Genomic DNA, 42,528 nt, shown 5'->3' on the forward strand with positions numbered 1-42,528 from the left:
CTCGCCTGGGACGCCGGGCAGACCATCGTGGCCGTCCAGCAGATCGCGCACGGTGAAGAAGTTGCCGAGCGATTTGGACATCTTCTTGCCCTCGACCTGCAGCATTTCATTGTGCAGCCAGACCTGGGCGAAGCCGCCGCCGGGGTGCGCGCAGCAGCTTTGTGCGATTTCGTTCTCGTGGTGCGGGAAAAGCAGGTCATTGCCGCCGCCATGAATGTCGAAACTCTCGCCGAGCAAATCATAGGCCATGGCGGAGCATTCTATGTGCCAGCCGGGGCGGCCGCGTCCCCACGGGCTGTCCCAGCCGGGCAGATCACCCGGGGAGGGCTTCCACAGGACAAAATCCATCGGGTCGCGTTTGTAGGGCGCCACGTCCACGCGCGCTCCGGCGATCATGTCATCGACAGAGCGGCCCGAGAGCGCGCCATAGCCATCGTAGCTGCTGACGGAGAACAGAACGTGGCCTTCGGCGGCATATGCGTGGCCGCGCGCGATCAGGTCTTCGGTCATCGCCACCATCTGCGGAATGTACTGCGTGGCGCGCGGCATGTCGGAGGGTTCCATCACCCCGACCGCGCCCATGTCGTCGAGATACCACTGCGTCGTTTCCGCCGTGATCTCGCCGATGGAGCGGCCGGAGGCCTCGGCCCGCGCGTTGATCTTGTCATCGACGTCGGTGAAATTACGCACGTATCGGACATGTTCGGGGCCGTAGACCTCGCGCAGCAGGCGAAAGAGCACGTCAAAGACAATGGCGGGCCGCGCGTTGCCGAGATGGGCGCGGTCGTAGACCGTTGGCCCGCAGACGTACATCCGCACATTGGACGCATCGAGGGGCGCGAACGTCTCCTTGCGGCGTGTCATCGAATTGGTGAGACGGATCTCCATATCTCGCTCCTCGGATAGGGTCGCGGCGGGCTTAGCAACTTACCATGGAGATTGGAATAGAAGAGAGACCCGCCGACAGATGTCAGTGAGTAATGCAGCAAAGGATGATTGCGGTGCTCTTCATGCCATGCGGCGTAGCATGAAAAACGCGCCTCGGGAAGAGGCGCGTTTGGGTGGCAGGCTCTAGCGATGGTGCGTCCGGAGCGGGCGCGGGCGGCAGGCAAGTCCGGGCCGGGTCCGGACCACATGGCAGTGCATCCGGTCCGGCGCGCCGAGGACCACGAAGAGGTCAGTCATACTGCACCAGTTCGTATTCCACACCGTCGGGGCCGTCGAAGTAGAACCGGCGCCCGGGTTCATAGTCCGCGTGGCTGTGGGTTTCGAACCCCGCCGCTTTCACCCGCGCTTCGGCGGCGTCGAGATCGCTGACCGTGAGGCCGACGTGGTTCAGCCCGCCGACAGGGCTGTAGCGCTCTGCCGCTTGCGTGGCTCCGGGGCCGGGACGGTAGAGGGCGAGGTAGCTGCCGGTGCTGCCGACGTGCACGCTGTAGCCGCCGTGAATGGCCGCGCCCTCCCAACGGATCTTCCATTCAAAAAGATCGCAGAGCAACGCGGCGGTGGCCTTGGGGTCTGCAGTGGTGATGTTGGCGTGTTCGATCGTGGCGGTCATGGCGTGTCTCCTTATGCTTGACTTCACGGAGGGTACGGCTTCAAGTTTGCTTGAAGGCAAGATATAAGTAATGTTTAAATTCAAGGGGTAGCAGGGTGCATGGCTGACAGAATGCGAAAGCAGGGCGCGGCGTTGAGTATCGGTGAGGTCGCGGCGCGCACCGGGCTCTCGGGCTCGGCGATTCGGCATTATGAGAGCGAGGGGCTGGTGTTTCCGGACCGAACGGCCACGGGGCAGCGCCGGTTCGCCCGCGCCGATATCCGACGGCTGTCCTTTGTGTTGATCGCCCAGCAACTGGGATTTTCGCTCGCCGAGATCAAGGCGCAACTGGCCGCTCTGCCGCAGGATCGCGCCCCGACGAAACGGGACTGGGAGCGGATTTCGAAACGGTTCGGGCGGGTTCTGGATGCACGGATTGCCACCATGCAAAGGCTGCGTGACCGCCTGGACGGCTGCATCGGGTGTGGCTGCCTGAGCTTGCAGAGTTGTCATTTGTACAACCCCGAGGACCGGATCGGGCGAAAGGGGCCGGGGCCCGGGTTGGTGACCGTTTCCGGGCGGCGGGGCGGCTGATGGCGGGCGGATTTTGAGTACTTGGGAAGAGAAGAAGAGGGGCGCCTGCGCTGGTCGGTGGCGGCGACAGGCTCAAAGCGTTGTGGGTCGAGACGGACATGCCAGGCGTGGTGGCATCGCGTCGTTCTTCCAATCTCCGCGTGCGCAGGGTCTGTCGTCTTGCCTGCCGGAGGCGTGTGCATCCGGTCATGGCGTTGCCGGGGCAATCGCCAAAAGAAAAGCCGCCCCCGGGGAGGGACGGCTTGCATGGTTTTTCCTGTAGCGCTGTGGCGCGCCGGTTCAGCCCTGCTGCGGGGTCTGAGGCGTTTGTTGCGGTGCGGCGGGTTTCTTGCCGCCGGAGAGCGGATCGTCCTGACGCTGCACGGAGCCTTCGAAGTGGGCGCCGGATTCGATCGCGATGGTCTTGTGGATGATGTCGCCTTCGACGCGCGCGGTGGCAGTCAGGCGGACCTTCAGGCCACGGACGCGGCCGACGATACGGCCATTGACCACCACGTCATCGGCGATCACCTCGCCCTTGATCGTCGCGGTCTCGCCGATGGTCAAAAGGTGGGCGCGGATGTCGCCCTCAACAGTACCTTCGACCTGAATGTCGCCGGTTGTGCGGATGTTGCCGGTGATGTGCAGATCGTTCGACAGCACCGAGGCGGGCGGCTTGGCCTTGGGCGTGACCGGCTTGGTGAAATCGCCTGCCGGAGCGCGGGGCGCATCGGACGGGGCTGCGGGCTTTGCCGCGCCGGTGTCGTCGGCTTTGTTGCCGGGTTCGTTGATTTTGCTTTTAGAAAACATCGTTCGCAGCCTTGATGTAGATCATCGGATTAACGGGTTTGCCGCCGACGCGGACCTCATAGTGAAGATGGGTCCCGGTCGACCGTCCAGTGTTCCCCATATCACCGATCCTTTGCCCGCGCGAGACTCTTTGCCCAACTTTCACGCGAATTTTCGATTGATGGGCATAGCGGGTCTCGATGCCGAACTCATGCTGGATCTTGACGAGGCGGCCATAGCCGGAGGACCAGCCCGCGTGGGTGACGACGCCATCGGCGGTGGCATAGATCGGTGTGCCGTGCGGCGCGGCGAAGTCGGTGCCCGCGTGCAGGCGGCCCCAGCGGTAGCCGAATCCCGAGGTGAAGCGGAAGGGATCCTTGAGCGGCGTGGCAAAGGGGGCCTTTTGCGCGGCGATACGGTAGAGGTTCAACCGGTCCATTTCGCCAAGGATGCGATTGGCGCGCTTGGTGTCTTCCGAGGGTTCCTCGCCGCGGGTGGAGAAGGACAGGGGGGTCAGCGGACCGCCCTGGCCGGAGTAGCCCTCGCGGACCTGGCTCAGGATGCTGTCCGGGTCCATGCCGGCCTTCTCGAACATCTTGTCGAGCGGCTTGACGGAAACGGTCATCGCCTCTTCGAGCTGGCGGAAGATGCGGTCGTTCTTGTCTTCCATCTGTTCGATCTCGGCCTGCATCTCTGCGGCGCGGATCAGGGCGGCCTGTGCATCGGCCACGACCTTGTCGCGCTCGGCGGCGGTCTGGGCGAGGGCCTCCGCGAGGAAGTCCATGGTGCTGTCGCCCTGCGCCCCGTCGGCGGCGGTCTGGGTGTTGCCGGACTGGAGCTGATCTTCGAGGGTGGCGAGGCGACGGGAGACGCTTTCGCGCTCTTTCATGGTGTCGCGCAGGGTGGCCTGGATCACGTCGATCCCGGTGGAGAGCTCGCGACCGCGCGTTTCGCTGTCCAGCAGCTCGCTTTGCATGACGGAAATCTGGCGCAGCGCGGCGTTGAAGCGGTCCTGCGCGGCCAGCGCCTCGGCGGCGCGCTTGTCGCGTTCGGCGCTGAGGGCATTGAGGCGCTGCTGATAGGTGATCTGTTCGCGGCGGGCCTGCTCGCGGAAGTTGCCGGAGCCGATGGAGTCCATCAGCAGGATGGCGGTCGCGACAATCGTCCAGGACACCACGACGGCCGATCCGGCAAAGGCCACGGCCTGAGTTTCGGGCCTGAGGCGAATGAAGCGGGTATCCGTGTCGGACCGAAGAAAGAGCCGACGCTCCGGGAAGAAACGCTCAAGCAGAGCGTGTGTCTTGATGGCCAGACGTGTTCTCACCTGAGCGTCCTTCTGTATCCTGTCCCCATTGCAGGCGGCGGGCTCCCCAGCCCGCGTTCCCACCGCATCGGGCTTACCCAGCCGATCCTGTATCCGCAAGACTTTTGCCCGGATTGATTCGGTTCTGGCAGCGGTCTGTTGCCCAAATGGCAAAAATCCGCCGATATCCAACAGCTTCGGACCTGTTCTTTAGGTCAGGTCTTCTCCGTCAGGGGCCAGTAGAAGTCCGGTGGAAGCCCAGCCTCGGCGCGCTTCTCTTCGTTGAACGGCGGTTTCAAGGGGCCGTGGAAATATTTCCGCACCAGTGCATGAAAGACAACAACCGGGTCCAGGTCGTGGCGCCCGCACAGGAAGTGGAACCACTTTGAGCCATAGGCCACATGGCTGACTTCCTCGGCATAGATGGTTTCGAGCGCGGCGACGGCACTCTTGGCCCCGGCCTTGCGGAAGATCTCGATCATGCCGGGGGTCACGTCGAGGCCGCGGGCCTCCAGCACCATGGGCACCACGGCGAGGCGGCCATGCAGATCGTCCACCGTATCTTCGGCGGCGCGCCACATGCCCGCGTGGGCCGGCAATGCGCCGTAAGAACTGCCCAGCTCTTCGAGGCAGTCGCACATCAGGTTGAAGTGCTTGCTCTCTTCGTCCGCGGCCTTGACCCAATCGTCGTAGTAACCTTGCGGCATCGGGATATGGGCAAAGCGCGGAATGATGTCCCAATGCAGGTCCACGGCATTGAGTTCGATATGCGCCACCGCGTGCAGGAGCGCGATGCGCCCCTGCGGGCTGCCGGGCTTGCGCTTGGGCACATCGCGTGGGTCGAGCAGCTCGGGCTTGGCCGGGCGCGCCGGGCGCAGCGGCGGCGTGGCCCGCCCGACGGCGATGTCCTCACCAGCCTTGCGCGCGGCAAACCAGCGCGCGGCGTAATCGCGGGACTTCGCTGTCTTCTCGCGGCCATCGGCGGTGGTCAGGACGTCCACCGCCATCTCGCAAAGTGTCATCGCCATGGCGCAGCCCTTCTGTTTCTTTGGTCCTTCAATACCTCGGGGGAGCGCCGGAGGCGCGTGGGGGCAGAGCCCCCATGCGCGAGCGAAGCGAGCGCCCGTCGACGCGCCGGGGGCGTTTGTGAAACAAACGTGCCGGGTGCGGCGAAATCCCTCACAGTCCTTTCGCGGCGTCCAGAACCTCTTCGGCGTGGCCAGGCACCTTCACCTTGTGCCAGGCTTTCACCACCGCGCCGCTGCCGTCGATCAGGAAGGTGGAGCGTTCGATGCCCATGAACGTCTTGCCGTACATCGACTTTTCCTTCCAGACACCGAAATCCTCGCAGAGCGTGCCATGTTCATCCGAGATCAGCGGTACGGTCAGGCCCTTTTTCTTCATGAATTTCTCGTGGCTGGCGATGCTGTCCTTGGACACGCCGAAGAGTTTCACGCCAAGTGCGTCGAAGTCGCCTTGCAGAGCGGTGAAGGCCTCGTTCTCCTTGGTGCAGCCGGAGGTGTCGTCGCGCGGGTAAAAGAACAGCACGAAGGGTGTGCCGCTCAGGGCGCTGAGCGAAACCTCGCCATTGGTGGCGGGAAGGGTGAAGTCTGGAGCTGTTTCGGTCATCTCGGGGTGTCTCCTTGCGGCGCTTGCGCTAATGTTGAGGGTAAGAGCAGAGTAGCGCACAAGAATAAACCCCCGAGGCCGCGGTTCCAGTGAAAGACCCCGATCCAGTTCAGAAAAAGAGCCGTGGCCGCCGCCGCAGGCGTGCGCTGGTCTGGGGGGTGCCCGCCCTGTTGCTGGTGATCTTGGCGGTGGCGGCGCTTGCGATGCTCGATCGTCCGGTTGCGGCGCCGGACTGGCTGCGGACGCGGATCGAGGCGCGCATCGACCAGAGCCTGCCCGGCGCGCGGATCGGCTTTGGTCAGATGAGCGTGGCGGTCAGCCGAGCGGGGCAGCCGCGTGTCATCCTTTGGGACGTGGACTTGCGCAACCTGCGCGGCGAGCAGATCGCGGAGCTGTCGGATATCGAGGCCGGTCTGTCGCCGCTGGCCTTGTTGCGCGGAGAGTTGCGGCTGCAGAGCGCGCGGGTCTCCGGCGCTTTTCTGACAATGCAGCGTGACGCGCAGGGCAAATTCGGTCTCGCGCTCGGGGATGTCTTTGCCGCCGGGACCAGGGCGCCGGACATTCCGCAGATCCTGACGCAGATCGACGCTGCCATGGCCGATCCGCGTCTGGCCGGGCTCGATAGCTTCGAGGCCGATGCGCTGACGGTGCGGTATGAGGACATACGCGCGCGGCGCGGCTGGACCGCCGACGGCGGTCGGCTGAGGCTGGTGCGGGAGGCGGGCAAGCTGCAGATTTCCGGCGACGTGGCGGTGCTTGGCGGCGGCAATCGCGTCTCGACCATCGAGGTCAGCGCCGAGAGTCCGATCGGCGCGCCGACGCTGGAGTTCGGATTGCGGCTTCGTGATCTGTGGTCGCGCGACATTGCCACGCAATCCCCGGCGATGGCCTGGATGGATCTTCTTGATGCGCCGATTTCCGGCGCTGTGCGCTCGGGGCTGAATGCCGAGGGCAAGCTGGCGCCGCTCAACGCGACGCTGCAAATTGGTGCGGGGGCCTTGCAGCCGAACCGGGACGTAAAGCCGATCCCCTTTGGCGGCGCCCGCACCTATTTTACCTATGATCCGGACAGCGCGCAGCTGACCTTTGACGAGATTTCCGTGCAATCGGAGCTGTTGGAGGTTGTGGCGGACGGCAAGGCGGTTCTGGAAAACGGGGAAAGCGGCTGGCCGGAGGGGCTGACCGCGCAGGTGTCGGTGCCGCGCGTGTCGGTCGCGGACACGCCGTTGCTGGGCCGGGCGCTGGAGCTTGGCGGCGCGCGGGTCAGTTTCAAACTGGATTTCAACCCGTTCGAGCTGACCCTTGGCAGCCTGCGGCTGACCGATCCATCTCTGCCGCTGCGCGCTTCGGGGCGGCTGAACGCGCTGTCCGAGGGGTGGGACGTGGCCCTGGATGCGCAGTTGGCACAGACCGACAAGGCGCAGATCCTCAGTTTCTGGCCCGAAGAGGTGATCCCGAAAACGCGCAGCTGGGTGTCGGACAACATCCTTGGCGGTCAGGTTCATGATGCCAGCTTTGCGCTGCGCATGGAGCCGGGGCAAAAGCCGGTGCCCTATCTCGATGTGCAATTCGTGGACGGGCGGGTGCGGTACAATCCGTTCCTGCCGGAAATCACCGGCGGCGTCGGGCGGATGACGATCAACGGCAAGCGGCTGGCGCTGCATCTGGAGGCGGGCGAGAGCGATCCGGGGCAAGGCGGGGCGATTGATCTGGCGGGCTCGGAGTTCGTCATTCCCGACATCAATCAGCGCCCCGCTACCGGGGTTGTCACGCTCGCCGCGCAAGGCAGTGTGACGGCTGGACTGGCCTTCATCGACAATGACAGATGGCGGGTCCTGCAAAAGGCGGGGCGCGATCCCGGCATTGCCACGGGACAGGCCACGCTCCGTGGGCAGATTTCGCTGCCGTTGCGCAAGGGCGTGACGCTGCCGGATGTGCAGCTTGGGCTGAGCGGGGTGCTTCGCGATGTCAGAAGCGACAGCCTTGTGCCCCGGCGCAGCCTCAGCGCGGCGCGGCTGGAGATGACGCTGGACCGGGAGGCGGTGACGCTGCGCGGGCCGGTCATGCTCTCCGGGGTGCCGGCCACCGGCGTCTGGCGTCAGCCTCTGGACGGCGGCACGGGCCGGGTGACGGCGGATGTGACGGTGACGGATGACAGCCTGCGCGCGGCGGGCGTCGCGCTGCCTGCGGGCATGGTTTCAGGGAGCGGCCTGGGCAAGCTTGACCTGACGTTGCAAAAGGGCAGCGCGCCGGGCTTCACGGTGACCAGCGATCTGGCGGGACTAGGACTGAGTATTCCGCAGCTTGGCTGGGGCCTTGGGCGCGGGCAGACCGGGCAGTTCCAGATCGCCGGGAGCCTTGGCGTCCCGGTGAGAATCGACGGGATGTCGCTGCGCGGCGGCGGGCTTGAGGCCAATGGCACGCTGGAGCTGTCGGAGGGCGGGGCGTTTCAGGCGCTGCGGCTGTCGCGGCTGCAGGTGGCGGACTGGCTTGACGTGGCGGCGGTGCTGCGCGGACGCGGCCCGGGCCGGGCACCGGCCATCGAGGTCAGCGGCGGGCGCGCGGACATGCGCTCCGCGCCGTTCGGGACATCGGGCGACGCCGGGGGCGGCGGCGCGGCGGGCGGGCCGCTGGCGCTGTCGTTGGACCGGCTGCAGGTCACGGACAGCATCTGGCTCGACGAATTTCGCGGGAATTTCGACACGGCGGGCGGGTTACAAGGCCGGTTTGACGGCCAGCTCGGCGGCAAGGCTCCGGTTCAGGGACAGGTGAGCCCGCAGGGCGGGCGCAGCGCCTTTCGGATCACCGGCGAGGACGCGGGCGACATCCTGAAAGCGGCGGGCATTCTGAAGACGGTGCAGAACGGGACTTTCGCGCTCGATCTGACACCCGTGGCCGGGCAGGTCGGGGCCTATGATGGCCGGATGGTGAGCAAGGGGCCGCGCCTGCGCAACGCCCCGGCGATCGGCGCGCTGCTGGATGCGATTTCCATTGTCGGGCTGCTGGATCAGGCGAACGGACCGGGGATTTTCTTTTCCGAGGTGGATGCGCGCTTCCGGCTGACGCCGTCGACCGTGATCCTGACGGAATCGAGCGCGGTGGGGCCGTCGATGGGGATCTCGATGGACGGGTATTACGATCTGGGCAGCGGGACCATGGACATGCAGGGGGTGTTGTCGCCGATTTACATCCTCAACGGTATCGGACGGCTGATCTCGCGCAAGGGGGAGGGGCTGATCGGGTTCAACTTCAACCTGCGCGGCCCGGTGAGCGGCCCTCGGGTCAGCGTCAATCCGCTGTCGGTGTTCACGCCGGGAATGTTCCGGGACATTTTCCGCCGCCCGCCGCCGCAGGTGGCGCAGTAAGCCAAGCTGCGCTAGAGGGACGCAACACAAGCGATGCCCGAGGTTTCCATGCAACTCTCCGATTTCGATTTCGACCTGCCCGACGCGTTGATCGCCACGCGCCCGGCCAAGCCGCGCTCCTCGGCGCGGCTTCTGGTGGCGACGCCGGAGGCGATTACCGATGCGCATGTGTATGATCTTGTGGACTGGCTGCGGCCCGGCGATCTGCTGGTGCTGAACGACACGCGGGTGATCCCGGCGCGGCTTTCGGGGTGGCGGCGGCGCGCGGGCGCGGCGGGCGCGACCGAGGCGAAGATCGAGGTGACGTTGCTGGAGCCGCGCGCCGATGGCTGCTGGAGCGCGCTGGTCAAACCGCTCAAGAAGGTGAAGGACGGCGAGACAATCGTCTTTTCCGAGGCGATGAGTGCCGTGATAGAAGGGCGCGCCGACGGGCAGGGGCATCTGCGGTTCAACCTGACCGGCGAGGATTTCGATGCGGCGCTGAACGCGGCGGGCGCAATGCCCCTGCCGCCATACATCGCCGCCAAACGCCCCGCCGACGCGCAGGACCGCGAGGATTATCAGACCGTTTGGGCCGAGAAGACCGGCGCGGTGGCGGCGCCGACGGCCTCGCTGCATTTCGATGCGCCGCTGCTGGAGGCGTTGCGCGAAAAGGGCGTGCGCTTTGCCCATGTGACGCTGCATGTGGGGGCGGGGACTTTCCTGCCGGTGAAGGTCGAAGACGTGACCCGGCACAAGATGCACGGCGAATGGGGCGAGGTCTCGGAAGAGGCGGCAGAGGCGATTGCCGAGGTCAAGGCCAGCGGCGGTCGGGTGATACCGGTGGGCACCACGGCGTTGCGGCTGATCGAGACGGCGGCGCGGAGCGGCACGATCCGGCCTTATCGCGATGTGACGGACATCTTTATATACCCCGGTTTCGAATTTCACGTGGCCGATGCGCTGATGACCAATTTCCATCTGCCGAAAAGCACGTTGATGATGCTGGTTTCGGCACTGATGGGACAGGCGCGCATTCGCGAGATCTATGACCACGCGGTGCGGGAACAGTACCGGTTCTTCTCCTACGGGGACGCCTCGCTGTTGCTGCCCAGGGAGTAGCGGTCCGCGCGCGCGGGTGGCTTTTTTGACCCAACAGGGGCGGAAGTCGCAGAGAACCCGGAAAATCACGAAAAATTATCGGTTTTCGGGTAGGTCCGGACCGAAGCATTTGTTAGGCGTCGGTCCGAGAGGCTGCGACTGATCCATGAGCGACACCACTTGGGTCAAAACGGTCGTCCTTGGCAAAGGTCATCAAGACCGGCCGCGATAGGCCGGACACGCGAAGCGAAAGAGACGACCATGATCGACGTTATGAAACACTCCTGGGCGCTACTCCTTGGCATGTTGCTGCTTATGGTGGGCAACGGGCTGCAGGGCTCGCTGCTTGGTGTGCGCGGGGCCGAGGCCGGCTTCAGCGCGGGCACCATGTCCGTGGTCATGTCCGCCTATTTCGCCGGCTTCCTTGTCGCATCGCGCGTCGTGCCGGGAATGATCCGCCGGGTCGGGCACGTCCGGGTCTTTGCCGCGCTGGGCTCCTTCATCTCGGCGGCGCTGATCCTGTTTCCGGCGTTGCAGGACCCGTTTGCCTGGACGGCGGGGCGCGTGGTGCTGGGCTTTTGCTTCTGCGGCGTTTACGTGACGGCGGAAAGCTGGCTCAACAATGCCACGACGAACGAGACCCGCGGGCAGACGCTGTCGGCCTACATGATCGTTCAAATGATCGGAATTATTGTCTCTCAGGCGCTGCTGATCATTCCGGATGTCAGCGGTTTCCTGCTTTTCGTGATCCCTTCTGTTTTGGTTTCTATCTCCTTCGCGCCGATTTTGCTGTCGATCTCGCCGACCCCGGCCTTCGATTCAACCAAGCCGATGACGCTCAAAGAGCTCTATGATGTCTCGCCGCTCGGCATGGTGGGCATGTTCCTGATGGGCGGCGTCTTTGCCGCGCAGTTCGGTATGGCGGCGGTCTATGGCACCCAGGCAGGGCTGACCCTCGGGCAGATATCCATTTTCGTCGCATCTTTTTATGTCGGCGCGCTGGTGATGCAGTACCCGCTTGGCTGGCTGTCGGACCGGATGGATCGACGCAAGCTGATCATGCTGGTCGCGGCCGTGGGCGGCACGGCGGCGGTGGCGGCGATCCTGTCGGGCGGTTTCTTCTGGGCGGTCGTGGGCGCGGCTCTGGTAATTGGCGGATGCGCCAACCCTTTGTATTCGTTGCTGATTGCCTACACGACGGACTTTCTTGAGCCCGACGACATGGCCAGCGCCTCTGCGGGGCTTTTGTTCATCAACGGGGTTGGCGCGATCGCCGGTCCGTTGATCATCGGTTACGCGATGGAGATGGTCGGGCCGGCCGGTTTCTTCATGCTGATCGCGGTGCTTCTGGGTCTGGTGACGCTGTATGCGCTGTACCGGATGACGCGGCGGGCTTCTGTGCCTGTGGACGAAACCGGCACCTATGCCCCGCTCAGCCCAAGCGCGACGCCGGTCTTCATGGAGGCTGCGCAGGAGTATGCCATCGACGCCGCCGAGGAGGCAGAGGCAGAGGACGCGGAGGCGGAACGGGTCGCAAACGGGTAAGCGGGACCAAGGCAAGGTTTTTCCCACTTTCCTTTCGTGTCACCTGTGACAAAAATCGTGATTGTTCCTGCGTCAAAGGGGACGTTAACAATTTTGCAACTGGTGTGCGCGCGATTTTGGAGGAGTACCGATGGCAACGCCCGAAAAGATTCTGGCATTCTGGCTCGACGAGGTCGGTCCGGATGGCTGGTACAAGCAGGAGGAGGCGTTGGACCAAGACATTCGCGACCGCTTTCTGGACGCCTGGCAAAGCGCGATGAATGGGCGCTTTGGGCTGTGGCTGACCTACCCGAGCGGCACGCTGGCCTATATCGTGTTGCTCGATCAATTTTCCCGCAACATGTTCCGCGAGGATGCCAAGGCATTCAGCGCGGATGCGGTTTCGCTGGCCGCAGCCAAACAGGCGATCCATCGCGGTTGGGATATGAAGATCGACGAACCGGCGCGGCAGTTCTTCTACCTGCCGTTGATGCACTCGGAGAACCTGTGTGATCAGGACCGTTGTGTGCGTCTGATGAAGGAGCGGCTGCCGAACGGGCCGGACAATCTGCTGCACGCGCGGGTCCACCGTGAGGTGATCCGCCGATTTGGCCGGTTCCCTTACCGCAATGCAGCGCTTGGCCGGACCAATACCGCCGCCGAGCAGGCGTTTCTGGACGGCGGCGGCTATGGCGAGATCCTGCGCGAGATGCAGGCGGTCGCCGCCTGAAAGCCGTTGCCTTGACGATGTGATGAGACGCCCCGGTTTTCGCCGGGGCGTTTGTCGTTCGTGCTGCGTTGCCCCGCCGCGGGCCATGCGCTAGCCTCTGCCGACGACAGCAGGCGGGGAGGGCCGGATGAGCGCATCGAGCTTTGACATGATCGTGATCGGGGCAGGGCCTGGGGGCTATGTGGCGGCGATCCGTGGCGCGCAACTGGGGCTTCGGGTCTGCGTGATAGAGCGCGAGCACCTCGGCGGTATCTGCCTGAATTGGGGCTGTATTCCGACCAAGGCGCTGCTGCGCTCGTCAGAGATCTTTCACTACATGAAGCGCGCCGGGGAATACGGTCTGAGCGCGGAGGGCATCGGGTTCGATCTTGACGCGGTGGTGAAGCGCTCTCGCGGTGTGGCAAAGCAGTTGAACTCCGGCGTTGGCCATTTGCTGAAGAAGAACAAGGTCACGGTGGTGATGGGCGCGGCGCGCCTGACCGCGCCGGGGCGTGTGACGGTCAGCACGGACAAGGGCGAGCAGGCGCTCGACGCCCCGGCGATCGTGCTGGCCACGGGCGCGCGGGCGCGCACGCTTCCGGGGCTGGAGGCGGATGGCGATCTGGTCTGGACCTACAAGCATGCGTTGCAACCGCCGCGCATGCCCAAACGGCTCCTGGTGATCGGTTCGGGCGCCATCGGCATCGAGTTCGCCAGCTTTTACGGCACGCTCGGGGCAGAAGTCACGGTGGTCGAGGTGATGGATCGCATCCTGCCGGTGGAGGATGCGGAGATCAGCGCCTTTGCGAAAAAGCAGTTTGAGAAGCAGGGCATGGACATCCGCGAGGGCTGCTCCGTGACACAGCTTGATCGCGGCAAGGGGCAGGTTGTGGCGCATCTTGAAAAAGATGGGAAAACCTCAAAAGAGATCTTTGATACTGTGATTTCCGCCGTGGGAATTGTCGGAAATGTGGAAGACCTTGGGCTTGAAGATCTGGGCGTTCGGATCGAGCGGACACATGTTGTGACGGACCCCATGTGCCGGACGGGCGTGGACGGGCTTTACGCCATTGGCGATGTGGCAGGGGCGCCCTGGCTTGCGCATAAGGCCAGCCATGAGGGCGTCATGGTCGCAGAGATGATTGCCGGAAGACATCCACACGCGGTTGACCCCAAGAGCATCGCGGGCTGCACCTATTGTCACCCACAGGTTGCAAGCGTGGGTCTGACGGAGGCGCAGGCCAAGGCCGAAGGCTATGACATAAAGGTCGGGCGGTTCCCCTTTATGGGCAATGGCAAGGCGATTGCGCTCGGCGAGCCGGAGGGGTTGATCAAGACGATATTCGATGCCGAGACCGGCGCGCTTCTGGGGGCGCATATGGTGGGCGCGGAGGTGACGGAATTGATCCAGGGTTACGTGGTCGGACGGCAGCTTGAGACCACGGAAGAAGACTTGATGAACACAGTCTTTCCGCATCCGACACTGTCGGAGATGATGCACGAAAGCGTGCTGGACGCCTTTGACCGGGCGATCCACTTCTGACTGGCCGGGGGAGACGAGGCCGCCGAAGAGGTGGCGGCCTCATTTACAGTCAGCTGGTCTTTTTGCGGCGGCGCAGACCAACCGCGCCGAGGCCAGCGAGAAGCAAAAGGCCCGACGCTGGGAGCGGAACCGCCGAGATGGGGGCGCCGCTGACGGAATAGGCGAAGTTCTCCACGCCGACATCCCAGGCATCATCGCCCCATTGGAAGATCAGCCCGCCAACCGCAGAGAAGCCCGGCGCGAAAGACAAGTGGGCGCCGGTGTTTGGGGCGACGCCAGAGCCGTTGCCGATGACGTTCCAGCCCAGATCGTACACAGTCCAGGATGCGGATTCATCAGCGCTCCAGCCGCCCATGTCAAAGCTGTCGAGCGTGACGGTTTCGGAGGCTGTCTGCGCTTCGATGCGGATCTCGCCGCGCGCGCCGTTGTTGGACGCCCATGCCGCGCCATCGAGATCGCCGTAGCCGGTGCCCCAATACTGCAAGGTGCCGGACGTTGCCACGTTGCCAATGCCGGACAGACCTCGATAGGACAGGTCAGCCCAGCCGTTGTCGCCATAGCTATCAGCGATTACCCCTGAGCCAGTGAAGTCGAGGACGAAGGACGCGGCACTTGCGGTGATCGTCGATGCAAGCAGGATTGGAGTCGCGAAAGAGAGAATTTTGTACATCGTGCATACCTCAAATTAAAAAATTATCTCGGAATGCCCGGTATTATGCCACGACTCTTCGGGAAATCCAAATACACATCGACGCCGCGCATTGCGGGCGGCGGTATGGGGTGGCGGCGGCTTACAAGAGCTTTTTGAAGAAGGCTGCGGCACGTGGGCTCAACCAGGACCAAAGCCTGGGCGCGCCCCGCTCGATCTTTGCTCCGACGCGGGCCTCGAATGTGTCGAAACTGACTTTGTAGTCGACCCATGAGCCACCACCATTGGCGAGGTTCAGGTTCGGCGGCACGAAACGGTCGAGCGATTTGGCAAAGCGGGCTTCGGCGGTTTCGTTGGCTTCGAATTCGTCCCAAAGCGCGCGGAACGCGGCGGCCTGATCCCCGGGCAGCATTCCGAAAAGTCGGGTGGCGGCGGCCTGTTCCTGGGCTTCGATAGCGGCGGCATCGTGATCGCCGAACACCGGCGCGTCGCCCGCGTCGATCTCCACGAGGTCGTGCAGCAGGAGCATGGCGACGACCTTGCCCGTGTCGATGTCTTTCGGAGCGTGTTCCGCGAGGGTGAGGGCGAAGAGCGCGGCGTGCCAGCTGTGTTCCGCTGAGTTTTCTTGCCGAGAGCCATCGGCGAGCCTTGTGGCGCGCACAACGGACTTGAGCCGGTCGGCCTCCATGAGGAAGGCCATTTGAGCGGTGAGGCGGTCTTGGGCAGCATCGGTCATGGACGTGGTGTGACCGATGGCGTTGCAAAGGGCAAGATACCAGAGTGACCCTGGCAGTCCGTCCAAAGGTCCGTTTGCGGGGCTTGCCGGTCAGAGGTGTTCGTTGTCCGAGCCGGGCGCTAGCGCCTCTGGCAGTGCCTCGCCCTTTTTCTTGGCCTCAAGCGCGGCCCGGACGTGCTCTGTCAGGAAGGTTCGTCCGCGCCGCTCCGCTAGCCGGATGCGGATGGAGGTGAGGTAGGCCTCTTCCGCAGATTGCGAAGAGGCCCCGAGCACCTTGGCCACCTGTTCATACAGGCGGTCGTCGTCGAGGGCGTCCATGGCCTTGATCGTGTCGGCGGCCAGTTTGTCGGCGAGGTCTTCGAGAACGCCCATGGTGTTTGCTCAGCGGGTGGTTTCGGTCAGGCGACGTTTGACGTAGCCGGTGACATTGCCGATCATCGTATCCATGTGCGGCTCTTCGAAGAAGTGGCCGGACCCATCGATCTCATCGTGGGTGATGGTGATGCCCTTTTGCTCGTGCAGCTTGTTCACCAATGCGCGAGTGTCGGCGGGCGGTGCCACCTTGTCCGCGGTGCCGTTGATGATCAACCCCGAGGAGGGGCAGGGCGCGAGGAAGGAGAAGTCGTACATGTTCGCCGGGGGCGACACGGAAACAAAGCCGGTGATCTCCGGCCGCCGCATCAGCAGTTGCATGCCGATCCACGCCCCGAAGGAGAAGCCAGCGACCCAGCAATGCTTGGAGTTCTGGTTCATCGACTGCAGGTAATCGAGCGCCGAGGCGGCATCGCTGAGCTCGCCCACGCCCTGATCGTATTCGCCCTGCGACCGTCCCACGCCACGGAAATTGAAGCGCAGCACCGTGAAGCCCATTTTGTAAAAGGCGTAGTGCAGGTTGTAGACGACCTTGTTGTTCATCGTCCCGCCGAACTGCGGATGCGGGTGCAGAACGATGGCGATCGGCGCGTCACGGTCTTTTTGGGGGTGGTAGCGGCCTTCGAGGCGGCCTTCGGGTCCGGGAAAGATGACCTCGGGCATAGGGCGGGTTTTCCTTTTTCGACACAGCTGAATTGTTGACTAATTCGCTATGCCATCTTAGAAGCGTTCTAAATATATGCCCGTGTTTACTGCGATGGTAAACGCCGGGTGTGGATCGGGCTGGACTGCAGATAGGCAATTGCCGCGCCGAGGTCAATTGGAATGGCCCGGGAGCCGGTGTCATGGAGGATGAAAGCCGTGAAACTGAGTACAAAAGGCCGCTATGCCATGGTTGCCTTGACCGATATTGCGCTGCAGCCCAGCGGGACGCTTGTCACGCTGGGGGATATTTCGCGGCGGCAAGACATCTCCCTGCCCTATCTTGAACAGCTGTTTGTCAAGCTGCGTCGCGCGGGATTGGTGGAATCGGTGCGCGGGCCGGGTGGCGGATACCGGCTTGCCAAGCCTTTGGACGGGATCCGGGTGGTTGATGTGCTGGCTGCTGTGGATGAGACGGTGGATGCGATGCAGAAGGGCGCGGGGGCCTCTGGCGCGGCGTCCGGCTCCAAGGCGCAGTCGCTTTCGAACCGGCTGTGGCAGAGCCTCTCGGCGCAGGTGTATGTTTATCTGCACCAGACGCGCTTGTCGGATGTGGTGGAGAACACGCTTGCGCCATGTCCTGCGGTGCCCTCGATCTTCGCGGTTGTCGATGATGACAAGTGAAACAGCGTGTAGGGCGGGGCTGTGCCCCGCACGCCCTTTGCGAATATTTGCCAACAAGACGCAGGGGGCACAGTGAGCCGGGTCTATCTTGACTGGAACGCCACGACGCCTTTACGGCCCGAGGCTCGCGAGGCGATGATTGCCGCGATGGATGTCGTCGGGAACCCGTCCTCCGTGCATGCCGAGGGGCGCGCGGCCAAGGCGCTCGTCGAGAAGGCGCGCGGGCAGGTGGCGTCGGCCTTTGGCGCGGATGGTGCCGATGTGGTCTTTGTCTCCAGTGCAACGGAGGCGGCGGCACTGGCCTGTGCCGGGCGCGGACTTGTCGGGGCAGATATCGAACATGACGCCGTGGCCGCCTGGATCGAGGCGACTTTGCCCGTCGATGGCAACGGCGCCGTCAGCGTGGCCGACCCGGCGCGCACGGTGCTACAGGCGGCCAATTCCGAGACCGGAGTGATTCAGGCACTTCCCGAGGGGCTGGCAGTGGTGGATGCCACGCAGGCCTTCGGCAAGCTGCCCTTTGCTTTCAACTGGACGGGGTGCACCATGGCGATGATTTCGGCGCATAAGCTCGGCGGTCCGAAAGGGGTTGGCGCGCTCGTGATGAAGCGCGGCACGGATGTCGCGGCGCGGATCAGGGGCGGCGGGCAGGAGATGGGCCGCCGCAGCGGCACCGAGAATGTGATCGGCATCGCCGGGTTTGGCGCGGCTGCGGAGGCAGCGGCACGGGATCTGGCGGACGGGATCTGGGAGCCAGTGGCGGAATTTAGAAATATTCTAGAAAAGGCTCTTGAGGCTGCGGCGAAAGAGACTATTTTTGTCGGGAAATATGCGGGGCGACTCCCCGGCACGTCGTGTTTCGCTTTGCCCGGCTGGAAGGGCGAGACGCAGGTGATGCAGATGGACCTGGCCGGCTTTGCCATAAGCGCGGGCAGCGCCTGTTCGTCGGGCAAAGTCCGGGCAAGCCGGGTTCTGCGTGCGATGGGATATGACGACGATGTGGCGTCCAGCGCCATTCGGGTGAGCCTTGGGCCATCCACCACGAAAGAACAGGTCCTGCGTTTTGCAGATGCTTGGGCCGCAAAGTACCAAAGGCACCGTGCGCGGAGCGCCTGACCGAGAGGAAACGCGAATGACAGCTATGGATGATGTGACCGTCAAGGACGGTGTCGATCAGGAAACCGTGGACGCGGTGAAGTCCGTCGGCACCTACAAGCACGGCTGGAATACCGAGATCGAAATGGAATACGCCCCCAAGGGGCTGTCCGAGGATATCGTCAGGCTGATTTCCGGCAAGAACGAAGAGCCGGAGTGGATGACCGAATGGCGTCTGGCGGCCTTTGCGCGCTGGAAGCAGATGAAAGAGCCCGACTGGGCGATGGTCGAGTATCCGGAAATCGATTTCCAGGAACAGTATTACTACGCGCGTCCCGCGTCGATGACGGAAAAGCCGAAGTCGCTTGACGACGTTGATCCCAAGCTTCTGGAAACCTATCAGAAACTGGGCATTCCGCTGAAGGAGCAGATGGTCCTTGCCGGGGTCGAGGGCGCCGATGGCGCGCCCGCCGAGGCCAAGGAAGGCGAGCGCCGGGTCGCGGTGGATGCGGTCTTTGACAGCGTGTCCGTGGGCACGACCTTCCAGAAAGAACTGAAAGAGGCGGGGGTGATCTTCTGCTCGATCTCCGAGGCGATCCGCGAGCATCCCGAGCTGGTGAAGAAGTATCTCGGCTCCGTGGTTCCGGTGTCGGACAACTTCTATGCGACGCTGAACAGCGCGGTCTTCTCCGACGGCTCGTTTGTCTACGTCCCGCCGGGCGTGCGCTGCCCGATGGAGCTGTCGACCTATTTCCGCATCAACGCCGAGAACACCGGCCAGTTCGAGCGGACGCTGATCATCGCGGACAAGGGCTCTTACGTCTCCTATCTCGAAGGGTGTACCGCGCCGCAGCGCGATACCGCGCAGCTTCACGCGGCCGTGGTGGAGATCATCATCGAGGAAGATGCCGAGGTGAAATACTCGACCGTTCAGAACTGGTATCCCGGTGATGAGAACGGCAAGGGCGGCATCTACAACTTTGTCACCAAGCGTGCCGATTGCCGGGGCGACCGGGCCAAGGTGATGTGGACGCAGGTGGAGACCGGCTCTGCGGTGACGTGGAAATATCCGAGCTGCATCCTGCGCGGGGAGGAAAGCCAGGGCGAGTTCTATTCGATCGCGATTGCCAACAACCATCAGCAGGCCGACACCGGCACCAAGATGGTTCACCTTGGCAAGAACACCAAGTCGCGCATCGTCTCCAAGGGGATCAGCGCGGGCGTGGCGCAGAACACCTATCGCGGCCTTGTGTCGATGCACCCGAAGGCGAAGAATTCGCGCAACTATACGCAGTGCGACTCGCTTCTGATCGGCGACAAGTGCGGGGCGCATACGGTTCCGTATATCGAGGTGAAGAATAATTCATCGCGGGTGGAGCACGAGGCGACGACGTCCAAGGTGGACGACGATCAGCTGTTCTACTGCCGCCAGCGTGGCATGGACGAGGAAGAGGCCGTGGCGTTGGTCGTCAACGGGTTCTGCCGCGACGTGCTGCAGGCGCTGCCGATGGAATTCGCCATGGAGGCGCAGCAGCTTGTTGCGATTTCTCTCGAAGGGTCCGTGGGCTGATACCGAGCCGGGGTGCGGGGCATAGCCCCGCCCTACGCAAGCGGATCGCCACCTGACAATGGAGCGCGCAGTGTTCGTCGAAGCCATCAATCAAACCGTTGGTGTCGGGGCCGGGGTTTTCCTTGGCACGCTGATCGGCTTTGGCCTGCGCGCGCGGTCGGGCAAGAGCCAGGGCCTCATCCAGGGGTCGGTGTGGAAGACCGCCGTTCTCGCGGGAATGCTCGCGTGGCTTCTGGCCGCTGTTCTGAAGATGGTGCTTTGAGATGGTGCGGGCGATCGTGCTGACCTCTTTGCTGATGGACCTGTCCCGCGCCTTGTTCTCGGCGCTGCCCCGGGGGCTGAGCCGCGTGTCCGGTGTCTTTGGCGGTCGCAGCAGCCACGCTGCCCGGCCCGTGACGACGCGGGGGCTGTGATGGAGCAGGTTCACGCGCAGATCGACGGCCACGCCGTCATCTTTCACCTCAATGCCGAGGGCTGCCCCATTCAGGGACGGCACCGGGTGGGCAAGTTCTATGAACGGGCCGATCTCGACCGGGTGGCCGGGGCGATGGGGCAGGGCGCGCATGTGATCGACGTGGGCGCCAACGTGGGCAATCACGCGCTCTATTTCGCAACGCTCATGGGCGCGGCCAAGGTGATCTGCATCGAGCCGAACCCGAAGGCGATCGAAGCCTTGCGCGCGAATGTGACGGGCAACGGGCTTGGCGATGTGATCGACCTTTCGGCGCTTGGCGTTGGTCTCTCGGATCGGGCCGAGGGCGGATATGCGGTGCACGAACGCGGACGCAACCTTGGGGCGGCGCAGCTGCGCAAGGGCGGCGCGATCGACGTGCATCGGGGTGATGATCTGTTCGCGTCCGAGCGCGTCGATTTGATCAAGATCGACGTGGAAGGTATGGAAATGCTTGTACTATCCGGGTTCAGAAAGACCATCGCCGCGCAGCGTCCGGCGCTGTTCATCGAGGTCGATACGGCCAACGGGGACGCCTTCCATGCGTGGTGCGCCGCGCAGAATTACGCCGTGACATTTGAATCGCGGCACCAGAAAGCCAATGTCAATTACTTCGCACTATCGAAGGGAGCCGAGGCATGATCCTGACCACCACGCATTCCGTCGAAGGTTACAAGATCACCGATTACAAAGGCATCGTTGTGGGCGAGGCGATCATGGGCGCGAACGTCGTGCGCGATTTCTTTGCCGGGATCACCGATATCGTCGGCGGGCGGTCTGGCGCGTATGAATCGAAGCTGCAGGATGCGCGCGACACGGCCATGCACGAACTTGAACGTCGGGCGGCGCAGCTCGGCGCGACGGCGGTCGTCGGCATCGACCTCGATTATGAAGTCGTTGGCGACAGCATGTTGATGGTCAGCGCGTCAGGCACTGCGGTGGTGCTCGGGTGACGGTGCAGGCCATCATACCGCGCCCCGAGTTGACCATGCCGGAGGCCGAGGCGGCGCTGCTTCGCGCGGCCTATGAGGAGGCTGATGTCATCCTCGAATACGGCTCGGGCGGGTCCACGGTGATGGCGTCCGAAATGGCCGGCAAGACCGTGTTCGCGGTCGAGTCGGACAAAGACTGGGCGCAGATGATGCGCGGTTATCTGGCCAGTACCCCGCCGGTCGCGGGAACAGAGGTCGATGTGATCTGGTCCGACATCGGGGCCACGAAGGAATGGGGCCATCCGGTCGATCACAGCGAATTTCAGCGCTTTCCGCGCTATGCGCTGGAGGTCTGGGGGCTGCCGGAGTTTCGCCAGCCCGATGTCATTCTGGTGGATGGCCGGTTCCGTCAGGCCTGTGCACTCAGTGCGGCTTTCATGGCGCAGAAACCTGTGCGCGTGCTGTTCGACGACTATGTGCAGCGCAAACATTACCACAAGGTCGAGGAGATCCTCGGACCGCCAAATATCACTGGGCGCATGGCCGAATTCCATGTGACCCCGAAACCCATTCCGCCGGAGCGGCTGCTCTGGCTGGTCAATTTCATGCTGCGGCCCTGAGCCGCGCGAAACAGGACGAAAGAGGACACAACGATGCTGGAAATCAAGAACCTTCAGGTGAAACTGGAAGAAGAGGACAAGCAGATCCTCAAAGGTGTGAACCTGACCGTGGAGTCGGGCAAGGTGCATGCGATCATGGGGCCGAACGGGTCGGGCAAATCGACGTTGTCCTACGTGTTGTCCGGCAAGGACGGCTATGAGGTGACCGACGGCTCCGCGACGCTGCTTGGCAAGGATATCCTGGACATGGATCCCGAAGAGCGCGCGGCGGCGGGCCTTTTCCTGGCGTTTCAGTACCCGGTCGAGATCCCCGGTGTCGGCAACATGACCTTCCTGCGCACGGCTGTGAACGCACAGCGCAAGGCGCGCGGCGAGGCGGAAATGTCCTCTGCCGAGTTCCTCAAAGAAATCCGCGCCAAGGCCAAGGACCTGAAGATCGACGCGGAGATGCTCAAGCGTCCGGTCAACGTGGGCTTCTCCGGTGGTGAGAAAAAGCGCAACGAAATCCTGCAGATGGCGATGCTGGAGCCGAAGATGTGCATCCTCGACGAGACCGACTCGGGCCTCGACGTCGACGCGATGAAGCTGGTTGCCGATGGCGTAAACGCGCTGCGCTCGGAAGGGCGTTCGTTCCTTGTCATCACGCACTACCAGCGCCTGCTCGACCACATCAAGCCGGACGTGGTGCACATCATGGCGGGGGGCCGCATCATCAAGACCGGCGGCCCGGAGCTTGCTCTGGAAGTCGAGAATGACGGCTATGCGCACCTTCTGGCAGAGGAGGCGTAAATGGCTGTTGCTCAACCGAAAATCGACGCACTCGACGCGCGGCTTGCGACGCTGAGCCTGCCGGAGGGGGGCTGGTCCGCCCCGGCGCGGCAGGATGCGCTGACGCGGCTGCGGGCCATGGGCCTGCCGGGCCCGCGGGACGAATACTGGAAGTACACCCGCCCCGAAAGCCTGACCGCGCCCGACGCGCCGAAAGCGGCGCTGTTCGATGGCGAAGAAACCCCGATCTTCGGCGAGCGCGACCGGCTCAAGGTTGTCTTTGTCGACGGTGTTTTCGACGCCGAGGAGTCGGATGATCTGAGCCTTGAAGGCGTCAGCATCGACCGTTTGGCCGATGGCATGGACATCCACTGGGCCAAGGACCTTTATGGCGCGCTGGAAACCAATGGCCAGAGCCCGGTGGAGCGGCCGCTGGCGGCGCTGAATACGGCGTTTGCCACCGATGGGCTGTTGATCCATGTCACTGGCAAGGCGGCAAAGCCGATCAACCTGATCTATCGCCACGAGAGCGAGACCTCGGACGCGATGCTGCATCACGTGATCAAGGTGGACGCCGGGGCCGAGGTGACGATCCTCGAAAACGGCCCCGCAGCCGCCCGTTTCAACAAGGTGATGGAAGTCGATATCGCCGACACCGGAACGCTGCACCATGTGCGCACCCAAGGCCGCGATCACGAGCGCCGCGCCGCCACGCATATCTTTGCTCGGCTCGGGGCAGAGAGCGTGTTCAAGAGCTTCACCTTCACCGCCAACGGCATGATGACGCGCAACGAATGCGTGATCGAGTTGACCGGCGATGATGCGGCGGCGCATGTCGCGGGCGCCTGCATGGGCGACGGCGATTTTCACCACGATGACACGGTGTTCGTCACCCATGACGCGGTGAATTGTGAAAGCCGCCAGGTGTTCAAGAAAGTGCTGCGCAACGGCGCGACAGGCGTGTTTCAGGGCAAGATCCTGGTCAAACCGGATGCCCAGAAGACCGACGGGTATCAGATCTCGCAGTCCCTGCTGCTCGATGGGGACAGCCAGTTCCTCGCCAAGCCGGAGCTGGAGATCTATGCCGATGACGTGGCCTGTTCACACGGCAGCACCTCCGGGGCAATCGACGAGGATTCGCTGTTCTACCTGCGTGCGCGCGGTGTGCCGCGAGGCCTTGCCGAGGATCTCATGACAATCGCCTTCATCGCCGAAGCGGTGCAGGAGATCGACGATGAGAGCCTGCAGGAGGAAATCAACGAACGCGTCGCGGCGTGGCTGGAGCGTCGGCGCGGCTGATGCCTGTTACGCAGGATATCGTCGCCACCTATCGCGGGCCTGCCCGTGTGGTGCACAGACTGCTGGAGGCCGGTCCGCGCGAGGACCGGCTGCTGGCGCTGGTCATGGGCACTTGCGTGATCTTCTTCATCGCGCGCTGGCCTGCGCTGGCGCGGCAGGCCCATATCAGCGGTCAGGAATTGAACATGCTGCTGGGGGGCACCTTGCTTGCCACCGTGTTCATCTTTCCGCTGATCGTTTATCTCACCGGCTTCCTTGTCGGGGTGATCGGCAAGCCGCTGGGGTATCGGGGCGGCGGCTATGGCGCGCGGCTGGCGCTGGTCTGGGCGCTGCTGGCCTCTTCGCCACTGGTCCTTCTCAACGGGCTTGTCGCCGGGTTCATTGGCGGCGGACCGGCGCTGACGCTGGTCGGCCTTGTCTGGTTCGCGGTTTTCGCGTGGTTCTGGTGGCGCAGCATGGTTGGAGCGCATCGCTTCGGTGCAGAAGGGCAGATGGCATGACGTTGGACGGTTTGCTCAGGCTTGGGGTGCAGACGCTCAGCGCCCCGCGCGAGGTCGCGCGGCTGTTGCTCAGCCTGCGCCTGCCGAACGAGGCACTGGTGCTGGGCTTTGCCCTGACGGTGGTGGCCAACGCGCTGCTGTTTTCCATCTCACTGCTCATGGCGCCGATGCCGGAGACATTCGAGTTGCTGAGCAATCCGCTGGCGCTCATGGCAATGCGGGCCGTGATGCTGATCACGATGATTGCCGCCCTCACCGGCATTGGCCGGCTCTTTGGCGGACAGGCCAGCATCGCGGATATCGCAGTGCTTATGATCTGGCTTCAGGTGCTCGGGTTGGCGGCGCAAGCGGCCCTGACTCTGCTGGCCCCGCTGGCCGGGAATATCGCGACCTTGCTCGCCTTTGCGGCCTCGGCGATCGGCGCCTATATCGCCACCGCCTTCATCGACGAAGCGCATGAGCTGAACAGTGCCATCAAGGCGGTGCTGGTCCTGATCCTCGGGGTGATCGCGGCGGCGGTCGGCCTTTCCATTCTTCTAAGCCTCCTCGGCTTCTCACCTAACGGGTTAACCGGATATGTATGACGTCAGCGAGATCCGCCGCGATTTCCCAATTCTGAGCCGCGAAGTGAACGGCAAGCCATTGGTTTACCTCGACAATGGCGCATCTGCCCAGAAACCGCAGGTCGTAATCGACGCGGTTACGCGCGGCTATGCCGAGGAATACGCCAACGTGCATCGCGGGCTGCACTTCCTGTCGAACCTTGCGACGGAGCGATATGAAGCGGTGCGGGAAACCATCGCGAGATTCCTTGGCGCGTCCGATCCCGAGGAGATCGTGAACACCACCGGCACGACACAGGGCATCAACCTGGTGTCCTATGGCTGGGCCATGCCGCGCATGGAGCCGGGCGACGAGATCGTCCTGTCGGTCATGGAGCATCACGCCAATATCGTGCCCTGGCATTTCCTGCGCGAGCGGCAGGGCGTGGTGATCAAATGGGTCGACGTTGACGCCACCGGCGCGCTCGACCCGCAGAAGGTGATCGACGCCATTGGACCGAAGACAAAACTGGTCGCGGTGACCCACGTGTCCAACGTGTTGGGCACGGTTGTGGATGTAAAGGCGATCTGCGACAGCGCCCGGGCAAAGGGCGTTCCGGTTCTGGTCGATGGCTCGCAGGCGGCGGTGCACATGCCGGTGAATGTCGAGGAGATCGGCTGCGATTTCTACGCCATCACCGGACACAAGCTCTATGGCCCCTCGGCCTCCGGTGCGATCTGGATTCGCAAGGAACGGATGGCCGAAATGCGTCCCTTCCTCGGTGGCGGTGACATGATCAAGGAAGTCTCCAAGGAGACCGTGTGCTATAACGACCCGCCGATGATGTTCGAGGCGGGAACGCCGGGCATCGTCCAGCAGATCGGCCTTGGTGTGGCTCTGGACTACATGATGGCGCTTGGGATGGACAACATTGCGGCCCATGAGGCGATGCTGCGGGATTATGCGCGCGAGCGGCTCGATGGGCTGAACTGGATGACCGTGCAGGGCACGACAAGGGACAAGGCGGCGATTTTCTCCTTCACCATGAACGGTGCGGCGCATGCGCATGACATCTCGACGATCCTTGACAAGAAGGGTGTTGCGGTGCGGGCCGGTCATCATTGCGCCGGTCCCTTGATGGACCACCTCGGGGTGACGGCGACCTGCCGTGCGTCCTTCGGTCTTTACAACACCCGTGAAGAGGTCGACGTGTTGATCGACGCGCTTGAGCTGGCGCACGACCTGTTCGGCTGAGGCCGGGGGCCCGGGTCAGGCTGCCAGCGCATCCCGCAGGGTACCGGAGGACAGGGGTTTGGCAACAAACCCGTCCATGCCGGCATCTTTGCATTTTTGCACATCATCGGCCAGAACGCTGGCGGTCAGGGCGATGATCCGGACGTGTTTCTGTGGCCCCGGCAGAGCCCGGATCTGCCGCGTCGCTTCGAGGCCATCCATGCGCGGCATGTGCATGTCCATCAGCACGACGTCATAGATGTTGTCCGCCACGCAGTTTAACGCCTCCGAGCCATTGCTGGCGAGATCGACCTCGAACCCGAGCTGCGCCATCATTGATTTGGCGACGAACCGGTTGGTTGCGTTGTCGTCGACGATCAGGGCGCGCGCGCCATTGAATTCCGGGGCTATCGCGCGGTTTGCATCATTTTGCGGTGCGGCTTGGGCGGCGCTTTGTACCGGGCCCCAAAGACAGAAAGAAAACGTGCTGCCCTTGCCCGGTGTACTGTCGATGGTGATCGCGCTGCCATGCGCTTCGATGAGAAAGCGCGAAATGGCAAGGCCAAGCCCGCTGCCGCCGAACTGGCGATTGCGCCCGCCCTCCGCCTGTTCAAAGCGCTCGAAGATGCGGGCCTGATCTTCTTCGGCAATGCCGATGCCGGTATCCTTGACGAAGAAACGCACGCCGTCGCGCGTTTTTTCCTTGATAGGTTCGACACCAAGCGTGACCGCGCCGAAGTTGGTGAACTTGATCGCGTTGCCCGCCAGGTTGATCAGCACCTGCCGCAGGCGGTCTTCATCCGCGCTGATCTGCGCGTGCCAGAGGGACGGGTGAATATCGATGCGCATCTCCAGCCCCTTTTTCTCGGCGGCCGTGAAAAGAATTCGGCGGACCCCGGCGATGAGCCGTTTGATCGACATGGGCGCGCAGTCGAGCTCGAAGCGGCCTTCTTCGATCTTGGCGAGATCGAGGATGTCATCGACGATGGCCAGCAGGGCGCTGCCGGATTCGCGGATAACCTCTGCATGGTGGCGGTGCTCCTCGTCGAGATCGGCATGGCACAGGATGTCAGCGACTGGAATGACCCCGTTCAGCGGGGTACGGATTTCGTGACTCATTCGGGCGAGAAATTGGGATTTCGCCACCAGTGCCGACTCGGCCGCCTCCCGCGCGCTGCTCAGCGCCTCGGTGTTTTGCGCAATGCGGCTGCGCATGGATACGAAACTGTTGATCAGGCGCCCGATTTCGTCGGGAGGGCTTTGCGGGACCGCAGCGGAAAAGTTTCCATGCGCCATCTGATCGGCGGCATCGGCGAGGCTCGTGACGCGGCGGATGATCAAGCGGTCGATGATCAGGACAACGAACCCCATCAGCGCGAGAAAGATGATCGTTTCCGCGCGGCCCTGGCTCTCCGTCTCGGCGCGCAACCGGTCCAGTGACATGCTGATATCCACCACGGCCATGATCCGCCCGGATCCGGAACCATTGAGGGTAAACGCCCGGGTGAGGTTTACGATACCAGGGCCTTCGGCGACGGCGACCTTGCCGAAAGGGAAAATCTTGCGACCGGTCTCGTCGGCCAGAACAACGCTGATCCAGTTCGGGTTGCGGTCCATGATGCTGTCGAGGGTCTCATGGATCGCCGCATACTGGCGGGACAGAAGGAAGGGCATGAGTGCGTCGACAACAACGTCCATCTGGCGCTCGACCTCATCGGTCTGGGCCTCTGTCATGACCGCCGTGATCCGGGGCAGCCAGAAATAGTTGAACGCCAGCGCCCGAGCGAGCGACACGACCAGCACAACGACGACAAGCGTGCGCCGGATTGTCCATATCGATTGCCGCATGCGCCTGTCTCAGCCCCCGGTCTTCGGGAGTGTGACGAGGTAGCCCTCCAGATTGAGGGATCGCAGCGCCTGGTACTGTTCCTGGTTGGCCTTCGCCGCTTTGACGAGTGGAACACGGGCCAGCATCGCCGCGCCTTCTTCGGTCTGGGCCATGCTCACGAAAGCCGCCTGAACAGCCTGTGACACAGGGTCCGGAACCCGGGGATGAACGCTCACCGGATGCGGCGGCAGCCCCCTGGTTTCATATATTACGCGCAGGTTTTGCCGCACGAGCTCGTCGTGCGCAGTCAGCGTCGCCATCACACCGCCGGCAGCGGCAGCATCCCCGAGAAGCACATTGTAGTAGGCTGAACTGTGGGTTGCCACGTAGGATGAATCATAGTGCAGGGAGAAAATCCGGTCCAGATCGGCGCGCATCAGCAGCGCGGCGCCAAGATCATTCGGGGCCGGGAATGCGATCGTCTGTCCTTCCAGGTCGCCAACGGCATGATAGGGCGAGTCCGCCTTGACCACGAGGACGCCGGACATCTGTTGGCCACCATCGTGGATGATCGCACGGGTCCCGTCCGCTTCTCCCGCGACCAATGCGTGATAGGGGTTCATATAGGCAAAGTCGAAATCGCCCCGGGCATAGGCGGTTTCGAACGCCGGGACGTGCGGCGTCCCGACCAGCCTGAACCGATGGCCGGTGCGGTGTTCGAGCTCGCTCAGGATCGGTTGCCAGATCGCGGCGAGGCGCCGTGCCTCGAACTGCGGCTCGACGCCAAATGTATAAACCGGTTCCGCAACCGCGCTTCCGGCCCGAAGACCAAGCGCCAGCGCAACGAGTGCAGCCATTTGAAAAAACCGGCCCATCATGGAAACCACGCCCCAACTTCGTTCTGTTCACGACAGCTGGACTGTACCGACAGATGTTTTAGGGACTCCTAATTTGCCAGATGAAACAACATCCGTCTGATACGTCTTGCAGGGCTGAAAAAGGGACGGTATACGCGGCTCTAGGCACCCGTAGCTCAGCTGGATAGAGCGCTGCCCTCCGAAGGCTGATGTCAAGGGTCCGTTGTGTGAAGATGAGTGAAAATAAACGTTTCAGATCAGTGGTTTGCGGGACTGCCGATCTTTGCTTTAATCCCGCGGAAAATTGAAGTAAGCACTGCGTAAGCAGTTTGCACCCATAGCTCAGCTGGATAGAGTGTCGCCCTCCGAAGGCGAAGGTCGTAGGTTCGAATCCTACTGGGTGCGCCACTTCCCCCCGAAAACCTGCGAATTTCTGGCCATCCACATTGTCGAGGAGCCGTTTGTCTTGTGCCGTTTCCAGAGTCAGAGGCGGGCAGGGAGGGCCGTGACGGGTTGAAGGCTGGAGGAGAGGCCTCTGGCGCCCGTCGCGGAGGTTTCCCAATGAACACCGAAATTATCGATGCCGGGCGTAACACCAGCGGCGGCTACAGGGTGGATGTGTCGCGCGGCACGAACGTGGACCGCGTGTCGTCGGAGTGGTTTTCGCGGCCGGATGACGAGCGGTATCTGTCGCTCGACGATCTCTTTGCCTCGGTCAAAGGCCGGGCGGAGCGGAGCCGGACGCGCACGGTGGAGAGCGCGGCGATCCGGGTCGAGGCGCATCGGGACAACCCGGAAAAGCTGGGTCTCGTCCTGCCAGGTGCGGATGAACCCATCGTGCCGACGCATTGGTCCTTTGGCTAACTCTCGAGCCTCGTCGGCGCGCCCGCGGCCTATCTGCGGCAGCTGCCCGCGCCGCTGGCGGGGATCAACCTGCAGTACGGACTGACCAATCACCGGGCCGAGCAGATCAAGACCATGGAAGTCGCGGATGGTCGCACGGAGCTGCGCGCCGTGACCGGCCCCGACTATGGCCGCATCTACGACCATGAACTTGTCTCCGCCGTACAGCGCATCGCGGGCAACGGCACGGGCGACACACGCTGGAAAGTGCCGGGCGTGCTCGACTGGTCGACGGGCATTTACAACCCGCGCGTGGACGTGACGAAGGAGACGACGACGCTCTACGCCTCCGACCGGGACGTGTTCCTGTTCCTCGTCGACGATCTGAACCCCATCGAGGCGGGGCTGCTGCCAGACGGCTCGCCCGACCTCTATTTCCGGGGATTCTACTGCTGGAATTCCGAGGTGGGCGCCAAGACGCTCGGCATCGCCAGTTTCTACCTGCGCGCGGTCTGCCAGAACCGCAACCTCTGGGGCGTCGAGGACTTCCAGGAGATCACCATCCGGCATTCGAAATACGCCGCCTCGCGATTTGCCCACGAGGCCGCCCCGGCGCTCAGCCGCTTCGCCGAGTCCTCGCCCGCGCCCTTCATCGACGGCATTCGCGCGGCGCGGGAGAAGATCGTCGCGCGGTCAGACGAGGACCGGCAGGACTTCCTGAGGAAGCGCGGGTTCTCGAAGGCGGAGACGGGGCGGATCGTCGAGACGGTGCTGGCCGAGGAAGGCCGTCCGCCCGAGAGCGTCTTCGACTTCGTGCAGGGGATCACCGCCGTGGCTCGGTCGAAGCCCCAGCAGGACGCGCGGTTGGTGATGGAGGGGAAGGCGAAGGCATTGCTGGAAAGAGTATTGTGACTTTGAGCAACGAGGAGCTTTGATGATGTTGCGCGAGCTAGAAATAGCTTGCGCCTATCCAAATGAAAAAGAAACTCGTCGCATGATTGAATCCAATGAGGGCGAGCCTTCGATTTGAGCTCCTCGAGCATGTACACGCTTAAGTTTCTGCAGATGCAGAAGAGGGGAAACTTCCTTAACGAAAGTCATATCAATGTTGAGGAACTCAAGCTCAAAAGCCTTTGATAGTGGCGAAAGGTCTTCTACACGCGTATTTGAGCAGTCAACATGTACGAGCATGCGCATCGCGGACAAGGGTGTCAGCGAGTGAACCCCAGTGTTGTGCAGCCTTAACTCTCTCATGTTTGACGCGTTAGAAAGGGCCGTAAGGTCGGCAATCTTCGTGCTGCTGATGTCAACTTTTTCAAGATCCTGAAGGTTTTGAAGTGAAGCCAAACTATCAACATTCGTAGAGCCCAATGAAAGATCTTTAAGATTTTGCAATCGACAGCAAGGCGTGATGTCTTTCACCTTCGTTCTCGAAATATTCAGCTTGCATAATTTTGGCAAAGCGCCAACACTGGAAATATCCTTAACCGATACGCCCGAAATATCTAAGGTCTCTAGGTTTGTAGCTTTGCCTATCTTGCTCGGAAGGTGCTGCAAAGTGGGCCCGCAAACACGAGCGCTAAGATCAAGATTGGTCAAGCCAAGCCTTATTGCTTGGCGAACTACGTACTCTGCAAAAGTCTGAACATCTTTTGTCTTGTGAGCTTGTTGTTTTCCTAAAGCATCGTAAACTTTGACGGCAGCGATTGATGTCGGGCATTGGGATACTAGATAGCGAAACTGCTTTTCTGTAAATCGAGAATTGCTAACAATTGCATTGCCAAATTTTGCTCCCTTTATGCGCGCTTCGCGAAATTCACTGTCTTGCAGATTTGCCCCTTCGAAATTGTAGCCATCAAGGTCCGAACCGGCAAAGTCTACGCCTGAAAGGTTCGCAAACCGAAAATGCGTCTTCGGATCGAGACCAGAAATACTCACTAGTTCCGAAAAAATGTCCGTTTCGTGAGAAATGACGCGTTTTACGGCATTTCTAATTTCACTTCTGCGTGGCATCATTCTTCAAATCGAATCGAATGTGATGAGAGCTTTATTCTTCCGTCCACCTCGATCTCATCTGATATCATTACTCCAACTAATCTTTCGATGATGCGGGTTTTTGCATTTGAAGCCGCATTTGAATTATTTATATCCAGCGAGCCGTCGAAAAGATGCGCCGAAAGCTCCGCAGTAACTCGCGCGCCGGTTTCAGCAGCAAACTTTGCGAGTGGACCTTCTTTGGTGACGTAGTCCCCTTGCAGCACTTTTGGACTAGAGATCTCCCAAAATGGTTCTTCTAACGTTCCGCCGGTCGAGAGGTGAGCATCTGCGATAGTGTTTCCATTCTCAAGTCGCTCGACCAAGCGCGGCCTGGGATCAACGCCGAGTCTCAACCGAACTCTGACTTTCTTGAACCCGTAGTTAATCTCGTGATCTAAGTATGCTCGTGATAGATGCACCTCCAAAAATGCCAAGACCTCGGCGCCAGCTTCAGGCACTTGGCCAAAGTCCGAAATCGCTACGCTTGCAAAGTCCGGCGCATTGGAAACTGGAGATTGCCCTACAACCCTCAGGCCTCCGGATACTGGAAGTTCTAAGGATCGTCGGACGTGCAACCGAAAATCATTTGCGGTATCAAGTCGACGTGACTGTAGTCGATGAGGCCCATTAATGTGCGGCTGACCACTGCTCCACGTTTCATGATTCAATGATACTCCACTGCCCATCTCAATACTCGACTGCATTTCCTTTGTTATTGAGCTTTTCGAACAAGCGCTATCTAGGGATTTTGGATTAACATCGCATCTTTCAGCAAGTGCCCTTCTCGACGATCGCGATATCAAGCCCTTTTCGTGTAAACACTCTGCCAGGAAATTTATTTTCTCTTGGAGTTGGTATATTGGGAGGCCTCCGGAAGTGTTTGTGCTATTTGTCTTCATTCTTCTACCAAAACCCCAAGATGTCACTTGTGTAGCCTGAGCAAAATGGTTTCTCGACAGGCAATCATCAGGCAATCATCAGGCAGCTATCATGCAAGAAGGATTCGTGCCTTTCACACTCCGGATGATACCCGAAGCCTGTACCTCCAAGGTAGTGCCATCGTACACCATCTTGGAGGAAAAAATGCTCTGGACTGAAGCTGCACTGCTAACCGCTATCGCTGTCATTGCGTGGCTCAAGTACTTTGGGTTCCTTTAGTCACTTGTCGGCCCTGTTGCAGCGCGGTGGCCCGCCTGCCTTTAGAGCAAGAGGGGTGCCGGGTTTTCCGTGACGGGTTTGGAGGTCGGGAGAGAGGCTCCCGGCTGGCCTGTCACGGAGATATCCCGATGACCAAGCAACAGAAAATCACCCTCAGCGCCTCGCGCGACATCCCCTTCAACAAGCTGATGCTCAGCCAGTCGAACGTGCGCCACGTCAAGGCGGGCGTGTCGATCGAGGAGCTGGCCGAGGACATCGCGTGGCGGACGCTGCTCAGCTCCATCACTGTGCGGCCGGTGCTGGACGACAGCGGCGCCGAGACCGGCATGTACACGATCCCCGCCGGCGGGCGGCGGTTCCGGGCGCTGGAGCTGCTCGTCAAGCAAAAGCGCATGAACAAGACCGCGCTTGTCCCCTGCATCGTGCGCACCGAGGGGCTCGCCGAAGAGGACAGCCTGGCCGAGAACGTCCAGCGCGCGCCGCTGCATCCACTCGACCAGTTCCGCGCCTTCCAGGCGATGCGCGAGAAGGGTCGCACCGAGGAGGAGATCGCGGCCGCCTTCTTCGTCTCGGCCAGCGTGGTAAAGCAGCGGCTGAAGCTCGCCACGGTCGCGCCGTCGCTGCTCGACGCCTATGCCGAGGAGGAAATGACGCTCGACCAGCTCATGGCCTTCACTGTCAATCCCGATCATGCACGGCAGGAGCAGGTCTGGGAGGCGAAGCAGCGGCACTATTCGCGGCAGCCCTACGAGATCCGCCGCATGCTGACCGAGGGCGCGGTGCAGGCCTCGGACAAGCGGGCGCAGTTTGTCGGTCTCGACGATTACGTCGAGGCCGGGGGCGAGATCCTGCGCGACCTGTTCCAGCAGGACGATGGCGGCTGGCTGCAGGATGCCGCCCTGCTCGACGTCATGGTGCGCGAGAAACTGGCCGAGGATGCCGAAGTGATCCGGGCCGAGGGCTGGAAATGGGTCGAGGTCGATACCGAATTCCCCTACGGCCACACCTTCGGGATGCGTCGGGTTCATGGCGAGGCGGTGCCGATGAGCGACGAGGAGGCTACCAGCTACCAGTCGCAGAAGGCCGAATACGACGCGCTCGAGGCCGAGCATGCGGAGGCCGACGAGTTGCCGGACGAGGTCGATGCCCGGTTGGGCGAGATCGAGGAGGCGATGGAGGCACTTGAGGCACGTCCGATCCGGTTCGAGGCCGACGACCTCGCGCTGGCCGGGGCCTTCGTCAGCATCGACAGCTCCGGGCGGCTGCGGGTCGAGCGGGGCTATGTGCGGCCCGAGGATGAGCCGGTCGAGAAGGTGAAGGATTTCGGCGAGGTCGCACCGGAAGCAGCGCCGGACGAGGACATTGATAACACGGCCGTGTCTACCACGGACGAGGAGGAAGAGGACGACGGTCTCAAACCGCTCTCCGACCGCCTCGTCATGGAACTGACGGCGCATCGTACGCTGGCGCTGCGCAATGCGCTGGCCCAGGACCCGCAGGCTGCCTTCCTCGCGGCGCTGCACGCGATGGTCCTGCGGCTCTTCTATCGCTACGCCGTCGTCAGCTGCGTCGAGATCGAACCGCGCAACGCCGCGTTCGGATCGCAGGTGCCGGGCCTCGGCGACACGACCTACGCGCAGGCCATCGAGCAGCGCCACGAGACATGGGCACGGAACCTGCCGAAAGCGCCAGAAGACCTCTGGGAGGCGCTGACCGAGTTCGACAGCGGCAGCCGCGAGGCGCTCTTCGCCCATTGTGTGGCGATGAGCGTCAATGCCGTCCATGATCCATACCAGCGCCGACCGCGCGCCATCGCGCATGCGGATGTGCTGGCCGGGACCGTGGGACTCGACATGGTGAAGGCGGGCTGGACGGCCAGGGGCGACAGCTACCTCGGCCGCGTGACAAAGGCGCGCATCCTCGAGGCCGTGCGCGAAGCGAAAGGTGAGGACGCCGCCGACCGGATCGCCGGGCTGAAGAAGGCCGAAATGGTGACGGCCGCCGAGGACCTGCTTGTGGGCACCGGCTGGCTGCCGGACCCGCTGCGCACGCCGCCGCTGCTGGAAGAGGACGCACCGGAGATCGAGTTGGTCGACGAGGCGGACCGCACCGACGATGACGCTTCGGAAGACGATCCCGACAGCAGCGAAGCGCAATCGGCGGAAGACGGCGGCGAACCGGCTATCGGAGATTCCGACCCCTCGAAAGAAGATGATCCCGTCGCCGGTGACGCCTTCGTCCGGACCGCCGCCGAATGACCTTCGAGCAGGTCGGGACCTTCCACCCAGGTTCCTAACACAGGGGCCCGTCAGTCACGGCGGGCCCCTGATTTCGTCCAAGTATGATGGAGGTCGCCATGACAAGATCCGCCGCCGATCTCTCGCGCCAGCTTGCCGAAAATGCCGAGGCGGTGTGCCGGCATTATCTCTCGAACGGGCGGAAGCAGGGCCACTACTGGCTGGTGGGTGATGTTCGGAACACCGCTGGGCGGTCCATGTTCGTTCGACTGTCCGGGCCAGCCACCGGCACCCGTGCTGCCGGAAAATGGACTGATGCGGCCACGTCCGAGCATGGCGACCTGCTCGATGTCATCCGCGAAAGCTGCGGATTGCTCGACTTCAAGGACGTTGCCGACGAAGCCCGCCGTTTCTTGAGCCTGCCCTTACCTGATCCGCCTCGACAGCATTCTCTACATTTACAGCCACCAGCTGCCACAGGATCCCAGGAAGCGGCGCAACGCCTGTTTGCATTGGGCGCGCCGATCCGCGGCACTCTGGTGGAAACCTATCTGCGCGGGCGGGGGATTAGCGGTTTCGACCAGATGCCAAGACTGCGGTTCCATCCCGCCTGCTACTATCGGCCCGAGGGTGGCGGGCCTGTTGCGCGGCTTCCGGCCATGCTCGCTGCCATCACCGATCTCGAGGGCCGCCAGACCGGGACCCATCGCACCTGGCTGCGCCCGGACGGGAGCGCCAAGGCAAACATCGACACACCGCGGCGCGCGATGGGGGCGTTGCTCGGGAACGGGGTGCGGTTCGGTGCGCCCGGTGACGTGCTCATCGCGGGCGAGGGGATCGAAACGGTTCTTTCCGTACGTTCGGCCCTGCCGGAAATGCCCGCCCTTGCGGCGCTCTCGTCGGGCCACCTGGCCGCCATCCGGTTCCCCGCTGGTCTGCGGCGACTGTACGTGTTGCGCGACCTTGATCCCGCAGGCGCGGCGGCAAGGGATCGACTGCAGGCGCGCGCAGCTGCGGTCGGCATCAAAACGCTGACCCTCACGCCACGGCTGGGCGACTTCAACGACGATCTCCGGCGCTATGGTCTGGCAGCCTTGCAAGCGCCGTTGCGGTTGCATCTCCACGCCGAGGACGCCGCGCGGCTCGTGCCGATGTGACAGGGCGGCAATCGGCCTGGCGCTGCACGGCTCACAGCATTGCTGTCGGAGGGGTATCCCGCGCGGGTCCGATCCACGGGAAAGGCCTGCGCGCACGGCCTTCTCAGAGGGCAGGGGGCCCACAAGCGGCACGGCCCGGCAATGGCCGCGCTCCGGCTATTTTCCGCCGCGCCCAATGGGGCGCTTTGCATCGCGAGGCAAAATAGCCGGGCTTGGCCATCAAGGCCCTCGCGACAGGCTCGGGCTGCCCGGCCGTTCCGCCCGTGGGCGCGTTCCTGCCACGAAGGCCGCGTGTGGCGCGCGGCTCCCCCGAGGAAGGAACCCGCAGATGACCCTTGATCCCGAAACCGATGCCCATGAGCCGCAGCACAGCACGTCCTCGACCGCACACGTCCTGACCGAACTCCAGCTCTACGGCTGGCGCCCCTACGAGGATGAACCCGACCCGCGTCCCTTGCCCGAGGGCAGCCAGATCGCCGGTGCCGTCGCCGATATCCTCGACGCCCTTGTCACGACGCTGGGTGATACGCGGCTCGAACCCGATCTCGACGAACTGCTCTGGGGTGCGGTCAACCTCTTCCACCGCGCGCTGGCGCGGACCGAGCGGCAACTCGACGACAACGAACAGGCGCAGCGCCGCCTGCAGCGGGAACAGGACGGCTCCGAGGTCAAATCCCTCGAACTCGAACGCCTCGTGGCCGAGGGGCAGAGCATGGTCGAGCGGCGCACCGCGCTGGAACTCTTCCGCGACCTCGCCGCCGAGGGCTTTGAACATTACCTCGGCAAGCCCTGGCATCCCCGGACCGGATCGCGCGTCAGTCATCGTAACCTGACCGCCGCAATGATCGACAGCCGGGATTTTCTCGCCGCCCGCCGCCGGGCCGAGGCGCAACTGCTTCTGCCAGAAGGCCCCAAGGTGGCCGTGACCGGCGGGGCGGATTTCAACGATCACCGCCTGATCTGGGCGCGCCTCGACCGTGTCCATGCCAAGCACCCGGACATGGTGCTGCTGCACGGCGGCTCACCCAAGGGCGCGGAACTCATCGCCTCCTGCTGGGCCGATCACCGCAAGGTGCCGCAGGTCGCCTTCCGTCCCGACTGGACCAAGCACGGCCGCTCGGCCCCGTTCAAGCGCAACGACGCGATGCTGGATGTGCTGCCGATCGGCGTGCTGGTCTTTCCGGGTACGGGTATCCAGGAGAACCTTGCCGACAAGGCGCGCAAACTGGGTATTCCGGTCCTGAAGCACGAGGGCGGCGTGTGAGCGCCGCATTTTTTTCTGAATCGACTCTTGTCGCTTGGCGTCGGAACACGAGCAGATCCGCAACGTCGAATAACGAACGCTTGACCGAGATCATCGTCTAGTCTTCCGTACAGAGACGAAGGAGGTACTATATCGACTTCCATCACGAAGAAAGCGGCAAAAAGTATGCAGGAAGCGCCACTCGGCTTGGTAGGTGGACGGTAAGTATCCTGCAAATAAATATAGGGTCTTCGATCGAAGATTTGTTAAAACTCGAATAACCTGCTCTGTATGAAGAAAGCGAAACCATGACTGTTCATTTGACCGCGCGAATTGCTTGGCATGACAACGGCTGGGACGGTCGCATTTGTGAACATCCGGAATTGAATAGTTACTGTGTAGGATGCCAGTCCTACCCTGGAGATGTTATTGCCCGCGAGCGGCAGCTTGATCAAGAAATGGCAAATGCCGGAAAGCCGATCTCAGATTTAAAAAGTTCTGAGTTACCGCCCTGCGTCTATAGTGCCAACGCATTCGGGCCGGACACAATACGTGGATATTCGAACCCACCCGAATTCTTTTTCGATGGCGCTAGCCGTGCGGAATGGGACATTCCTCCGGCAACAACTTGTGTATGGCCATACGAGGCTATGTATAGCGAAGATGTCTATGAGAACGGGAAGCTGGACAACAACCGGCGCTCCGAGAACGCCGACGCATTCTTCGCAAGCATCGAAGCTGCGAACAGCTTGATCTTTTACTATGCGAACTATTCCAACCCCTTCAGCGAGGAAGAAAATCCTCGCTATGTGCTGGTCGGAGTGTCGCGGGTCAAGAACGTCTCCGATCGCCTGCTTTACGACGACGTGAGCGATGACATCAGCGAGAGATTTGCAGGAGGGATGATTTGGGGGCGCAACGTGACCTCACTATACCCCGACGAAGGGTTGCGTCTCCCATATCATCTTTATCGAGATGACCCCGAGGCGCTCAATAAATTTGTGGTCTATCCGGACAATCCGCGGACTTGCAAGTATGGCGCTCGACTTCTGACCAACGATGACGCTATTGGACTGCTTGAGCAATTTCTCGGCTCCATCCGAGAGTTGAAGGCTCTCGGCGATGAAAGCGAGAACTGGGACGAGCGGGAGCGCTGGATTCTTGGTTGCATTGCCGAGCTTTGGAACAAGCGCGGTTTGTATCCCGGTCTACTCAACGTCATGCGGTTTCTTGGAGCCGATCAGGCAACCGACCATGCTCGGCGTCTCATGGCAGAAGGTAAGTCAAAAGAAGCGCACAAGCTCTTCTTTGACGCTGTGGATCACAATGTCGAGGTGGCGCCCTATGGCCTCATGGGAAAGCCGCTGTCCAAGCTGGCAAGGCAGTGGTTGCTGAAGCCGGACGATGCTAGGACCCTGCTCAGGGACGTGCTGCCACGGCTCGATCTGACTCTCGATCAGATCGAAAGGATTGTCAGCGAAGACGAACGCTTGCGGGCAGAGCATGGGCTGACGAGCGATTGCAGTGCCCCGGCGGAAAACCCCTACGTTCTCTCGGAGCGATATGTCGGCGATAGCCCCGACGACACCATTCCATGGGGGACGATTGATCGTGGGGTGCTGCCTTCGCCGGAACTTGGAGGCGAGCCTCTTGCAGACATGGAGTATGACGATGCGAGGCGCTTTCGGGCGCTTTGCGTGGAGCAGGTGAAAAGAGAGCCGAACCAGACCTTCAGGGCTGCGGACGGCATCCTTGCAGAAGTGAATGCGCGCCTGCAGAAGCTTCCCGAATGGAAGTCCGCACACTTCACGGCAAGATACTTCGAAGTCGATCGCGCAACGCTTGAAGAAGCGCTGGTGTTGCGTAAGAAAGAAAACAGACTTTGGCTCTATCTGCAGGATGTCTATGACGATGAGAGAGACATTGAAGACGCACTAACAAAGCTGTCCGGGCGCGCTGACGTTCAGTTGCAGCGCCCGTTCTCCGAAAGCGATTGGCAGAATGAGATTCTCGACAAGAAAAGCTCTCTTCTCGCCAAAGCACGGGAGCTATATACACAGGCGGTAACGGCTCAGGCAGAAGCCTGTGAAACAATCTTTCGCCGCCCTCTGGCCGTCGTGACCGGCGCTGCTGGAACAGGAAAGACGACTGTCATTTGCGCGATCATACGGGCAGTCCGTCAGACCGAAGGAGACGGCGCGCCTATTACTGTCATGGCGCCAACTGGCAAAGCCTCGGACCGCGTCCGCGCAAAGCTTCATGAGCGCGGAATTGACCGCGTCGAAACCTCGACCGTCCACTCGTTTCTGGCCAAGGGCGGCTGGCTGAACAACAACCTGACCTTCAGGCGAAGCGGAGGAAAGCGTGATGGCGGCGGCACAATCATTGTGGACGAAGCCTCGATGCTTGACCTTGGGCTTATGGCCAGCTTGGTTCGCGCAATAGATTGGCGACAGGTGCGCCGGTTCATCCTCGTTGGTGACCCCAATCAGCTTCCTCCTATCGGAAGAGGCCGGGTATTCGCAGATACGATTGTCTGGCTCGACCGAAAGGACAACGGAAGTATTGCGCGTCTCGATCAGAATCTTCGGCAAATGGGGAATGCCATTTCGGGGCAAGGCACCGCCATACTCGACCTTGCTGACCTGTTCGTAGGTGCTTCGGCGCGTGAGGATGGAGAAGCAACCTCACCGCGGGCTGAGGCCCTCCTATCCGCCGTTCACAAAGGCGGAAATGTCGATACAGACCTTCGCGTCATCTACTGGGACGACCCTACAACGCTTGCAGACCGACTAATCAAAGAACTCGAAACAGATATGTCTACGCATACCAGCCAGGCATTGAATGAGGACAAGCCCTACGAACTCTGGCGAACCGCATTTGAGTGGATGCCGGAAAAATACCAAGTCCTTACGCCGCACCGCGCAGAGCTTCATGGCGTTGAAGCTCTGAACGAAGCACTGCAGCAGCGGGTAGCAAGGGGGACGATGAATTGGTTTGGCGCTGTGGACGGTATTACGCTTTTTGACAAGGTAATCCAATATCGGAACAGGCCCAAGTCCAACCCGATCTGGGCGTACAACTTCAATACCCGGAAATCAGAACGCTCAGAGATATTCAATGGTGAGATCGGCTTCGTGCAGAAGCATGGGTTTGACGTGAAGAAGAACCGATTTCGAATGAAGCGGTTTCAGGTCAAGTTTGCAAGAAAGGATCACCTTGGATTTGCCTATGGGCGCGATCTCCCAAATGGTGGATCTGAAAGTGTGGAAAGCAACCTTGAGCTTGCCTATGCGATCTCAGTCCACAAAGCGCAAGGGAGCGAATTCCAACATACCTATGTTTTGGCGCCGAAATCGAAAGCACGCTCGCTATCATCTGAATTGATCTACACGGCGCTGACCCGCGCTACTAAACACTGTACCCTTCTCGTACAGGGAGATGTCTCGACTCTGTTATCGGCCAGGCGGCCTGAAAACACTCAGACTGTTTTGATCAACTCCTCGCTCTACGAGGGATACTTCCACGCCGTCCCAGACGAACTCGTCCACCGCAAGGACTGGTATGAGGAAGGAAAAATACATGAAGCGCTAAGTGGGGACATGGTCCGTTCGAAGTCTGAACTGATCATTGCAAACTTGCTTCACGAGCGTGGTGTCGCTTTTGAATATGAAACGCCATTGATCGCGCCCGACGGGACGATGTACCTCCCCGACTTCTCGGTGACTTGGAACGGTGAGAAGTGGTATTGGGAACATTGGGGGATGATGTCATCGGAGAAATACGCAAAGCACCGGGACGAGAAAAAGACTTGGTATGCAAAGCATTTCAATGGAAAGTTTCTTGAGACTTTTGAGGGGCCCACTCTGAGTGCCGACGCAGCTCGGATTATAGATGGCCATTTCTTGTAGGCTTGGGAAACACACAGCCTTGGGGTATAATCTTACGAGCAGAAACGGCGAAGCAGCATAGTCGCAGGCGGTGCGCATATTCGGGCAGCCTGTCGTGATCCTCACAATCACCGACCAATGGAGGCGTCCATGTCGCTTGTTCTTCTTGCCATCTCTCTGTCCATTGCCCTTGGCATACTTGCGCTCCGCTTCGCGGTCTTCGCGCTGCCGGTCATGGCCGGGATCGCTGCGTTCCAGCAGGTTCATGAGATCGGGTCAGGTTTCGGCTTGTCTTTCCTCGCTGCACTCGCGGGGGACGCAGCATCTGTCGCGCTCGTGATCGCCGTTCTCGGCTTCGCCCGGAACCCCTTCCTGCGTCTTGGGGCACTCGGCCTCTTTGCGGTGCCAGCTGCCGTGGCGGGCTATGCGCTCGCTCATGGCGTTGCGAAACATGCGCTCGAGCCGGGTGTGATGCTGACGTTGATCTGCAGCGGCTGCGGCGCGGTCGTCGCGGTTGCGGCGATGGTCAACCTCAATGCGATGGGGCAGGGGCTTCTCGACTCGTGACCTTGTTTGCCGTCGAACCTCGTGGTGTTTTCGCAGGGGCGGTTCTGATCCGTGCTGCGGCGGTCCTTGGGTGCTCGCAGAGCGGGGCCCAGAAACATCCCTCTCTCGTGGCAGGGCCTCTGACCCGTCGAACCCTTGCATCAGGTGATGGTGCGAAAGGTGCCGGATGCGCTTGGGTCTGCCCGCGGTCTCTGGCCTTCGGATACGGCTGGCCTTCGGATACGGGCAGTGGTGGCAGGCATCAGGGTATGCGAGAGGTTCATCGCCTTTGGATGCGCGATCTGGGGCCTGTGGTTGCCCTGAACGAGGATGATGGTCTTGCGCCAGGTCTCCGTTGGTGCTCCCCCGAGAGGACCTGTCCCTCCTCCTGATTGATCCCCTAAGCCCGTCCGTCCGAGGCCGGCAACCCCGCGCGGCGGGACCCGTGTTGGCGTGTGCCACGCCTGCCCGCGCCACGTCCCGCCTTGGGGGGCAAGCGGACGCCGGACGGTAATCTCCCCCTTTTTAACGGGGTGCATCCGTAGAACTTACGCGGCCATTTTCAGTTTCATGGCGGGTGTGATGC

General features: G+C 62.0%; 38 protein-coding genes, 1 tRNA gene and 1 pseudogene (1 of these 40 running past the window's edge). 26 read left to right on the top strand and 14 right to left on the bottom strand.

What is annotated here, in order from left to right:
- Together cysS and ACN2XU_RS08310 are read right to left on the bottom strand one after the other, a co-directional pair.
- Positions 1-888, bottom strand: partial view of a cysteine--tRNA ligase gene (gene cysS / locus ACN2XU_RS08305; RefSeq protein WP_419409954.1) — the 5' portion only. The gene continues 519 nt to the left of window position 1, outside the view; the window shows 888 of its 1,407 coding nt (coding positions 1-888); it begins with the start codon at positions 886-888; its stop codon lies off the left edge, out of view.
- Between the two features lie 289 nt (positions 889-1,177).
- Entirely contained in the window at positions 1,178-1,558 is a 381-nt protein-coding gene (locus ACN2XU_RS08310; protein ID WP_419409955.1) for a VOC family protein, read from the bottom strand.
- Positions 1,559-1,657: 99 nt separating this feature from the next.
- Here ACN2XU_RS08310 and soxR point away from each other — a divergent pair, with 99 nt between their 5' ends.
- Positions 1,658-2,131 carry a redox-sensitive transcriptional activator SoxR gene (gene soxR / locus ACN2XU_RS08315; RefSeq protein WP_419409956.1) on the top strand — a complete coding sequence of 158 codons (474 nt, stop codon included), beginning with the start codon at positions 1,658-1,660 and terminating at the stop codon, positions 2,129-2,131.
- A 279-nt stretch (positions 2,132-2,410) separates the two neighbouring features.
- Here the strand turns inward: soxR and ACN2XU_RS08320 are convergent, their stop codons facing one another.
- The 4 genes from ACN2XU_RS08320 to ACN2XU_RS08335 all read right to left on the bottom strand — a co-directional run bounded on the left by ACN2XU_RS08320 (position 2,411) and on the right by ACN2XU_RS08335 (position 5,831).
- The gene (locus tag ACN2XU_RS08320) at positions 2,411-2,920 is read right to left on the bottom strand and encodes a bactofilin family protein (protein WP_419409957.1); all 510 of its coding nucleotides are present in this window, start codon (positions 2,918-2,920) and stop codon (positions 2,411-2,413) included.
- On the bottom strand, positions 2,910-4,223 hold the full coding sequence (locus tag ACN2XU_RS08325) for a DUF5930 domain-containing protein (RefSeq protein ID WP_419409958.1): 1,314 nt from the start codon (positions 4,221-4,223) through the stop codon (positions 2,910-2,912). Before ACN2XU_RS08325 ends, ACN2XU_RS08320 begins: the two co-directional genes overlap by 11 nt.
- Positions 4,224-4,417: 194 nt before the next feature.
- Positions 4,418-5,224 (bottom strand): ferritin-like domain-containing protein, encoded by an 807-nt coding sequence (locus ACN2XU_RS08330; RefSeq protein WP_419409998.1) that lies wholly within the window; start codon positions 5,222-5,224, stop codon positions 4,418-4,420.
- A gap of 157 nt (positions 5,225-5,381) precedes the next feature.
- Positions 5,382-5,831, bottom strand: a complete 450-nt coding sequence (locus ACN2XU_RS08335) for a peroxiredoxin (protein ID WP_419409959.1) — start codon at positions 5,829-5,831, stop codon at positions 5,382-5,384.
- Between the two features lie 89 nt (positions 5,832-5,920).
- On the opposite strand from ACN2XU_RS08335, the gene ACN2XU_RS08340 reads away from it, so the two are divergent.
- The 5 genes from ACN2XU_RS08340 (at position 5,921) to lpdA (ending at position 14,052) form a co-directional block, all read left to right on the top strand.
- Positions 5,921-9,196 (top strand): YhdP family protein, encoded by a 3,276-nt coding sequence (locus tag ACN2XU_RS08340; protein WP_419409960.1) that lies wholly within the window; start codon positions 5,921-5,923, stop codon positions 9,194-9,196.
- A 48-nt stretch (positions 9,197-9,244) separates the two neighbouring features.
- A complete protein-coding gene (gene queA, locus ACN2XU_RS08345) occupies positions 9,245-10,297 on the top strand; it encodes a tRNA preQ1(34) S-adenosylmethionine ribosyltransferase-isomerase QueA (protein WP_419409961.1) in 1,053 nt (350 codons plus the stop codon).
- 240 nt (positions 10,298-10,537) lie between these two features.
- Entirely contained in the window at positions 10,538-11,821 is a 1,284-nt protein-coding gene (locus ACN2XU_RS08350) for an MFS transporter (RefSeq protein ID WP_419409962.1), read from the top strand.
- A 130-nt stretch (positions 11,822-11,951) separates the two neighbouring features.
- On the top strand, positions 11,952-12,530 hold the full coding sequence (locus tag ACN2XU_RS08355; RefSeq protein WP_419409963.1) for a DUF924 family protein: 579 nt from the start codon (positions 11,952-11,954) through the stop codon (positions 12,528-12,530).
- Between the two features lie 127 nt (positions 12,531-12,657).
- Positions 12,658-14,052 carry a dihydrolipoyl dehydrogenase gene (lpdA, locus tag ACN2XU_RS08360; protein ID WP_419409964.1) on the top strand — a complete coding sequence of 465 codons (1,395 nt, stop codon included), beginning with the start codon at positions 12,658-12,660 and terminating at the stop codon, positions 14,050-14,052.
- Positions 14,053-14,101: 49 nt separating this feature from the next.
- Here lpdA and ACN2XU_RS08365 read toward each other — a convergent pair whose 3' ends face one another.
- The 4 genes from ACN2XU_RS08365 to ACN2XU_RS08380 all read right to left on the bottom strand — a co-directional run bounded on the left by ACN2XU_RS08365 (position 14,102) and on the right by ACN2XU_RS08380 (position 16,472).
- A complete protein-coding gene (locus tag ACN2XU_RS08365; RefSeq protein WP_419409965.1) occupies positions 14,102-14,722 on the bottom strand; it encodes a VPLPA-CTERM sorting domain-containing protein in 621 nt (206 codons plus the stop codon).
- Positions 14,723-14,843: 121 nt separating this feature from the next.
- A complete protein-coding gene (locus ACN2XU_RS08370) occupies positions 14,844-15,437 on the bottom strand; it encodes an HD domain-containing protein (protein WP_419409966.1) in 594 nt (197 codons plus the stop codon).
- A 90-nt stretch (positions 15,438-15,527) separates the two neighbouring features.
- A complete protein-coding gene (locus ACN2XU_RS08375; RefSeq protein WP_419409967.1) occupies positions 15,528-15,809 on the bottom strand; it encodes a hypothetical protein in 282 nt (93 codons plus the stop codon).
- Between the two features lie 9 nt (positions 15,810-15,818).
- On the bottom strand, positions 15,819-16,472 hold the full coding sequence (locus tag ACN2XU_RS08380) for an alpha/beta hydrolase (protein ID WP_419409968.1): 654 nt from the start codon (positions 16,470-16,472) through the stop codon (positions 15,819-15,821).
- 198 nt (positions 16,473-16,670) lie between these two features.
- Here ACN2XU_RS08380 and iscR point away from each other — a divergent pair, with 198 nt between their 5' ends.
- The 13 genes from iscR (at position 16,671) to ACN2XU_RS08445 (ending at position 26,167) form a co-directional block, all read left to right on the top strand.
- The gene (gene iscR / locus ACN2XU_RS08385; protein ID WP_419409969.1) at positions 16,671-17,135 is read left to right on the top strand and encodes a Fe-S cluster assembly transcriptional regulator IscR; all 465 of its coding nucleotides are present in this window, start codon (positions 16,671-16,673) and stop codon (positions 17,133-17,135) included.
- Positions 17,136-17,207: 72 nt separating this feature from the next.
- The gene (locus tag ACN2XU_RS08390) at positions 17,208-18,251 is read left to right on the top strand and encodes a cysteine desulfurase family protein (protein ID WP_419409970.1); all 1,044 of its coding nucleotides are present in this window, start codon (positions 17,208-17,210) and stop codon (positions 18,249-18,251) included.
- Positions 18,252-18,267: 16 nt separating this feature from the next.
- Positions 18,268-19,800, top strand: coding sequence for a Fe-S cluster assembly protein SufB (gene sufB / locus ACN2XU_RS08395; protein WP_419409971.1), 1,533 nt, complete (start codon positions 18,268-18,270; stop codon positions 19,798-19,800).
- A 70-nt stretch (positions 19,801-19,870) separates the two neighbouring features.
- On the top strand, positions 19,871-20,062 hold the full coding sequence (locus ACN2XU_RS08400) for a hypothetical protein (RefSeq protein WP_419409972.1): 192 nt from the start codon (positions 19,871-19,873) through the stop codon (positions 20,060-20,062).
- A gap of 1 nt (position 20,063) precedes the next feature.
- Positions 20,064-20,213 carry a hypothetical protein gene (locus tag ACN2XU_RS08405; protein ID WP_419409973.1) on the top strand — a complete coding sequence of 50 codons (150 nt, stop codon included), beginning with the start codon at positions 20,064-20,066 and terminating at the stop codon, positions 20,211-20,213.
- The gene (locus tag ACN2XU_RS08410; RefSeq protein WP_419409974.1) at positions 20,213-20,893 is read left to right on the top strand and encodes an FkbM family methyltransferase; all 681 of its coding nucleotides are present in this window, start codon (positions 20,213-20,215) and stop codon (positions 20,891-20,893) included. The genes ACN2XU_RS08405 and ACN2XU_RS08410 overlap by 1 nt, the downstream gene beginning before the upstream one ends.
- Positions 20,890-21,204: a heavy metal-binding domain-containing protein gene (locus tag ACN2XU_RS08415; protein WP_419409975.1), complete on the top strand. Its 315-nt coding sequence runs from the start codon at positions 20,890-20,892 to the stop codon at positions 21,202-21,204. The genes ACN2XU_RS08410 and ACN2XU_RS08415 overlap by 4 nt, the downstream gene beginning before the upstream one ends.
- Positions 21,201-21,803, top strand: coding sequence for a hypothetical protein (locus ACN2XU_RS08420; RefSeq protein WP_419409976.1), 603 nt, complete (start codon positions 21,201-21,203; stop codon positions 21,801-21,803). The genes ACN2XU_RS08415 and ACN2XU_RS08420 overlap by 4 nt, the downstream gene beginning before the upstream one ends.
- Before the next feature lie 33 nt (positions 21,804-21,836).
- Positions 21,837-22,592, top strand: coding sequence for a Fe-S cluster assembly ATPase SufC (gene sufC, locus ACN2XU_RS08425; protein ID WP_419409977.1), 756 nt, complete (start codon positions 21,837-21,839; stop codon positions 22,590-22,592).
- A complete protein-coding gene (locus tag ACN2XU_RS08430; protein WP_419409978.1) occupies positions 22,593-23,870 on the top strand; it encodes a SufB/SufD family protein in 1,278 nt (425 codons plus the stop codon).
- Positions 23,870-24,370: a YIP1 family protein gene (locus tag ACN2XU_RS08435; RefSeq protein WP_419409979.1), complete on the top strand. Its 501-nt coding sequence runs from the start codon at positions 23,870-23,872 to the stop codon at positions 24,368-24,370. Before ACN2XU_RS08430 ends, ACN2XU_RS08435 begins: the two co-directional genes overlap by 1 nt.
- A complete protein-coding gene (locus tag ACN2XU_RS08440; protein ID WP_419409980.1) occupies positions 24,367-24,954 on the top strand; it encodes a YIP1 family protein in 588 nt (195 codons plus the stop codon). The genes ACN2XU_RS08435 and ACN2XU_RS08440 overlap by 4 nt, the downstream gene beginning before the upstream one ends.
- Entirely contained in the window at positions 24,947-26,167 is a 1,221-nt protein-coding gene (locus ACN2XU_RS08445; RefSeq protein WP_419409981.1) for a cysteine desulfurase, read from the top strand. The genes ACN2XU_RS08440 and ACN2XU_RS08445 overlap by 8 nt, the downstream gene beginning before the upstream one ends.
- Positions 26,168-26,182: 15 nt before the next feature.
- Here ACN2XU_RS08445 and ACN2XU_RS08450 read toward each other — a convergent pair whose 3' ends face one another.
- Positions 26,183-27,994: an ATP-binding protein gene (locus ACN2XU_RS08450; protein ID WP_419409982.1), complete on the bottom strand. Its 1,812-nt coding sequence runs from the start codon at positions 27,992-27,994 to the stop codon at positions 26,183-26,185.
- 9 nt (positions 27,995-28,003) lie between these two features.
- Complete coding sequence (locus ACN2XU_RS08455) at positions 28,004-28,831, bottom strand: phosphate/phosphite/phosphonate ABC transporter substrate-binding protein (RefSeq protein ID WP_419409983.1); 828 nt, start codon at positions 28,829-28,831, stop codon at positions 28,004-28,006.
- Positions 28,832-29,162: 331 nt separating this feature from the next.
- Between ACN2XU_RS08455 and ACN2XU_RS08460 the strand changes: the two genes are divergently transcribed.
- Together ACN2XU_RS08460 and ACN2XU_RS08465 are read left to right on the top strand one after the other, a co-directional pair.
- Positions 29,163-29,239: transfer RNA gene (locus ACN2XU_RS08460), tRNA-Arg, on the top strand.
- Positions 29,240-29,392: 153 nt separating this feature from the next.
- Positions 29,393-30,586 (top strand): annotated as a pseudogene (locus ACN2XU_RS08465) (DUF932 domain-containing protein).
- Positions 30,587-30,640: 54 nt separating this feature from the next.
- Here ACN2XU_RS08465 and ACN2XU_RS08470 read toward each other — a convergent pair.
- Together ACN2XU_RS08470 and ACN2XU_RS08475 are read right to left on the bottom strand one after the other, a co-directional pair.
- Positions 30,641-31,687: a pentapeptide repeat-containing protein gene (locus ACN2XU_RS08470; protein WP_419409984.1), complete on the bottom strand. Its 1,047-nt coding sequence runs from the start codon at positions 31,685-31,687 to the stop codon at positions 30,641-30,643.
- Positions 31,687-32,169 carry a hypothetical protein gene (locus ACN2XU_RS08475; protein WP_419409985.1) on the bottom strand — a complete coding sequence of 161 codons (483 nt, stop codon included), beginning with the start codon at positions 32,167-32,169 and terminating at the stop codon, positions 31,687-31,689. The genes ACN2XU_RS08470 and ACN2XU_RS08475 overlap by 1 nt, the downstream gene beginning before the upstream one ends.
- An 828-nt stretch (positions 32,170-32,997) precedes the next feature.
- On the opposite strand from ACN2XU_RS08475, the gene ACN2XU_RS08480 reads away from it, so the two are divergent.
- The 5 genes from ACN2XU_RS08480 to ACN2XU_RS08500 all read left to right on the top strand — a co-directional run bounded on the left by ACN2XU_RS08480 (position 32,998) and on the right by ACN2XU_RS08500 (position 41,963).
- Positions 32,998-35,127 carry a ParB/RepB/Spo0J family partition protein gene (locus ACN2XU_RS08480; RefSeq protein ID WP_419409986.1) on the top strand — a complete coding sequence of 710 codons (2,130 nt, stop codon included), beginning with the start codon at positions 32,998-33,000 and terminating at the stop codon, positions 35,125-35,127.
- Between the two features lie 98 nt (positions 35,128-35,225).
- Complete coding sequence (locus ACN2XU_RS08485) at positions 35,226-36,263, top strand: DUF7146 domain-containing protein (RefSeq protein WP_419409987.1); 1,038 nt, start codon at positions 35,226-35,228, stop codon at positions 36,261-36,263.
- A 328-nt stretch (positions 36,264-36,591) separates the two neighbouring features.
- On the top strand, positions 36,592-37,527 hold the full coding sequence (locus ACN2XU_RS08490) for a DUF2493 domain-containing protein (RefSeq protein WP_419409988.1): 936 nt from the start codon (positions 36,592-36,594) through the stop codon (positions 37,525-37,527).
- 287 nt (positions 37,528-37,814) lie between these two features.
- Entirely contained in the window at positions 37,815-41,417 is a 3,603-nt protein-coding gene (locus ACN2XU_RS08495; protein WP_419409989.1) for an AAA family ATPase, read from the top strand.
- Between the two features lie 129 nt (positions 41,418-41,546).
- The gene (locus tag ACN2XU_RS08500) at positions 41,547-41,963 is read left to right on the top strand and encodes a hypothetical protein (protein WP_419409990.1); all 417 of its coding nucleotides are present in this window, start codon (positions 41,547-41,549) and stop codon (positions 41,961-41,963) included.
- Positions 41,964-42,528 lie beyond the last annotated feature (565 nt).

This window comes from Pacificoceanicola niger, from assembly GCF_048553275.1.
Classification (GTDB): domain Bacteria; phylum Pseudomonadota; class Alphaproteobacteria; order Rhodobacterales; family Rhodobacteraceae; genus Pacificoceanicola.

Excerpts from the sequence above, each read along its gene's own strand:
- ACN2XU_RS08450 (WP_419409982.1), bottom strand. The coding sequence starts at position 27,994 with ATGCGGCAATCGATATGGACAATCCGGCGCACGCTTGTCGTCGTTGTG.
- ACN2XU_RS08310 (WP_419409955.1), bottom strand. The coding sequence starts at position 1,558 with ATGACCGCCACGATCGAACACGCCAACATCACCACTGCAGACCCCAAG.
- ACN2XU_RS08355 (WP_419409963.1), top strand. The coding sequence starts at position 11,952 with ATGGCAACGCCCGAAAAGATTCTGGCATTCTGGCTCGACGAGGTCGGT.
- ACN2XU_RS08320 (WP_419409957.1), bottom strand. The coding sequence starts at position 2,920 with ATGTTTTCTAAAAGCAAAATCAACGAACCCGGCAACAAAGCCGACGAC.
- ACN2XU_RS08470 (WP_419409984.1), bottom strand. The coding sequence starts at position 31,687 with ATGCCACGCAGAAGTGAAATTAGAAATGCCGTAAAACGCGTCATTTCT.
- ACN2XU_RS08440 (WP_419409980.1), top strand. The coding sequence starts at position 24,367 with ATGACGTTGGACGGTTTGCTCAGGCTTGGGGTGCAGACGCTCAGCGCC.
- ACN2XU_RS08435 (WP_419409979.1), top strand. The coding sequence starts at position 23,870 with ATGCCTGTTACGCAGGATATCGTCGCCACCTATCGCGGGCCTGCCCGT.
- ACN2XU_RS08415 (WP_419409975.1), top strand. The coding sequence starts at position 20,890 with ATGATCCTGACCACCACGCATTCCGTCGAAGGTTACAAGATCACCGAT.
- ACN2XU_RS08350 (WP_419409962.1), top strand. The coding sequence starts at position 10,538 with ATGATCGACGTTATGAAACACTCCTGGGCGCTACTCCTTGGCATGTTG.
- ACN2XU_RS08430 (WP_419409978.1), top strand. The coding sequence starts at position 22,593 with ATGGCTGTTGCTCAACCGAAAATCGACGCACTCGACGCGCGGCTTGCG.
- lpdA (WP_419409964.1), top strand. The coding sequence starts at position 12,658 with ATGAGCGCATCGAGCTTTGACATGATCGTGATCGGGGCAGGGCCTGGG.
- ACN2XU_RS08330 (WP_419409998.1), bottom strand. The coding sequence starts at position 5,224 with ATGACACTTTGCGAGATGGCGGTGGACGTCCTGACCACCGCCGATGGC.
- sufC (WP_419409977.1), top strand. The coding sequence starts at position 21,837 with ATGCTGGAAATCAAGAACCTTCAGGTGAAACTGGAAGAAGAGGACAAG.
- ACN2XU_RS08480 (WP_419409986.1), top strand. The coding sequence starts at position 32,998 with ATGACCAAGCAACAGAAAATCACCCTCAGCGCCTCGCGCGACATCCCC.
- ACN2XU_RS08410 (WP_419409974.1), top strand. The coding sequence starts at position 20,213 with ATGGAGCAGGTTCACGCGCAGATCGACGGCCACGCCGTCATCTTTCAC.
- ACN2XU_RS08445 (WP_419409981.1), top strand. The coding sequence starts at position 24,947 with ATGTATGACGTCAGCGAGATCCGCCGCGATTTCCCAATTCTGAGCCGC.
- ACN2XU_RS08455 (WP_419409983.1), bottom strand. The coding sequence starts at position 28,831 with ATGGCTGCACTCGTTGCGCTGGCGCTTGGTCTTCGGGCCGGAAGCGCG.
- ACN2XU_RS08495 (WP_419409989.1), top strand. The coding sequence starts at position 37,815 with ATGACTGTTCATTTGACCGCGCGAATTGCTTGGCATGACAACGGCTGG.
- sufB (WP_419409971.1), top strand. The coding sequence starts at position 18,268 with ATGACAGCTATGGATGATGTGACCGTCAAGGACGGTGTCGATCAGGAA.
- ACN2XU_RS08405 (WP_419409973.1), top strand. The coding sequence starts at position 20,064 with ATGGTGCGGGCGATCGTGCTGACCTCTTTGCTGATGGACCTGTCCCGC.
- ACN2XU_RS08500 (WP_419409990.1), top strand. The coding sequence starts at position 41,547 with ATGTCGCTTGTTCTTCTTGCCATCTCTCTGTCCATTGCCCTTGGCATA.
- ACN2XU_RS08375 (WP_419409967.1), bottom strand. The coding sequence starts at position 15,809 with ATGGGCGTTCTCGAAGACCTCGCCGACAAACTGGCCGCCGACACGATC.
- ACN2XU_RS08365 (WP_419409965.1), bottom strand. The coding sequence starts at position 14,722 with ATGTACAAAATTCTCTCTTTCGCGACTCCAATCCTGCTTGCATCGACG.
- ACN2XU_RS08335 (WP_419409959.1), bottom strand. The coding sequence starts at position 5,831 with ATGACCGAAACAGCTCCAGACTTCACCCTTCCCGCCACCAATGGCGAG.
- ACN2XU_RS08370 (WP_419409966.1), bottom strand. The coding sequence starts at position 15,437 with ATGACCGATGCTGCCCAAGACCGCCTCACCGCTCAAATGGCCTTCCTC.
- ACN2XU_RS08490 (WP_419409988.1), top strand. The coding sequence starts at position 36,592 with ATGACCCTTGATCCCGAAACCGATGCCCATGAGCCGCAGCACAGCACG.
- queA (WP_419409961.1), top strand. The coding sequence starts at position 9,245 with ATGCAACTCTCCGATTTCGATTTCGACCTGCCCGACGCGTTGATCGCC.
- ACN2XU_RS08485 (WP_419409987.1), top strand. The coding sequence starts at position 35,226 with ATGACAAGATCCGCCGCCGATCTCTCGCGCCAGCTTGCCGAAAATGCC.
- soxR (WP_419409956.1), top strand. The coding sequence starts at position 1,658 with ATGGCTGACAGAATGCGAAAGCAGGGCGCGGCGTTGAGTATCGGTGAG.
- ACN2XU_RS08380 (WP_419409968.1), bottom strand. The coding sequence starts at position 16,472 with ATGCCCGAGGTCATCTTTCCCGGACCCGAAGGCCGCCTCGAAGGCCGC.